Here is a 45,659-nt window from a genome sequence, read left to right as displayed (position 1 = left end):
GGCATCGCGTTCCGCTTTGACAAGACGCCAGAAAGCTACGAGGCCGGCCTGCATCTGTGCGGTGCGATGCTCTGGCTCCGCAGCATCGCACCACATTCATAATCCGATCTCCAGACAGGACCTAGCCCCGGCGGCCCCGCTGACGTCTCACTACATCTTGCGCTTGTGCTGCGCACCGCGCTTCTCGCGGACGCGGACCGAGATGTGGATCGGGGTCCCCTCGAAGCCGAACTCCTCGCGCAGGCGGCGCTCGATGAAGCGGCGGTAGCCGTGCTCCAGGAAGCCCGAGGCGAAGAGGACGAACCGCGGCGGCTTGCTGCCCGCCTGCGTACCGAACAGGATGCGCGGCTGCTTGCCGCCCCGGATCGGGTGCGGGTGGGCGGCGACGACCTCGCCGAGGAAGGCGTTCAGACGGCCGGTCGGGATGCGCGTCTCCCAGCCGGCGAGGGCGGTCTCGATGGCCGGGACCAGCTTCTCCATGTGGCGGCCGGTGAGCGCCGAGACGTTCACCCGGGGCGCCCAGGCGACCTGCTGCATCTCGGTCTCGATCTCGCGCTCGAGGTAGTAGCGGCGCTCCTCGTCGAGGTCGTCCCACTTGTTGTACGCGATCACGATCGCGCGGCCCGCCTCGACGGCCATGGTGATGATGCGCTGGTCCTGGACGGAGATGTTCTCGGTCGTGTCGATCAGGATGACCGCGACCTCCGCCTTCTCCACGGCGGCGGCCGTACGCAGCGAGGCGTAGTAGTCGGCGCCCTGCTGGAGGTGGACCTTCTTGCGGATGCCCGCGGTGTCGATGAACTTCCAGGTGACCCCGCCGAGCTGGATCAGCTCGTCGACCGGGTCGCGGGTGGTACCGGCGATCTCGTTGACGACGACCCGGTCCTCCTTGGCGACCTTGTTCAGGAGGGAGGACTTGCCGACGTTCGGGCGGCCGATGAGCGCGATCCGGCGCGGACCGCCGACGGCGGTGCCGAAGGTCTGCTCGGGCGCCTCCGGAAGGGCCTCCAGGACGGCGTCGAGCATGTCGCCGGTGCCGCGGCCGTGCAGCGAGGAGACCGGGTGCGGGTAGCCGAGGCCCAGCGACCACAGCGAGGCCGCGTCGGACTCGCCGCTCTGGCCGTCGACCTTGTTCGCGCACAGCACGACGGGCTTGCCCGCCTTGCGAAGCAGGCGGACGACGGCCTCGTCGGTGTCGGTGGCGCCGACCTTGGCGTCCACGACGAAGACGACCGCGTCGGCGGACTCGATGGCGTATTCGGCCTGGGCGGCGACGGAGGCGTCGATACCGAGGACGTCCTGCTCCCAGCCGCCGGTGTCGACGACCCTGAACCGGCGGCCGGCCCACTCGGCCTCGTAGTTGACGCGGTCGCGGGTGACGCCGGGCTTGTCCTCGACGACCGCCTCGCGGCGGCCGATGATCCGGTTCACCAGGGTCGACTTGCCGACGTTCGGGCGGCCGACGACGGCGAGGACGGGAAGCGGGCCGTGGCTCGCCTCCGAAATCGCGCCCTCGACATCCTCGACGTCGAAGCCTTCCTCCGCGGCGAGCTCCATGAACTCCGCGTACTCGGCGTCGCCAAGTGCTCCTTGGTCGTGCTGGTCGTTCATGAAGTCCGTTCCTCGTCGTTCGTGGTGATCGGTGGGGCCCGCGCAGCGCGGTTCCACTACTAGGTCAAGTCTCGCTCAGCGCCCGGTGAGGCGCTTGGCGTCGGCCAGGTGGGCGGTCAGCCGGTCCTGGATTCTTACGGTGGCCTGGTCAAGCGCGGTACGGGTACGGCGGCCACTGCCGTCCCCGGCGTCGAAGGCATCGCCGAAGACGATGTCGACCCTGCTTCTCAGCGGCGGCAGCCCCTTGACGACGCGGCCGCGCCGCTCGGTGCTGCCCAGGACGGCGACCGGCACGATGGGCGCCCCGGCGCGGACCGCGAAGTACGCGAGTCCCGCGCGCAGGGAGGCGAAGTCGCCTTCGCCCCGGCTGCCCTCGGGGAAGATCCCCAGGGCTCCGCCGTTCTGCAGTACGCCCAGCGCACGGCTGATCGCCGTGCGGTCGGTGCCGGAGCGGTCCACCTTCACCTGCCCGATCCCTTCGAGGAAGGGGCCGAGCGGGCCGACGTACGCCTCCTTCTTGATCAGGAAGTGCAGCGGCCGGGGGGCGGTGCCCATGACCATGGGGCCGTCGATGTTGTGCGAGTGGTTCACGGCCAGGATGACGGGGCCGGCGGCGGGGACCTTCCAGGCCCCCAGCACGCGCGGCTTCCAGAGGCCGTACATGAGCCCGATGCCGATCCGCCGGCCGGTCGCCGCACCCTTGAGGGAGGGCGTTTCGCTCACTTGCGGCCCGCCCGCTTCTCTTCGACCAGGGTCACGACGCACTCGATCACCCGGTCGAGCGTGAGCTCGGTGGTGTCCACCTCGACCGCGTCGCCGGCCTTGGCCAGCGGAGAGGTCTTGCGGCCGGAGTCGGCGGCGTCGCGCTTGATCAGCGCCTCCTTGGTGGCCGCGAGATCCGTGGCCTCCTTGCCCCGCAGCTCGCCGCTGCGGCGGGCCGCGCGGGCCTCGGCGGAGGCGGTGAGGAAGATCTTCAGGTCGGCGTCGGGCAGCACGGTGGTGCCGATGTCCCGGCCCTCGACGACGATGCCGTCGGCCTCGTCGGCCGCCTCGGCGGCGATGGACCGCTGGAGCTCGGTGATCAGGGTGCGCACCTCGGGGACGGCGCTCACGGCGCTGACCTTGGAGGTGACCTCCTGGGTCCGGATCGGGCCGGAGGCGTCGTGGCCGTCGACGGTGATGGTCGGCGCGGAGGGATCCGTGCCGGACACGATGACGGGCTTGCCCGCCGCGAGGGCGATCGCCTGCGGGTCCTCGATGTCGATGCCGTTGGTGATCATCCACCAGGTGATGGCCCGGTACTGGGCGCCGGTGTCCAGGTAGCGCAGCCCGAGCTTGGCGGCCACGGCCTTGGAAGTGCTGGACTTGCCCGTGCCGGAGGGACCGTCGATGGCGACGATCACGGCGGTCGGAGCTGCGGTTTCCACGGTGCGGGCACCTTCCTGGTTGCGCGTACGTGTCCGGGCGCGCCAATAGCGCCCCTCCTCCAGGTTACCGGGCTTTTCGCGGTCGCCCGCCGGGGCCGTGACAGGCGGCCCCGGGGCGGCCGTGGGCGCCGGGGCCGGGGCGGCCGTGGGCCGGGATCCCCGCCTACTGCTGGCGCAGTGCCCAGCCGCGTTCGCGCAGCTCGGCCTTGAGGCCGGTCACCGCCCGGGGTTCGACCATCAGCTGGACCAGGCCCGCCTGCTGGCCCGTCGCGTGCTCGATCCGCACGTCCTCGATGTTGACCCCGGCCCGGCCGGCGTCGGCGAAGATCCGCGCGAGTTCGCCCGGCTGGTCGGAGATGAGGACGGCCACCGTCTCGTAGACCGTGGGGGCGGCTCCGTGCTTGCCCGGCACCCGGACCCGTCCCGCGTTGCCGCGGCGCAGTACGTCCTCGATGCCGGCCGCGCCGCCGCGGCGCTTGGCCTCGTCGGCCGACTGCAGGCCCCGTAGGGCTTGCACCGTCTCCTCCAGGTCGGCGGCGATGCCCGTGAGCACGTCCGCCACGGGTCCCGGGTTCGCCGAGAGGATCTCCACCCACATCCGCGGGTCGGAGGCGGCGATCCGGGTCACGTCGCGGATGCCCTGTCCGCACAGCCGCACCGCGGTCTCGTCGGCCTCCTCAAGCCGGGCCGCGACCATGCTGGAGACCAGTTGCGGGGTGTGGGAGACCAGCGCGACGGCACGGTCGTGGGCATCGGCGTCCATGACCACCGGGACGGCCCGGCACAGCGCCACCAGCTCCAGTGCGAGGTTCAGCACCTCGTGGTCGGTCTCCCGGGTCGGCGTCAGCACCCAGGGCCGGCCCTCGAAGAGGTCGGCGGAGGCCGCGAGCGGTCCGGACTGCTCCTTGCCGGCCATCGGGTGGGTGCCGATGTAGGTCTTCGTGTCCACGCCGAGCGCGTCCAGTTCCCGGCGCGGTCCGCCCTTGACGCTGGCCACGTCCACGTAGGCGCGGGCCAGGTCGCGGCCTATGGCGTCGGCGAGGGCGGCGGCCACGTGGGCGGGCGGTACGGCGATGATCGCGAGGTCGGCCCTGCCCTGGTGGGCCTCCTCCGTGCCGGCGCCGAGCGCGGCGGCCGTACGGACCTGCCCCTGGTCGCGGTCGGCCAGGTGGACGGCGATGCCGCGGGCGGCGAGGGCGAGCGCCGCGGAGGTGCCGATCAGTCCGGTTCCGATGACGACGGCGGTTCTCACGGGGTGCTCCAGGGGTATGTGACGGCGGTGCCTGCCTCAGGGTAGCCAGCGGGGACGGCGCGAGGACCCGGCGGTCCGTCCGCTGGGACGGGCCGCCGGGCCCTCGCCGGGAGTGCAGTCCCGGCCTACAGGTTCTGCTGCTTGATGATGTCCTCCAGCGAGCCGCTCGGGACCGAGCCCTCGGGGGTCAGCTTGTCCACGGCCTGCGGGAGGGCCTGCGCGAGCTGGTCGGCGGCGTCCTGCGGGGTGACGCCCGCCTGCTCGGCGACCTTGGCCAGGGTCTCGTCCGGCAGGGCCTTGGCGATCTCGGCGCCGCTGACCGGCTTGTTGTCGCCGGTACCGACCCAGGACTGGGCCTGGTCGGCGAGTCCCGACTTGGTCAGCATGTCCATCAGCCCCCCGAGCGGGTTGTTCCCGGCTCCGCCGGCACCGCCTGCGCCACCGGCCGCCTGGGCTCCGCCCCCGCCGCCCGTCAGCGCGCCGAGGAGGGCGCCGAGGATGTTGCCGCCGCCACCGCTGCCGCCCTGTCCGCCGCTGCCGCCGAGGAGGCCGCCGAGAAGGGAGCCGAGGTCGTTGCCCGCCATGGTGATGCCTTTCGAAGAGGGACCGGGCGCACGGAATTCGACGCAGCCGGCTTCGAGATACCGACAATGTCACCCAATTCAGGCACCTCTGCCACTTGGCGCAGAGCCGTGCGCCGACTGCGGTAGAACGATCGGCATGATCTTCCACCTCGTACCGCTCGCCGACTGGACCGCCGATCCAGCGCGCCCGTACGCCCCGCCCTCCCTCGACTCCGAGGGTTTCGTGCACTGTTCCGCGGATCCGGAGACGGCGCTGGCGATCGCCGCCTCGCACTACGGCGGCGTACCGGGGACCCTGCTCGCCGTGGAACTCGACGAGCAGGCCCTCACCTCTGAGGTCCGCCGGGAGGGTGGAACGGGGATCCGCTACCCGCACGTCCACGGACCGCTGAACCGGGACGCCGTGGTGCGCGTGTGGGAGGTCGTACGCGCTTACGGCGCGCCGGGAGAACTCGTCCCCCGGCCGCCGGAGGGCTGAGCCAAGGCGTGGCGGGGTGTTCCTGAGGCCCGTCACACGCCAGGATGCCTCTCGCCAATCCCGGCGATCACCCGAGGAGAAATCATGAACGACCCCACCCGCACCGCCCGGCGCACGGTTCTCACCGCCGGCGCCGGAGTCCTGGCAGGCGGCGTGCTGACCGCGTGCGGCGGAGCCGACGAGACGAAGCCGAAGTCCGAGGGCGGCAGCGCGCCCACGGCGCAGAGTCCGGAGGCACCGGCCGGGGACGCCAAGGCGCTGGTCAAGTCCTCGGAGGTACCGGTCGGCGGCGGCAGGGTCCTCAAGGACGAGAAGCTGGTCGTCACCCAGCCGACGGCGGGCTCCTTCCGCTGCTTCACGGCGGTGTGCACGCACTCGGGCTGCCTCGTGGACAAGGTGGAGGCCGGCACGATCGACTGCCCTTGCCACGGAAGCAAGTTCAAAGTGGCGGACGGCGCGGTCGCGCACGGTCCGGCCACCCGGCCCCTGGCCGAGAAGAAGATCACCGTCTCCCCGGCGGGCGAAATCTCCCTCGCGTAGCGCAGAGATACCTGCCTAGTCTCGGCGGATGAACGACAAGCCGACGCCCGAGCCGCTCGAACTCACCCTGGTCAGGGACCACACGGTCTACTCGTGCGTGATGGGTTCGAGGGCGTTCGGCCTGGCGACCGAGGCGAGCGACACCGACCGGCGCGGTGTCTACCTCACCCCCACACCGCTGTTCTGGCGCTTCGAGAAGCCGCCGGCGCACGTGGACGGGCCCTGGGACGAGGAGTTCTCGTGGGAGCTGGAGCGCTTCTGCGAACTCGCACTGCGCGCCAACCCGAACATCCTGGAGGTCCTCCACTCCCCTCTCGTGGAGGACCTCACCCCGGTCGGAGCAGAACTCCTCTCGCTGCGCGAGGCGTTCCTCTCCCGCCGGGCCCACGTCACCTTCAGCCGGTACGCCGCCTCCCAGCGCGGCAAACTCCTCGGCGACCTCCGCAACCACGGCGCCCCGCGCTGGAAGCACGCCATGCACCTGCTGCGCCTGCTCCTGTCCTGCCGCGACCTGCTGCGCACCGGCCGCCTGGCGATCGACGCGAGCCCCTACCGCGACCGCCTCCTCGCGGTCCGCCGCGGCGAGCTCACCTGGGACGAGGTCGACGCCTGGATGACCCGCCTGACGGAGGAAACCGAGTTTGCCCTCGGCACGACCGGCCTCCCCGAAGCCCCGGACCTCCCGCGCGTGGAGGACTTCCTCCTGCGCACCCGCCGCGCGTCGGCGCTGGGCTAGGCCGTTCGCCGCGTCACGGGGTCAGGCCGGGCCCCAGTTCGGGGTCGCGGGCGGCTCGGACCTCCCAGCGGCCACGGGGCGCGCTCGACACGGCGCTCCGGATCCGGCCGCACGGGTGTGGCGGGGGCGAGGAGCCGCTCGAACTCCTCGCGTTCCACCTCAGGTACGTCACTTCCCCCTCGTCGGTGACGAAGGCGACCGGCTGCTAGTGCTGGATCAGCCGCCAGTTCCGGGCGCCGCGCAGCCAGCCCGGCCGCCCTCCCATGCGATCCGCGAGGACCTGTCAACGAACCTCTACCGGAAGGCCGATGGGTGATCGTCCCCGCCGGCTCACGCGTCCCAGAGTGCGCCGAAGGCGAGGAGTTCGGCGCGGTACTCGATACGGCCCTCCCAGTCGCGGGGCCAGGCGTCCGCGCCGAGGTGGGCGCCCGCGAAGGCGCCGGCGAGGCAGGCGATGGAGTCGGAGTCGCCTCGCGTACAGGCCGCTCGGCGCAGGGCCAGGAGCGGTTCCTCCGGGAAGAGGAGGAAGCACTGGAGGGCGGTGGCAAGAGCCTCCTCGGCGATCCAGCCGTCACCCGTCGTCAGGCAGGGGTCCGTTTCCGGGGACGGCGTGCGCAGGGCCGCCGCCAGCCGGTCCAGGACCGCCAGGCATTCGTCCCAGCCGCGCGCCATGAAGGATTCGGCCGAGGGGTCGCAGGCCGTCCGTGTCCAGAGGTCGCCGAGCCAGCGCTCGTGGTAGCGGGTGCGGTTCTCCAGGGCGTACGAGCGCAGCTGCCCGACCAGCCCGGTCACCTCGGTGCCCTGGGCCAGCAGGTACACGGCCCGCGCCGTGAGGTCGGAGGCGGCCAGAGCCGTCGGGTGGCCGTGGGTCAGGGCCGACTGGAGCTGGGCCGCGCCGGCCCTCTCCTCCTGCGTCCAGTCCGGCACCAGCCCGGCCGGAGCCACCCGCATGTTCGCTCCGCAGCCTTTGGAGCCGAGCTGGCTGGCGTCGCGCCAGTCCCGCTCGGGCAGGTTCAGCAGGCTGCAGGCCTTCAGGCAGGTGCGGCCCGGGGCCCGGTTGTTCTCCGGGGAGTGGTACCAGTCGACGAACTCCTCCCGGACCGGCCGGGCCAGCCGCAGCGGGCCCACCCGGCCCCGGTCCGCGGCGGTCCGTATGCCCCGGGCGAAGGCCAGTGTCATCTGGGTGTCGTCGGTGACGATCGCCGGCCGGGGCAGTTCCATGGACCGCCAGGGGCCGGTCTTGGCCAGGATCCCCGGTACGTCGTTGAACTCCGTCGGGAAGCCGAGCGCGTCTCCCAGCGCCAGGCCCATCAGGGCTCCGGTCGCCGCTCGCTTCGTGTGCCTGGTCGTGGTCATCGCACGTGTCCTTCCGAGGGGCGCAGCAGGGGCGGGTGCAGGGTGGTCGCGGGACCGGGCCGGTAGAGCGCGGCCGGTTTGCCGCGGCCCCCGGTGAGCCGGGCGGCTCCGGGCACGGCCTCGACGAAGCCGGGCGTGGCCAGGACCTTGCGGCGGAAGTTGGGGCGGTCCAGGGCGGTGTCCCAGACGGTCTCGTAGACGGCCTGGAGCTCGCCGAGGGTGAACTCGGGCGGGCAGAAGGCGGTGGCCAGGCAGCTGTACTCCAGCTTCGCGCCCACGCGGGAACGGGCGTCCGCGAGGATCTCCGCGTGGTCGAAGGCCAGTTGGAAGGCCGGATCGCAGGCCTCCCCCACTGCCGCCCAGCGGGCGCGGTCCGCGTCTCCGCCGCCCCCGGCCACCGGTTCCGGCAGATCGGGGACGAGCGCGGTGAAGGCCACCGAGACGACCCGCATCCGGGGGTCGCGGTCGGGTTCGCTGTAGGTGCGCAGCTGGTCCAGGTGCAGGGCGGCGATCACCTCCGCCGACAGGCCGGTCTCCTCGGCCAGTTCACGCCGGGCGGCGGCCTCCGCGGATTCCCGGGGCAGCAGGAAGCCGCCGGGCAGCGCCCAGGCTCCCGCGTACGGCTCCTGGCCGCGCCGGATCAGCAGGACGTGCAGGATCCCGTCGCGCACGGTGAAGACGGCGAGGTCGACGGTCACCGCGAAGGGTTCGAAGGCGTGCGGGTCGTAGCCGTGTCCCTGTCCGGTTGCACTCATCGGCTCCGCTCCCGCATCCGTCCGGACACCTGCCCCGCCACCGCCACCGGATCCGCCACCCGTTCCGGCAGCGGATCGGCGAACTGCCAGCCTTCCGCCAGGAGTCCGTCTACGGCCGCCGCCGCAGCCGCCAGCCTCGTCTCCCGGTCCCCGCGGAGCACGAGGAAGCGCTTCCCGGTCCGCTCCAGTTCCGCCAGGAACCGCCCGGTCATCCACGGCCTCAGCTGTGGTCCGTCGCGGAGCCCGTCGTCCTCGAAGGGCACGTCCGCGTGGTCGGTGAGCAGGTACAGGTCCCGCCGGGTGCCGGCGGCGATCCGCTCGACCTCCTCGTTGCGCCCGCCCATGTAGCGCTCGTGCCAGATCCCGGTGGCGAAGGAGTCGGTGTCGCAGAAGAGCACCGGTGACCCCAGCCGGGCCGCCCGCTCCTCCTCCGCGTCCTGCCGCCGTGCGATCACCGGGAACTCCGCCGAGGTGAAGCTCACATCGGCCCAGGTCGCCGCCGGGTCCGCCGCGCGCGCCTCCGCCAGCCGCTCCTCGCTGTACCGGCGGCCGTACTCGGCGACCCAGCCCGTCTTCGCCCACACCCCGCCGCGCTCCCGCCAGTGCGCCGCCAGCGCCCGCGACAGCGTGGTCGTGCCGGTGGACTCGGCGCCCAGTACGACGACCCGCCTGGTCAGTGCGGCCCGTACGGCGGGTCCCAGGAACTCCCAGTTCCCGACGGGGTCGGCCCGTACGGCCGTGCCGGACACCGGGAAGAGGGTGCGTTCCCGGTCCACGCAGACCGCCTCGGCCGCGAACCGCCGCGCGAGCTCGGTCCCGTAGGCCTCGGAGGTGAAGACGGCGTCGACCGGCCGGCCCACCGCGCCCCGGAAGATCGCCATGTGGGCCTCCCAGACCGCCGGGTCGTGGAGGTCGACCGGGATGTCGTCGACCGCTCCGACCACGTCGGCCCCCGGGTGCGCCTCGCGCACCCAGGCGACCCGGTCGGCGAGCGGTACGGACTCCACCGAGGCCGCGCAGACCAGTACCGTCAGCCGCTCGCACTGGTCCTGAGCGGTGCGCACCAGGTGGTGGTGGCCGGCGTGCGGCGGATAGAACTTTCCGAGGACCAGCCCGTGGCCGTAGCGCTTCATGCCATCGCCTGCCGCGCCTGGTGGGCTCCGCGGGCGGGGAGCGCCCGGCGCCAGCCGAGCAGTCCGGCCACGCACAGGCCGAGGAAGACGACGTAGAGCAGCGAGGTCAGGTAGAGCCCCTGGTAGATGTACAGCGGGATGTACACGAGGTCGGCGGCGATCCACAGCCACCAGGATTCGACGAGCTTGCGGCACTGCCCGTAGGTGGCCATGAGCGAGAGCCCGGTCGTCAGCGCGTCCCAGAACGGGACGGTGGAGTCGGTGACCCGGCTCAGCAGGAGGGTCAGGCCGAGTACGCCGACCGCTCCCGCCGCGGCCAGCACGGCCCACTCGGCGGCGGTGGTACGGCGTACCGGCAGGGCCGAGGCCGTTCCCGGTCCGCCCCCGTGGGTCCAGGACCACCAGCCGTACGCGGCGAGGGCGATGAAGACGATCTGCAGCCCGGCGCCGGCGTAGAGGCCCGCCTGGGCGAAGAGCACGATGAAGAACACGTTGTTCGCGATGCCGATCGGCCAGTTCGCGATGTGCTGCCGGGCGACCAGCCAGACGCACACGGCCCCCGTGACGAACCCGAGGATCTCGGTCCAGCTCGTCTGCCACCCCATGACACCCCTCCCGATCTCTTTATAGTCAGGTTGACTATAAACAGGTCGGGGGGTCCGGCACAACCGAAAAACCCGCGGCGCCCAAGGGCACCGCGGGTTCTGGAGGCCTTCAGGGGGCCGGGTACTACAGACCGACCTCGCGCATGAGCATGCCGACCTCGGTGTTGGTCAGGCGGCGCAGCCAGCCGGACTTCTGGTCGCCGAGCTCGATCGGGCCGAAGCCCGTACGGACGAGCTTCTCGACCGGGAAGCCGGCCTCCGCCATCATGCGGCGGACGATGTGCTTGCGGCCCTCGTGGAGGGTCACCTCGACCAGGTAGTTCTTGCCGAGCTGGTCGATGACACGGAAGTGGTCGGCGCGGGCGTACCCGTCCTCCAGCTCAATGCCGTCCTTGAGCCGCTTGCCGATCTCGCGGGGCAGCGGGCCGGTGATCGCCGCGACGTAGGTCTTCTTCACGCCGTACTTCGGGTGCGTGAGGCGGTGGGCCAGCTCACCGTGGTTGGTGAGCAGGATGATGCCCTCGGTCTCGGTGTCGAGCCGGCCGACGTGGAAGAGACGCGTCTCACGGTTGGTGACGTAGTCACCGAGGCACTGGCGGCCGTCGGGGTCCTCCATGGTGGAGACGACACCGGCCGGCTTGTTCAGCGCGAAGAACAGGTACGACTGGGTGGCGACGGTCAGGCCGTCCACCTTGATCTCGTCCGTCGGCTTGACGCGCTTGCCCTGCTCCAGAACGATCTCGCCGTTGACCTCGACGCGCGCCCGCTCGATGAGCTCCTCGCACGCGCGGCGCGAGCCCATGCCGGCACGGGCGAGCACCTTCTGCAGACGCTCGCCCTCCTCCTCGGCGCCCGGGAAGGTCTTCGGGGTCTTGATCACGGGCTTGTCGGCGTAGCGGTCGCGCACGCGCTCCTCGATCCGCGCCTCCAGCTCACGCGGCTTGGACTGGCCGCTGCGGCTGCCGGGGCCGATGCGGGGGCCGCCCGCGCCGCCGATCGCGGGGGCCTTGGAGGTCTTGGGGCCGCCCTTGGCGCCACCGCGGGCCGCCGCGCCGCGCGCACCGCCACGGTTGCCGTCGGCCGCGCCACGGGCACCGCCGCCGCCCGCCTTGGCACCACCGCGGCCGTTGCGCTCGCCCTCGGGGCCTACGTCGTAGCGACGCTCCTCGGGGCGGGGGTTGCGGATGCGGGGGGCCTGCTCGCGGTCACGGTCACGCGAGTCGGAGCCACCCTGGTAGCCGCCGCTGGAGCCGCCGCCCTGGTAGCCACCACCGGAGGAGCTGCCACCACGGGAGCCACCACCCTGGTAACCACCACCGGAAGAGCTGCCACCACGGGAGCCACCACCCTGGTAACCACCACCGGAAGAGCTGCCACCACGGGAGCCACCACCGGAGCTGCCGCCGCCCTGGTAACCGCCACCGGAAGAGCTACCGCCACGGGAGCCACCACCCTGGTAACCACCAGAGGAGCTGCCCCCACGCGAGCCCCCACCGGAGCTGCCGCCACCCTGGTAACCGCCACCAGAGGAGCTGCCACCACGGGAGCCACCACCCTGGTAACCACCACCGGAAGAGCTGCCACCACGGGAGCCACCACCGGAGCTGCCACCGCCCTGGTAGCCGCCGCCCGAGCTGCCCCCGCGGGAGCCGCCGCCCGAGCCGCTGCCCCCGCCGGAGCCGCTACCGCGGTAGCCACCGCCGCCGCTGGAGCTGCCGCCGCGGGAGCCACCGCGCGCGCCGCCACCACCGCCGCTGCTGTTCCTGTTGCCGCCACCGTTGTCGTTGCCGCTGCTTCGCATCAAAGTTCCGTCGTCTTGTCGTCTTCATCGGTATCCGGTGCATCCGGATCGAACGACGGAACACCCTCTTGCGTCTCGGCTTCGATCGCGTCCGCCTCGGGGAGGAAGGGCGCGAGCTCCGGGAGCTCGTCCAGGCCACGCAGGCCCATCCGCTCCAGAAAGTAGTTCGTCGTCCTGTACAGGATCGCACCTGTTTCGGGTTCCGTCCCCGCCTCCTCGACCAGACCCCGCTGGAGGAGGGTGCGCATGACCCCGTCGCAGTTGACTCCGCGGACCGCCGAGACCCTCGAGCGGCTGACCGGCTGGCGGTACGCGACGACGGCCATGGTCTCCAGGGCCGCCTGGGTGAGACGGGCCTGCTGGCCGTCCAGGACGAAGGCCTCGACCGCCGGGGCGTAGTCCGCCCGGCTGTAGAACCGCCAGCCTCCCGCGACCAGCCGCAATTCGAATCCGCGGCCCTGGACCTCGTACTCGTCCACCAGCTCGCGCAGCGCGTCCGCGACCTCCCGGGGAGTCCGCTCCAGCACCTTGGCCAGGTGCGCCTCGGTCGCCGGCTCGTCCACGACCATGAGTACGGCTTCCAGGGCCGGCTTCAGCGCAAGCCCGGCCGGATCCGCCGGCCCGGCCGCCCGCGTCGCCTCCTCGCTGCTCATTCCTTGACCTCCACGATCCGGTCGAACTCGTCCGTCACCTTCGGCATGCCGTCCCCGTCCCCGCCGCTCCAGCGCACCGTGAGCGTCTTCAGGGCCTCTTCTTGGTCCAGAACCACGGCCTTCTCCCGGTAGAGCTCCAGGAGGGCCAGGAAGCGCGCCACGACGGTCAGGGTGTCGGCGGCGCCCTCGGTGAGCTCCTGGAAGGTCGCCTCGCCGCGTGCCTTGAGCAGCGCCACGACCAGCGCGGCCTGCTCCCGGACGCTCACCAGGGGCGCGTGGATGTGGTCCACGTACACCTGCGGCTTCGCGCGGGGCTGCATCGCCTTGACCGCGAGCCTCGCCAGCCCCTCCCCGCCGATGCTGATGACCACCTCGGGGAGGAGCTCGGCGAGGTGCGGCTCCAGTCCCACGGTGCGCGGGTACCGCCTGGCCTCGGTGTCGGCCCGCTCCTGGAAGATGTCGGCGATCCGCTTGTACGCCCGGTACTGCAGCAGCCGGGCGAACAACAGGTCCCTGGCCTCCAGCAGCGCGAGGTCCGCCTCGTCCTCGACCTCCGCGACGGGCAGCAGCCGGGCCGCCTTGAGGTCGAGCAAGGTGGCGGCGACCACGAGGAACTCGGTCGTCTGGTCGAGGTCCCAGTCGGGCCCCATGGCGCGGATGTACGCCATGAACTCGTTGGTGACCTCCGACAGCGCGACCTCGGTGACGTCGAGCTTGTGCCGGGAGATCAACTGCAGCAGCAGGTCGAAGGGCCCTTCGAAGTTCCCGAGCCGCACGGTGAACCGCCCGTCCGCGGCCGGATCCGGTGCAGGCGCTGCCGGCTCCGGTGCGGGCACTACCGGGTCCGGTGCGGGCTCGGCCCCGACGGGGAGTACGGGGGCGTCGGCAGGGGGTGCGGGTTCGTCCCCCGGGCTCCCGGAAGGGGCGGGACCGGGACCGGGCAACTCCTCCGTCGCCACCGGTACGGGGGCACCCGGGCCGCGGCCCAGCGAGCGGCGGGGCGGGAGTCCGGGTTCGGCGGGAGGGGGCATCGCGGTCCTGGGTGGTACGGAGGGGAGCGGCCGATCGGGCCGGGGCCAGGGGCCAAGGCTCCCACGGGCGGCGGCCCCGGGAGCGGGGACCCGCCTCGGGCGCGCTCCGGACTCGGGCGCGCTCCGCGGGGGCCTTGTGGCCGGGCCGGACTCCGGCGGGACCGGCGCCAGGGACGCCGGGGCCCGCTGGGCCGGGGGCGGCCGGGCCCGGGGCCTGCCGGGGCGCCGGGCCGGCGCCGGTGGTTCGGGGCCAGGAGGGGCTCAGCGGCCCCTGAGGCGGCGGACCAGGATGCTCGCGTCGCCGCGGGATTCCAGGTCCGCCAGGACCACCGCCACGGCCTCGCGGACGATCCGCCCGCGGTCGACCGCCAGCCCGTGCTCACCGCGCAGCACGAGCCGCGCGTGTTCCAGGTCCATGAGCTCCTCCGCGGAGACGTAGACCGTGATCTTCTCGTCGTGCCGCTCGCGCCCGCTGGGCCGCCGGTTGGCACCCCGGCCCTGCCCCTTGACCCGACCGGGGGTGGGGGCCGGGACGGCGTTACCGGAACCTTCCTGCGGCCGCCGCTGCGGGCCTACGCCCGGCTCCGTGCCGGCCTCCCGGCTGCGGCCCTCTCCCGCCGTGCCCTCCGCGGCCGTCGCCGCATGCTCCACGCCCCGCCCGGAAGAACCCGAGGGCGACGTCAGCGCCATCCCCCCGGTCGTACGGAACAGTTCGTCGGCTCCGGGCAGACTCACTCGGCGGGACACCGGGCGAGCACCTCCCTGGCCAGCTGTCGGTAGGCGGCGGCGCCGACGGAGTTGGAGGCGTACGTGGTGATCGGCTCGCCGGCGACCGTGGTCTCCGGGAACCGCACCGTGCGGCCGATGACCGTGTGGTAGACGTGCTCGTCGAAGGCCTCGACGACGCGCGCCAGCACCTCACGGCTGTGCACCGTACGGGAGTCGTACATCGTGGCGAGGATGCCGTCGAGCTCCAGCTCCGGGTTGAGCCGCTCCTGCACCTTCTCGATGGTCTCGGTCAGCAGGGCCACACCGCGCAGCGCGAAGAACTCGCACTCCAGCGGCACGATGACCTTGTGAGCCGCCGTCAGGGCGTTCACGGTCAGCAGACCGAGCGAGGGCTGGCAGTCGATCACGATGTAGTCGTAGTCGGCCATCAGGGGCTTCAGCGCCCGCTGCAGCGAGGACTCGCGCGCGACCTCGCTGACCAACTGCACTTCGGCAGCGGACAGGTCGATGTTGCTCGGCAGCAGGTCCATGTTCGGAACCGCCGTCTTGAGCAGCACCTCGTCGGCCTGCATGCCCCGCTCCATGAGCAGGTTGTAGACCGTCAGGTCGAGCTCCATCGGGTTCACGCCGAGACCCACGGACAGCGCGCCCTGCGGGTCGAAGTCGACGAGCAGCACCCGGCGCCCGTACTCGGCGAGTGCCGCACCCAGGTTGATGGTCGACGTGGTCTTGCCCACGCCGCCCTTCTGGTTGCACATCGCGATGATGGTCGCCGGCCCGTGGTCGGTCAGCGGACCCGGGATCGGGAAGTACGGCAGCGGCCGTCCGGTCGGGCCGATCCGCTCACGGCGCTGGCGGGCAGCGTCGGGGGCGAGAGTGGCCGCGTACTCGGGATCGGGCTCGTACTCCGCGTCGGGATCGTAGAAATGCCCCTCGGGCACCTTGTCGTAGTCGGCGAAACCCACGGGCTTTTCGCCGCTCGGGTCGCCGGCCCTGGAGTTCACGTCTAGGCCGTCCATGCTCTTTTGAGGCGTCGTCATGTGCTGGTGGTTTGCGAAGGTGCGGACCGCGATGGATCCGACCGCTTCGATTCCGGCAGGACCCTGGCCCCGCGCAGGCCCTCCTGATCGACCACCTCCAGGAGCAAATGTCGACTCATTCACAAGTCGTCTTACCTCCTCGGACGTGACCAGGACACTTATCGATAGGTCAGCGTGGCACCATGCCGACGGTTGGCGACTCTATGGCGTGTCACCACTCAGCGGCAACACAATCCGCCGGACCCACCGTGATGTGTCGGCAACCGAACACCACTCTGTCAAGGGCGTACGAGCTGTCGCCGAGAAGTTTCGCGGGTGCGCGAAAGGGTTAAAGGGTTACGTTCGAGGCGAGTTGAGTGGCCCTGGCGAGGCCCCCTCGAACGCCTCCGGCCGGACCTCGCGAGCAAGGTCCGGCCGGATACGTGAGATTGACGTCAGTCGTTGACGACTCAGCCGAGCAGCGCGCTCAGCTCGAGGGTCTGGAGGCCGTGGGCCTCGGCGACGGGACCGTAAACGACCTGGCCGTCATGGGTGTTGAGGCCCAGAGCCAGCGCCGGGTCACGGCGCAGCGCCTCGACCCAGCCGAGGTTCGCGAGCTGCACGATGTAGGGCAGCGTGGCGTTGGTCAGCGCGTACGTGGAGGTGTTCGGCACCGCGCCCGGCATGTTGGCGACGCAGTAGAAGACCGAGTTGTGGACCTGGAAGGTCGGCTCGGCGTGAGTGGTCGGACGGGAGTCCTCGAAGCAGCCGCCCTGGTCGATCGCAATGTCGACAAGGACACTTCCGGGCTTCATCTTGGCGACGAGCTCGTTGGTGACCAGCTTCGGAGCCTTCGCACCCGGGATCAGCACGGCGCCGACGACGAGGTCGGCCTCGATGACGGCCTTCTCCAGCTCGTAGGCGTTGGAGACGATCGTCTTGATCTTCGTACCGAAGATCTTGTCGGCCTCGCGGAGCTTGTTGATGTCGCGGTCCAGCAGGGTCACGTGGAAGCCCATGCCGACGGCGATCTGCACGGCGTTCCAGCCGGAGACGCCACCGCCGATGACCACGCACTCGCCGGCGTGGGTGCCGGGGACCCCACCGGGGAGCACGCCGCGGCCGCCGACCGAGCGCATCAGGTGGTAGGCGCCGACCTGCGGGGCCAGCCGGCCCGCGACCTCGGACATCGGGGCGAGCAGCGGCAGGGCGCGGTTGGCCTGCTCGACCGTCTCGTAGGCGATGGCGGTGGTGCCGGACTCCAGGAGGGCGTCCGTGCACTCGCGGGAGGCCGCGAGGTGCAGGTAGGTGAAGAGGGTCTGGTCCTTGCGCAGGCGGTGGTACTCCTGCGCGATGGGCTCCTTGACCTTCAGCAGCAGGTCAGCGGTCGCCCAGACCTCGTCGGCGGTACCGAGGATCTCGGCGCCGGCGGACACGTACTCCGCGTCCGTGATCGAGGAACCCACACCGGCGTTCTCCTCGATGAAGACCTGGTGGCCGTTACGGACCAGCTCATGCACGCCGGCGGGCGTGATGGCGACCCGGAACTCGTTGTTCTTGACCTCGCGGGGGATGCCGACCTTCATCGTGGCTCACGGTCCTTGGCTCAGGGGATGTTTCGGAGTACTTCCATACAAACCCGTTCACAAGAACGCGCAACGGGATGCACCAGGGGATGACCTGGTGAAGCCAGTCTAATGAAGGATGAGCAGCTGTCTAGCCTTGCAAACGAATAATCTTAGTCGGAACTACTACGGATTTCGCAGGCCGCGGGGTCGTCCCCGAGCAATCTGTCCGCTGCGGACCTGTGCAGCCTCGCCGCCGCGGGATCACCCAGCCGGTCCAGCGTGTCCGCCAGCCGCACCTGCAGCGCGGCCTGAAGCCGCAGGTCCCCGGCCTTGCGCGCCAGCTCCACCGCGGCCCGGCAGGTGTGCAGCGATTCCTCGGGCCGCCCCGCGTACTCCTGGATCCGCGCCATCTCGCTCAACGCCTTTGCCTGGCCCGGGACATCGACCAGCTTCCGGTAGCCGGCCGAGGCCGCCCGCCAGCTCCGCAGCGCGTCCCCGTACCGGCCCGCGTACGTGTGTACGTTCCCCAGCCGCCCGTACAGCCGCGCCTCGTCCGCGCGCTCCCCCCGCGCGAGGGAGTGGGACAGGGCCCGGCCGAACCAGTCGCAGGCCCGATGCCAGTCGCCCAGCTCCTGGTACGCGCCTCCTACGGATTCCATCGCGCGGCCCGCCGCGTACGGGTCGTTCGCCGCCTTTCCGGCGTCCAGCGCGGCCCGGTAGCGCTCCAGCGCCTCCCGCGTCCGGCCGGTCCCGGCGTCCAGGTCGGCCAGGTTCAGCAGTGCGGCGGCCTGTTCCCGGTGCAGATCGCGCCGCTCGGCCACGTTCAGGACGAGCCGGTGCAGCCCGTACAGCTCGGGAGCGGCCCCGGCCGTGCCGCGGTGCTCGGAGAGGGCCCCCGCCAGGGCCGCCACGAACCGGCGGGCCAGGGTGTCCAGCTCCCCGTCGGCCACAGCCAGCGAGGCGGCCGCGGACAGTGCGGGCAGCCGGGTGTTCAGCCAGGTCTCCGCGGCCCGCCGGTCGGCGAAGCGCAGCGCGCGCGGCACCCCGTCGAGCTTCTCCGGCCCCCCGACGGCGTCGGGGCCGTCCTCGTCCGGTTCCGCCATGGCCCGGCAGGAGAGCAGCAGCCGTACGGTGCGCTCCAGCATCCGGGCCCGGGCGAGCTGGACCTCGGCGGGCCGCTCCTTGGCCTCCAGCAGGGCCTGGAGCAGGGGCGCGAGGCAGCCGGGGAGCTGGTACAGCCCGTCGCGGGCCGACCTCAGCAGGCCCAGCGCGGCGAACTCCTCCAGGATCGACTGCGCGGCGGCCACGGAGCAGCCGGCGAGGGCGGAGGCGACGTGGGAGTCGACGAGGCCGGCGGGGGCAAGCGGAAGCAGCCGCACGGTCCGCTGGGCGGGTTGCGGGAGGGATTCGTAGACGAGCCTGAAGGCCTTGGCGAGCGGGCCGCCGCCGGCGGCGGGCATCTCGTGGAGCTGCTTGCCCACGTCCGCCACGGAGGCCTTGGGCCGTGCGGCGAGCCAGCCGCCCGCGAGGGCCAGCGCGGCGGGCTGGCCGCCGCATTCCTCGGCCAGGGCTTCGGCCGCGCGCGGGTCGTTGGCGACGCGGATGTCGCCGATGCGCTGGACGAGCATCCGGACCGCCGAGGGGGTGTCGAGGCCGCCGAGGGTGCAGGGGCGGACATCCGGAATCCCGGTCAGGGGGCCCTCCGCGGTGACGACGACCAGGCACTCGGGGGTGTCCGGCAGCAGGGCGTCGACCTGGTGCGGATCGGAGGCGTCGTCGACGAGGAGGACGGCACGGCGGCCGGCCAGGGCCGTGCGCAGCGCCGAGCTGAGCTCGTCCTCGGCGGCGCCGGGCGGGGTGGGCTGCCCGAGCCCCTCCAGGAGGGTGCGGACGGCCCACTCGGTGGCGACGCTCTCGCCGGTGGGGGCGGTGAGCCGGACCTTGAACACCCCGTCGGGATAGTCGTCGGCGATCTCGCGCACCAGTGCTTCGGCGAGGGCGGTGCGGCCGGAGCCGGGGCGCCCGGCGACGAGCAGCACGCGGGCCCGTGGCGACTTGGCCTTGCGGCCGGAGAGGGTGTCGAGCCCGGTTCGCGCGATGTCCTCGCGGAGCTCTTTGAGCTCACGCCGCCGCCCGACGAAATCCGTCACGGATCCGCTCCTCTCGCTGCCTTCGGATTGCGAGCGTAGTTCACGGAGAGCGACGAACAGGGTGGAGCGCGGCGGACAAATCGCCCGATCGGATCAGCCGATAGCCCGTTTTTACGATGTCGGGGCGCACGGTGGGTGGGCGCGTGCGGCCCGGTCGGCCCGGCGCGGCGAAGTCCCCCGCCTCCCTTCCACCGTTCCCCGGGCGCGGCCCCGACCCGTCCTCGAACGCCGGACGGGCCGAAAGAGCGCCTCGATCGCCGGCGGGGCCGGCGATCGAGGCGCGCAATGGGGCTACGCCTCGTACGGGCGGGCCGGCCAGGGGGACTCGGCCGGCCGGAGGGAGGCCAGGGGCGGGTCGGCGGCAAGGGCCGCGGACAGGGCCAGGGCGCCCGTCACCAGCCCGGGGTTGCCCAGCTCGCCCGCCAGGATTCCCCGTACGAGATCGGGCAGCGCCACCCACCGCACCTCCATGTCCGCCTCCTCCGAACCGGACTCCGCGTACCGCTCTCCGTCCGCCTCGGAGACACCCCGCGCGAGGAAGATCCGGGTGGCCTCGTCCGAGCCGCCGGGGGACGCGTAGAAGTCGGCCAGCACCCGCCAGTCCTCGGCCTTGATGTGCGCCTCCTCGTACAGCTCGCGCTGGGCCCCGTGCAGCGGGTTCTCCCCCACGACGTCCAGCAGGCCCGCCGGGAGCTCCCACAGCCGTCGCCGCACCGGGTGGCGGTACTGGCTCAGCACCAGCACCCGCCCCGCCTCGTCCAGGGCCAGCACGCACACCGAACCGGGGTGCACCTGGTAATCGCGGCGGGCCACGGACCCGTCCGGCATCCGTACCCCGTCGGAGGCCACCGCCGTCTTCGCGCCCTGGAACGGCCGCTGTGTCGACACCGTCTCCCAGGATTCCGCCGTGTCCTTGATCTCCATGCCCCGAAGCCCTCCACAACGCGCGACAGCCGGGGTACGGATCTCCGTACCCCGGCTGTCTACGTTATGCGTTCGTACTGCTACTTCGCGGCCTGCTGCCGCTCCACGGCGGCCTTGACCAGGCCGGCGAACAGCGGGTGCGGGCGCGTGGGGCGCGAGCGCAGTTCCGGGTGGGCCTGGGTGGCCACCAGGTAGGGGTGGACCTCGCGCGGGTACTCGACGTACTCGACGAGCTTGTTGTCCGGGGAGGTGCCGGAGAAGACCAGACCGGCCTTCTTCTCCAGCTCACCGCGGTAGGCGTTGTTGACCTCGTAGCGGTGACGGTGGCGCTCGTCCACGTACGCCTGGTCGCCGTAGACCTCGCGCACGATGGAGCCCTCGGCGAGCTTCGCCGGGTACATGCCCAGGCGCATGGTGCCGCCCAGGTCGCCCGCGCCCTCGACGAAGGCCAGCTGCTCCTCCATCGTGGAGATCACCGGGTTCGCGGTGGAGGCGTCGAACTCGGTGGAGTTCGCGTCCTCGATGCCCGCCAGGTTGCGCGCGGCCTCGATGACCACGCACTGCAGGCCCAGGCACAGGCCGAGGAGCGGGATCTTGTTCTCGCGGGCGTAGGTGATCGCGCCGACCTTGCCGTTGACACCGCGGTCGCCGAAGCCGCCGGGCACGCAGATCGCGTCCACGTCGCCGAGCACCTCAGCGGCGCCCGCCGGCGTCTTGCAGTCGTCGGAGGCGACCCACTTGATCTCCACGCGGGCCTTGTTGGCGAAGCCGCCGGCGCGCAGCGCCTCGGTCACCGACAGGTAGGCGTCCGGCAGGTCGATGTACTTGCCGACGAGCGCGACCTTGACCTCGTGGTCGGGGTTGTGGACCCGGTCCAGCAGGTCCTCCCACACGGTCCAGTTGACGTCGCGGAACGGCAGGTCGAGCTTGCGCACGACATAGGCGTCCAGGCCCTCGGTGTGCAGGACCTTGGGGATGTCGTAGATCGACTTGGCGTCGATCGCGGCGACCACGGCCTCTTCGTCGACGTCGCACATCAGCGAGATCTTGCGCTTGATCGAGGTCGGAACCTCGCGGTCGGCGCGCAGCACGATCGCGTCGGGCTGGATGCCGATGTTGCGCAGCGCCGCGACCGAGTGCTGGGTCGGCTTCGTCTTCAGCTCGCCGGAGGGGCCGATGTAGGGCAGCAGCGAGATGTGCACGACGAAGACGTTGTCGCGGCCGACCTCGTGGCGGACCTGGCGGACGGTCTCCAGGAACGGCAGCGACTCGATGTCGCCGACCGTGCCGCCGACCTCCGTGATCACGACGTCGACGTCGTCGGTCGCCATGCGCCGGATGCGGTGCTTGATCTCGTTGGTGATGTGCGGGATGACCTGCACGGTGTCACCGAGGTACTCGCCGCGCCGCTCCTTGGCGATGACCTGCGAGTAGACCTGGCCGGTGGTGACGTTGGCCGAGCCGTCGAGGTCGACGTCGAGGAAACGCTCGTAGTGGCCGATGTCCAGGTCGGTCTCGGCGCCGTCGTTGGTGACGAACACCTCACCGTGCTGGAACGGGTTCATCGTGCCGGGGTCGACGTTCAGGTACGGGTCGAGCTTCTGCATCGTGACCCGCAGGCCGCGCGCCTTGAGCAGCGCACCCAGGCTCGAGGCCGTCAGGCCCTTGCCGAGGGAGGAAGCGACACCCCCGGTGACGAAGATGTGCTTGGTCGTCATGGATTTGGGCGGCATCGCCAAGAGGGGGCTCCCGTGGGTCGCGAGGTGAGGTGCGTCCGGCGCCTGCCACCGTCGATCCGGAGGGGTCTCAGGGGGCGCCGAAGCTGCGGTTTCGGGGCTCCTGATTCGCACAGGCAGACCACCGGTCCACGGGATACCAGCCTATCAGCGCCCGGAGCCGTCCGCCTCCGGGCACGCGGCGCGGGGGTCTTCCGCGGGCCCGGCGGAGGGTGGCAGGGGGACGTCGCGGCCCCGCGGCGGCCCTTCACCCGTTTGACCCAGCCACATTCTTCCGGGGCTAAAGGTGGTCACTAGGGTGCCGACATATCCTGCTCGGATATCGCACACATCGGGGCCGAGCAGTCCGTCGGACGGCCTAGCCGGGCCGGTATGCGGAATCATGGCTCACGCGGGGATGCCCACACACAGGTGACCGCGCACGCGCAATGTAAGCGCCCCTAGGGGCGGACGTGCCGTTCGACTGGAGATGCAACGTGTCCGGGCGCATCGAGGATTACGCATTGATCGGGGACATGCAGACCGCCGCACTGGTCTGCCGGGACGGGGCGGTGGACTGGATGTGTCTGCCACGTTTCGACTCCCATGCCGTGTTCGCGAGCATCCTCGGTACCGAGGATCACGGCTTCTGGCGGATCGGCCCGGCCTTCCCACCGGGAACCGAGCCGCCGCGCGCCACCCGCCGCCGCTACCGCGGCGACTCGCTGGTCCTGGAATCCGAGTGGGACACCCCGCGCGGAACGGTCCGGGTGATCGACTTCATGCCGCCCCGCGAGAACCACGCCCCGCAGCTGATCCGCATCGTGGAGGGCGTCAGCGGGCGCGTCCCGATGCGCTCGGCGCTGCGCATGCGGTTCAGCTACGGGCGGGTCGTGCCCTGGGTCCACAAGGTCGACGGGCGCACCGTGGCCGTGGCGGGCCCCGACTCGGTCTGGCTGGACACCGAGGCGCAGACGTACGGCAAGGACCTGACCACGTACTCCGACTTCACCGTCGGACCGGGCGACCGGATGGCCTTCAGCATCAGCTGGGAGCGCTCGCACCTCAGCGCGCCGGAGGCGCCGGACCCCGAGGCCGCGCTGGAGTCGACCACCGACTTCTGGCGCGAGTGGGTCGAGCAGTGCACGTACCACGGGCCCTACCGGGAGGCGGTGGTCCGCTCGCTGATCACCCTCAAGGCGCTCACGTACGGCCCCACGGGCGGGATCGTCGCCGCGCCGACCACCTCCCTGCCGGAGGAGATCGGCGGGGTCCGCAACTGGGACTACCGCTACACGTGGCTCCGGGACGCCGCGATCACCCTCTCCTCGCTGCTGCGCACCGGCTACCGCGAGGAGGCCCGCGCCTGGCGCGAGTGGCTGCTGCGCGCGGTGGCCGGCGACCCGGAGAACCTGCAGATCATGTACGGGATCGCGGGCGAGCGGGAGCTGGGCGAGACCGAGCTGGACTGGCTGCCTGGCTATGAGAATTCCCGTCCGGTCCGTGTCGGCAACGGCGCCGCCGGGCAGCTCCAGCTCGACGTGTACGGCGAGGTCACCGAGGCCCTGCACCTGGGGCACATGACCGGCCTGGCCCGCAGCGACTACGCCTCGCTGCTCCAGCTCAAGCTGATCCGCTACCTGGAGACGCACTGGGACCAGCCCGACGAGGGCATCTGGGAGGTGCGCGGACCGCGCCGGCACTTCGTGCACTCGAAGGTGATGGCCTGGGTCGCGGTGGACCGCACGATCAAGCTGATCGAGAGCGGGGACGCCGACGGACCCCTGGAGCGGTGGCGCGAACTGCGCGACGAGATCCACCAGGACGTGTGCGAGAAGGGCTACGACAAGGAGCGCAACACCTTCACCCAGTCGTACGGGTCGAAGGAGCTGGACGCCTCCCTGCTGCTGATTCCGCAGATGGGATTCCTGCCGCCCGACGACAAGCGGGTGATCGGCACCATCGAGGCGATCCAGCGCGAGCTGTCCACGACCGACGGCTTCATCCTGCGCTACCCGACGGCGGGCGAGGAAGCCGGCGTGGACGGTCTGGAGGGAGACGAGGGGGCGTTCCTGGCCTGTTCGTTCTGGATGGCCGACGACCTGGCGATGATCGGGCGGGTGGACGAGGCGCGGCGGCTCTTCGAGAAGCTGCTCTCGCTCCGCAACGACCTGGGCCTCCTGGCGGAGGAATGGGATCCCAAGCTCCAGCGCCAGGTCGGCAACTTCCCCCAGGCCTTCAGTCACGTCCCCCTGATCGACACGGCCCTGCGGCTGACGGCGAGCGGTGCGTACGGGGGCTGACTAACCTGGAGGGGTCGTAAGCTCCTCCGCCTCTCCCTGAAGGGGGTAGCCATGGCTCCCCTCTCGAAGGCGGGCACGGCACTCGCCGAGCTCCGCGAGGACCTGTCCGGAGCCGTCCTGACTCCGGACGGTCCGGGGTACGACGAGGCCCGCGCCCTCCACAACGGGATGATCGACCGCCGGCCGGCCGTGATCGCGCAGTGCGAGAGCCCGGTGGACGTGGTGACCGCCGTGCGCTTCGCACGGCGGCTCGACCTGCCGGTGGCGGTGCGCGGCGGCGGGCACAGCGTCGCCGGGATGTCCCTCAACGACGGCGGCCTCGTCGTGGACCTGCGCCGGATGCACGGGGTGACGGTCCATCCCGGGGCGTCGGCCGTCAGCGTCGAGGGCGGGGCCACGATGAGCCACCTGGACCGGGCCTGCGAGCCGTACGGGCTGGCGACCACCGGTGGGCGGGTCTCCACCACCGGGGTCGGCGGCTTCGTGCTGGGCGGCGGAACCGGGTGGCTGGACCGCAAGTTCGGCCTGGCGGTGGACAACCTGCTCGCCGTGGACCTGGTCACGGCCGACGGCGACATGGTGACGGCGACCGCGCAGGACCATCCGGAGCTGTTCTGGGGGCTGCACGGCGGGGGCGGGAACTTCGGCATCGCGACCTCCCTGACCCTGCGGCTGCACGAGCTGCCCTTCATGTCCCTGGCGTTCCTGCTGTACCTGCCGGAGCACGGGCCCGAGATGGTCCGTACGTACCGGGACGTCATGGAGTCCGGGCCGCGCGAGGCCGGCGGCGGCGCCATCTACCTGACCGGCCCTCCCGAGGAGTTCGTCCCGCCGCACCTGGTCGGCCGGCTGCTGGCGGGCGCGCTGATCACGTACGCGGGCCCGGAGGAGGAGCTGCGCGCGCTGGCCGCGCCACTGCTGGCGATCCCGCACGAGGCCGAGATGGTGACGGCCCTGCCCTACGCGGACCTCCAGTGCATGCTCGACGATCCGCCGGGCATGCGGAACTACTGGTCGGCCGAGTACCTGACCGGTATGCCCGACGAGTTCGTGGACGTGTTCTGCGCCCGCGCGGACTCCATGCCGGTGCCGAGCGGCACCCAGCACGTGGTGTGGCCCCAGGGCGGCGCGATCGCCGAGGGGCCGGCCGACTACCCGGTGCCGTTCCGCGGCGCCCCCTGGGCAGTACACCCGTTCGGCGCCTGGGAGGACCCGGCCGACGACGAACGCGTCCGCCAGTGGGTCAAGGACGTCCGCGCCGACGTGCGGCCGTGGAGCACGGGCGCGGTCTACCTCAACTTCACGGGCGACGAGGGCGGAGACCGGGTGGAAGCCGGCCTCGGATCCGACAACATGCGACGGCTGGGCCGGTTGAAGCGGGAGTACGACCCGGACAACGTCTTCCGCTTCAACCACAACATCAAGCCCACGTAGCCGCGGCGCCGTGTACCCGCGGGAGCGTGTGCCCCCGGGGCCGTGTGGCGCCCGGGCTCAGCTCAGGGCGGTGATGACCTCCTTCGCCGCCCGCTCCCCCTCGGTCGCCCCGCCTTCCATGAACCCCTGGAAGTCGTAGCTGCAGTGTTCACCGCCGAGGTGGATCCGGCCCTGCGCGGTGCCCTCGTACTTGGCGTACTTGTGCAGGTAGCCGGTGGGCCAGTACGAGTACGCGCCGAGCGCGTACGGATTGCGATGCCATGCCGACAGCTGGGCCCGCCCGGTCCAGGCCGCTTTGGTGCCGGGGAAGAACGCGTCGATCCCGGTGAGCATCCGGCCCGCGAGGGTGCGTACGTAGGGGTCGGAATCGGTGGCGAAGGGGCTGCCCGGAGTGAGCGAGACGGCCAGGCTGCCGCCGCCGTACTGGAGCAGGATGCCCCCGTTGCCCGGCTGGACCTTGGTGGTGTCCCAGGTCTGCTGGACCTCGGTGTCGGTGAAGCAGTCCCCGGCGGACACCCCCGGCCAGGGGCCGGTGCCGCGCCAGGGGCGGCTGGTGAACTGCATGTTGAGCTTGGTGCAGTAACCCATGCGGGCATCGCGCAGCAGGTTCTTCATCAGCGGGTCGAAGCCGGCGCCCGTGATGTCGATCCGCTGGAGGACCGGCAGCGGCAGGCACAGGATCGTGTGGTCGGCGACGACGGTCCGGGTGGCGCCCGCGTCGTTGAAGGTCAGCGTCTGGGTGCCGTCGGCGGAGACGCGTACGGCGAGCAGCTCGCGGCCCATGACGATCGAACCGGCGGGCAGGGCCTGGGCGATGGCGTTCGGCAGCCGGTCGTTGCCGCCGGTGATGTGGTAGCGCTCGTTGGACAGGCCCCAGACGTTGAAGTTGCCCGGGTTGGTCTGGTAGCCCATCAGCAGGACGAGCGCGAGGGCGGACTGCTGGTCGGTGTCGGCCCCGTACTCGACGTTGTACGCCACGTCGATGAAGCGGCCGAGCTGCGAGCCGTGTCCGCCGGGGATCCGGGTCTCGATCCACTCGTACAGGGTCATGTCGTCCAGGGCGGTACCGGCCGGGGTCGTGGAGTTCCAGGACACCTCGCCGGCTTCCTGGAGGTCGCGGCGCAGGGCCTGGTAGACGGCGTTGAAGTCCTCGTCGGCCTGGTCGCGCGGGTAGTACGTCCCGTTGAGCCAGAGGATCTCCTCGGCCCCGTTGGGCCCGCCGCCGAGGAAGTCCTCAACGGGGAGGTTGAAGCGGCGGCACAGTTCGAGGATCTTCTTGTGGCTGGTGTCGATCAGCTCGCCGCCGATCTCGGAGGTCTGCCCGTAGGCCCACAGGGAGCGCTGGGTCCACATCCGGCCGCCGACGCGGCTCGGGTTGGCCTCGTAAAGGGTGAAGGGGACGCCCGCGTCCTTGAGGGTGAGGGCGGCGGTCAGGCCCGAGATTCCGGCCCCGACGATCGCGACGCGGGCGGGGGCTACGGGCTTCTTCTCCGGCAGGGCCTCCACGGCGTAGGCGTTCGCGCCGGCAGAGGAGGCCAGGGCGGTGCCGAGGCCGAGCGCTGCGGCCCGGCCGAGGAGTTGGCGGCGGGTGGAGCCGCGGACCTCGGCGACGGGCAGGCCGAGGCGGCGGGCGGCGGCGTGTTCGGCGGCGAGCTGCCGGAGCGCGTGCATCAGGGGCGTACGGGCCATGGCGGTGGCTCCTTCTCAGACGTTCGCGGCGGAGGGGGCGGGCTCTTCGGTGCGTTCGGCCGCGTCCTCCAGGACGACGCGGCCGATGATCTCGTAGCGGGCGGGGGCCTTGAACTTCAGCCAGAGGCCGAGTCCCAGCCCGCCGAAGAAGACGGTCCCGACGATCCACGGGATCAGCGTGAAGAAGAACGAGTCGGCGGCCAGCCCGGCCGCCGTCTTCATGTTGACCAGCAGCAGGACGACCACGGCGGCCATGGCGATGCCGCCGATCAGCGGGGCCGTGAAGGTGCGGAACCAGTGCCGGTCCTCGGGGTGGTTCTTGCGGAAGTAGCCGATCACCGCGAAGGAGCACAGGGTCTGGACGATGAGGATCGCCATGGTGCCGAGGATCGCGAGCAGCGTGTAGAGGTGGGTGTACGGGTCCTGCCCGGTCAGCCAGAACAGCGCGACCAGGCCGGTGGCGATGGCCGTCTGCACCATGGAGGAGATGTACGGGGAGCCGTGCTTGGCGTGCGTACGGCCGAGTCCGGGGTGCAGGAAGCCCTCGCGGCCGATGGCGTAGAGGTAGCGGGCGGCGCACTGGTGGAAGGCCATGCCGCAGGCGAAGGAGCCGGTGAGCAGCAGCCACTGGAAGGCGTCCACGGCCCAGGCGCCGATGAAGGTCTGGGTGGGCGCGAAGAACAGGTCGAGGGGGCTCGCGGAGGCCGAGAGCTCCACCGACTTGGCGAGGCCGTTGCCCGCGATGGTCATCCAGGAGACGTAGATGTAGAAGAGGCCGACGCCGACGACGGAGATCAGGGTGGCCTTGGGGATGACCCGCTTCGGGTCGCGGGACTCCTCCCCGTACATGGCGGTGGACTCGAAGCCGACCCAGGACCAGAAGGCGAAGAAGAGGCCGAGTCCGGCGGAGGTTCCCGTGAAGGCGTTCTTCGGATTGACGGGCTCCAGCGGGATCCCGTCCGGGCCGCCGCCCGCGATCAGTACGGCGGTGGCGACGGCGAAGAGGACGGCGATCTCGGCCACGAGCATCACGCCCAGCGCTCTGGCCGTGAGGTTGATGTCGAAGTGCGCGAGGGCGGCGGTGACCGCGAGCATGGCGGCCGCGTAGACGATCCAGGGCAGGTCTATGCCGAGCTGGTCGTGGACGGTGGTCTTGGTGAAGTAGGAGAAGACGCCGACGATCGAGGCCTCGAAGACGATGTAGGCGAGGACCGCGAGCATGCCGGAGGCCATGCCGGCGATCCGGCCGAGGCCGTGCGAGATGTACCCGTAGAAGGCGCCGGCGGCGGTGATCCGCTTCGCCATGGCGACGTAGCCGACGGCGAAGACGGTCAGTACGGCGGTCGCGAAGAGGTAGCCGGCGGGGGCGCCGACGCCGTTGCCGAAGCCGACGGCGATGGGCAGGTTGCCGGTCATCGCGGTGATGGGAGCCGCGGTGGCGACGGCCATGAAGACGACACCGACCAGGCCCACCGAATTGGCCTTCAGCCGCTGGACCTGGGGTGCGCCGTCGGCCGTGCTGCTATCCGTGCTCATGGCTCCTCGTTCCTGTCGTGAGGGCGCTCACTCTCTCCTCGGGTGACGTACGCCACAATCGGCATTCAGTCCGATAATCTCCCTCTAGGGGCGACGAGTTGTCGGGCCGGACGGGGGGTAGACGGAGCCCCGTAACCGCTCGGTGATGTCCACGGAACAAGAGCCCCGGTAGCGTCCGCCATATGGACAATCAGGGCGGGATCACGGTTCAGCGGGCGCTGGAGCTGCCGGGGCTGCGCGGCGGGCTCCCGGAGGTGGTGGCCTGCGCCGACCGGCTCGGCCGGACCGTGCGCTGGGTGCACGCGGGCGAGGTCCCCAACATCGCCTCCCTGCTCAAGGGCGGCGAGCTGCTGCTGACCACCGGCCTCGGCCTCGGCACCCGCCCCGCCGAACAGCGCGCCTTCGTACGCCGCCTCGCCGACCGGGGCATCGCCGCGCTGGTCGTCGAGCTGGGACCCCGTTTCACCCGGCTGCCGGCGACCCTGGTGGAGACGGCCCGCGCGGTGGGCCTCCCGCTGGTCCAGCTCCACCGCGAGGTCCCCTTCGTGACCGTCACGGAGGAAGTCCACACCGAGATCGTCAACTGGCACTACTCCCTGCTCCAGCGCGCCGAGGAGGTCCACCGGCGCTGCACGGAAGCCCTGCTGGAGGGTGGCGGAATCCCCCAAGTCCTGCACATCCTGGCCGACTTCACGACGAACCCGGTCTTCCTGGAAACCCCCGACGGCCAGTTGCTGTACGCGGCGGGCCCGGCCTCCGGGGAGGCCGCGGCAGACCCGCTCCAGGTGTGGGAGGGCCTCCGCGGCCAACGCGCCACGGAGCCCTCCGCCAACGCCGTGGTGGTCGACGTCCCGGGCGGCGGCCGCGGCACCGGTTCGGTACGGGCCCGGCTGGTCCTGCTGGGCGTGTCCGCCCCGCTGCTGCCCGTGCACCGGATGGCGGCGGAGCGCACGGCCGGCGTACTGGCCGTCGTCCTGATGCAGGCCCGCCAGGAGGACGAGCTCGCGGCGCGCGGCCGCGGCGACTTCCTCACGGACCTCGCGGAGGGCCGGATCTCGGCGGAGGACGCCCCCGCCCAGGCCCGCGTACTGGGCTTCAAGCCGGGCCAGGGCCCGCTCCTTCCCATCGTCATGCGACTGTCCTCGGACTTGGCCCCCTCGGGGAACTGGGCGGTCCTGGCCCGCGCCGTCCTGGAGGAACTCGCCTCCGTCGGCGTACCGGTCCTCCTCGGCGTCCGCCCGGTCGAAGGCCGGGTCCCCCTCCTCGTCTCCCTCCGGTCCGACGCCGAGCGCGCCACGGTGGCGGACCGGGTCGCCGTGGCCCTGCGCACCGGCGTGGAGCGGGCCGGCCTGGACCGGGCGGGGGCCGCCCCGGCGGTGGTCGTCGGCGTCAGCGGCGGCTGGGCGGCGGTCTCGGCCGGCCTGCGCCATGCCGCCGAAACGGCCACCGCCGCACACGGGCTGCCGGCCCGACCCTGGTACGACGCCCGCCGCCTGGACATCGACCTGCTCCTTTGGCGGCTACGGGAACAGCCCGACCTGGCGGCCTTCGTGGACCGCGCGATCGGCGCCCTGCGCGTCCACGACACGGTCTCGCGGCCGCCGCTCCTGCCCACCCTGGAGACGTACCTGGCCCACGCGGGCCGCAAGGCGGAGACCGCGCGCGAGCTGCACCTGAACCGCCAGACCCTGTACAACCGCCTGGCCCGCATCTCGGAGCTCCTGGGCGCGGACCTGGACGACCCGGAGACGGTCCTCTCCCTGAGCCTGGCCCTCCGGGCCCGCCGCCACGTACCGTCCTGACCCGCCCGAGACACCCGACCGCCGCGCGGGCGGCCACGGCCGGTGAGATGGGCCCGGCCGGTGTGCGGACGGCCCAGCCGGCATGGCCCGGTGGGCGGGTGCGGCGGGTCGGCCCTGCGGGGCGAAGTCCCCTACCCGCCCTTCCACCGTTCCCCGGGCGCTGCCCGGACCCCGGTCCTCAAACGCCGGACGGGCTGAACAGACCCTGGGGCTTCAGCCCGACCAGGCGTCCCAGCTCGCTGGGTGCACAGCGCGCACATCCCGCCGGCCGCAGGCTAGCGGCGGCGGAGCGTCAGCTCGTCGTACACCGACAGGACCTGCGCCACCGTGTCGTCCTCCGACGGCCACGTCATCGCCTGCGCCCGCCCCGCCAGGGCCAGCGCTCCCCGCCGCCCGGGATCCCCGAGCAGCCCGGCCACCGCCGAGGCCAGCGCGCCCGCGTCCCCGTACGGCACGAGTACCCCCGCCTCTCCCACCAGCTCCGGCACACCGCCCACCGCCGTCGCCACCAACGGCACGCCCATCCGCAGAGCCTCCTGCGCCAGCGGCGACCGCGCCTCCCAGCGACTCGGAAGCACCGCGACATCGGCCGCGGCGAGCAGCCCTGCGGCATCCCGCCGCCGCCCGAGGAGTCGTACCGGCAGGCTCTCCGCCTGGATGCGCCGCGCGAGCTCGGCCCGCAGCGGGCCCTCTCCCGCGATCACCAGCAGCGGCATCGGGTCCAGCGTCCGCCACTCGCGGGCCGCGTCCAGCAGTACGGAGTACCCGCGCCGCGCCACCAGGCTGCCGACCGCGATCACCAACGGCCGTCCGATCGCGCCGAGTTCGGCCCGTACCTTGCCGTGATCCGGAGCACCTGAAGAACCCGAGGACACCGGTACCGCCACCGCCGCCAGCCGCGCGTCCCGCGCCCCCCTCAGCCGGGCCAGGTCCACCTGCGCCGAGGATCCGCCGAGGACGACCGCCGCCGCCCGGGCCACGTACCGCTCCAGCAGCAGGCTCAGGCGGCCTCCGCCGGGGCCGTGCCCGCCGGTGTGCCAGCTCACGACCAGCGGGACCCGCCGCCCGCGCAGGGCCAGCGCCGCGCGCATGCCCGCCCGTACGCCGTGCGCGTGCACCACGTCGGCCTCGACGCAGGCGGCCCGCAGGGCGCTCACCGCGTCCGGGGTGAACCGCGCCCCGGCGCCGGTGAAGTCGTATTCCCCCTCCGCCTCGACGGGCGCGCACACTGTGACCCGTACGCCGCGCGCGGCGAGCCCGGTGGCCAGGGACCGCACGTGTGCACCACCGCTCGCGCCGCCGAGCACTTGGACGGTGCGAAGGACGGGGACGGGTAGGGGGGCCGGGGAGCTGCTCACGGGCCGAAGCTCCAGGGTGAGGGAGGGAGGCAGGGACGTCGCCCAGAATGCCAGTCCGTACGCGCGTTCCGGGACCATACGGGTGCGGATCCCGTGTGGGATACCGTCCCGACCCCCCGATACTCACCCACACGGGCTAGCAGGGCGTCAGCATGCTGACTGGACAGTGGTCTACGCGGAACCCCGGGCCGCCGCCAGCAGCTCCTCCGCGTGGGCCCGCGCCGACGCCGAGTCCTCGTGGCCGGCCAGCATCCGCGACAGTTCGCGGATCCGGTCCTCGCCCTCCAGGACGGTGACACCGCTCCGGGTGACGGACCCGTCGCTGGTCTTCTCGACCAGCAGCTGCCGGTCCGCGAAGGCCGCCACCTGCGGCAGGTGCGTGACGACGACCACCTGCGCCGTCTCGGCCAACTTCGCGAGCCGCCGCCCGACCTCCACGGCCGCCTTGCCGCCGACGCCCGCGTCGACCTCGTCGAAGAGGTAGGTCGGTACCGGGTCTGAGCCCGCGAAGACGACCTCGACGGCGAGCATCACCCGGGACAGCTCTCCGCCCGAGGCGCCCTTGGCGATCGGCCGGGGCTGGGCGCCGGGGTGCGGGGCGAGCAGCAGTTCGACCTCGTCGACGCCCGAGGGCCCGTACGCGACGAGCCGGCCGCCGACCTCGACCCCCTCGGGGTCCTCGGTCTGCCGGACGTCGATGGTGACTCGTGCGTGCGGCATCGCCAGGGAGGCCAGCTCCTCGGTGACCGCCGACGCGAACCGGGTCGCCGCCTCGTTCCGAGCGTCGGTCAACGCCTGCGCCAGTGCGGAGAGTTCCATCCGCAGCCCGTCGCGCTCGGCGGTCAGCTCCCCGATCCGCTCGTCGTCGCCGTCCAGCTCCAGCAGCCGTACGGAGCCCCGTTCGGCCCATTCCAGCACCGACGCCACGCCGTTCTCGGCGGAGCCGTACTTCCTGACCAGCTGGGTCAGCGCCGCCCGGCGCTCCTCCACGGCCGCCAGCCGCAGCGGGTCGGCGTCCAAGTGGTCGGCGTAACCGGCGAGTTCCCCGGCCACGTCCCCGAGCAGGATGCCCAGCTCCCCGATCCGCTCGGCGAGCGCGCCCAGCGCCGGGTCGTGGGAGCGTACGGATTCCAGTGCGCGGTGCGCCCCGGCGACGAGCGCGCCCGCGTCGACGCCCTCCGGGTCCTCGACGTTGCCGGCGAGGGCCGCGTGCGCGACCTGTGCGGCCGAGGACAGGGATTCGGCGTGGCCGAGGCGCTCCGCCTCCGCCGCCAGCTCGGTGTCCTCACCGGGGACCGGCTCCACGGCGGCGATCTCGTCGAGCCCGAAGCGCAGCAGGTCGGCCTCCTGGGCGCGTTCCCGGGCCCTGGTGGTGATCTCCTCCAGCTCTCCGGCGACGGCGCGCAGCCTGCGGTGGGCCCCGGCGTACTTCTCCAGCGGGACGGCGACCGCGTCGCCCGCGTACCGGTCGAGGGCCTGGCGCTGGCGGGCCGGCCGGAGCAGGCCCTGCTGGTCGGTCTGGCCGTGGACGGCGACGAGGTCTTCGCCGAGTTCGGCGAGCAGTCCGACGGGCACGGAGCGGCCGCCGACGTGGGCCCGCGAGCGGCCCTCGGCGGAAACGGTCCGGCTGATCAGCAGGGCGCCGTCGTCGAGCTCGGCGCCGGCTTCCTCGGCGCGCAGCGCCGCGGGGGCGTCCGGGCGCATGACGATGCGCCCTTCGACCACTGCCGCCTTGGCCCCGATCCGCACCAGGGCGGGGTCGGCGCGTCCGCCGAGCAGCAGCCCGAGGCTGGTGACGACCATGGTCTTGCCCGCGCCGGTCTCGCCGGTCACCGCGGTGAAACCGGGTGACAGCTCGACCACAGCGTCGTCGATGACCCCGAGCGACCGTATCCGCATCTCCTCAAGCACGGGACGACGATACCGAGGTTTCATGGGTGCCATGTGACGTCACCCGCCCAGAGCCGCTCGAACAATCATGCTATTTACGTACGCACGGTGCACCGACCCGGAACTGTCAGCCCCCACCGGGTTAGTGCGGGGCTCCACGCCACCCCGACACCGGCAGCGCGAACTTCGCGACGAGCCGGTCCGTGAACGACGCGTGGTGCAGCCGGGCGAGCCGCACCGGCACCGCCCCCCGCCGGACCTCCACGCGGGCCCCGGCCGGCAGCTCCACCGTCCGCCGCCCGTCGCACCAGAGCACCCCCTGCGGGGTCCCCGGCTGCACCTCCACCGCCAGCACCGAGTCCGGGGAGGTCACGAGCGGCTTCGCGAACAGCGCGTGCGCGCTGATCGGCACCATCAGCAGCGCCTCCACCTCCGGCCACACCACCGGCCCGCCGGCCGAGAAGGCGTACGCCGTGGAGCCCGTCGGCGTCGCGCAGACGATCCCGTCGCATCCGAAGCCGGACACCGGGCGCCCGTCGATCTCCAGGACCACCTCCAGCATCCGCTCCGGGGACACCTTCTGGACGGCCGCCTCGTTGAGCGCCCAGTCCCGGTGCACCACGTCCCCGTTGGTCCGCACGATCACGTCGAGGGTCATCCGCTCCTCGACCTCGTAGTCACGCGTCACGACCCGGTTCACGACCTTGTCCAGGTCGTCCCGCTCCGCCTCCGCGAGGAAGCCCACCCGGCCCAGGTTGACGCCGAGCATCGGCACCCCCGAGCCGCGCGCGAACTCCGCGCCGCGCAGCAGCGTCCCGTCCCCGCCCAGTACGATCAGCAGCTCGCACCCGTCGAGCACCTCCGGCGTGCACTCGGACTCGGCAACCAGCTCCACCTCGGGCGGCAGCGGCAGGTCCACCGCCTCGTGTCGCAGCACGCGTACGCCCAGACCACTGCGCAGCAGCCCCTGGACCACCAGCTCGGCGCTGCGGATGGCCGCCGGCCGCCCGGTGTGCGCGAGCAGGAATACGGTCCGCTCCCCTGAATCCCCCGACTGCGCCGGGTCCCCCGAAAGATCGCTCACTGCGGCCCCTCCGCCACTGCACGGTCAACATCCGCCGGGTCGAGGACCGGTGCCCCCGCCCGCAGCCACAGAAAATACTCGACGTTGCCCGAGGGGCCCGGAAGCGGGCTCGCGGTCACCCCGACCACGCCGAGGCCCAGCTTCCACGCCTGCGCCGCGACGTCCCGCACGGCCCCGGCCCGCAGCTCCGTGCTGCGTACCACGCCACCGCTGCCGAGCCGGTCCTTGCCGACCTCGAACTGCGGCTTGACCATCAGCACCAGATCGGCTTCGGGCGCGCAGCAGCGTACGAGCGCGGGCAGCACCAGCCCGATGGAGATGAAGGAGAGGTCACCGACGACCAGGTCGACCGGGATCCCGTCGATCAGCTCCACCGTCAGCTCGCGCACGTTGGTGCGGTCCTTGACGGTGACCCGGTCATCGCTCTGCAGTGACCAGGCGAGCTGCCCGTAGCCGACGTCGACGGCCATCACGTGGGCCGCTCCGGCGCGCAGCAGCACGTCGGTGAAACCACCGGTCGAGGCTCCCGCGTCCAGCGCCCGGCGGCCCTCCACGCGCAGCCCCTGGGGCTGGAAGGCCGCGAGGGCCCCCGCCAGTTTGTGGCCGCCCCGGGAGACGTAGTCGGGGTCGTCGTCGTCCTTGAGTACGACGAGTGCCGCGCTGGTCTCGACCTGGGTGGCCGGCTTCGTCGCCGTGTTGCCGCCCACGGTCACCCGGCCGGCGGCGATCAGCTCCGAGGCGTGCTCGCGCGAGCGGGCCATGCTGCGGCGCACCAGTTCGGCGTCCAGGCGGCGGCGTGCCACTCCTGCCACGTTCGGTTCAGCTCCTGTTTTCGTCACTACGGGGACCGGCGGGCGCGTCCAGCGCGGTCAGCGCGGAGCGCAGCCCCCTGTGCACATCCTCGTACACCTCGAGGTGTCCCTCCGCCGGGAGGTGGTCCACGTCGGCCAGCCGATCCAGTGCGGCGTCCGCCCCGGCGTGCCCGGTGGGGGCGCGTACGACGCCCAGCGCGACCGGCCCGGCGGGCGCGGCCGGGTCTCCGTCCGGGTCCTGGGCCGTGTCGGGCGCTTCTTCGCTCATGCCCCGACGCTACCCCGTAGCCCGCCCGCGACCACGCGTGGCTCTGCGGTACGGTCGGGATCACGATGGCTACGATCGAGGAGTGCCGTGCGGCACTCGACCAACTCTCCGACAACCTGGCGCGGGCCGAAGGCGACGTGCGCGGTGCGACCGCGCTCGACCGCTCGCTGAGCTGCCACATCACCGACCTGGACCGGACGTTCACGGGCCGCCTCGACGGAGGCCGGATCCGGGTGGACGCGCTGGCCCCCGGGCCGCCGGCCGCCAAGGCCGAGATCCGGCTCGCGATGACCGGCGACGACCTGGTCTCCCTGGTCGCGGGCGACCTCAAGTTCCCCAAGGCCTGGGCCTCCGGCCGCATCCGACTGGAAGCCGGCTTCCGCGACCTCCTGCGCCTCAAGAGCCTCCTCTAGTGCTGTGGCCGGAAAGGTTTGCCGGGTCGCGGTGTCTGGTGCGGTGCATCGCAAGGCGGAGGACCACGACCCGTACTGGACGTACCGGCGTGGTCCGACAACGCAGGGGGCACCTCCCAGCGGTAGCTGGGGGAGAGGTGCCGTGCCGGGCGCCGCGACGCGGTGAACCTTTCCGGTCACAGCACTAGCGCTTCCGGGGGCGTGATCAGCCCCGCCCGGGGGCCGGCGGTAGCCGGGGGAGTTCGAGGCGCGGGGTCCGGGGCCGAGCCCCGGGAAGCGGCGCCGCACCCGGCTACTGCGCGCGCGCCACGGCCCGCGCCACCCGCGCCGCCGGAATGACCAGCGGCGTCCCGGTCTCCGGGTCCTCGATGATCTGGCACCGCAGCCCGAACACCCGCTCCACCAGCTCCACCGTGACCACCTCGGCCGGCGGCCCTTCGGCCACGACCTTCCCGTCCCGCATCGCGATCAGGTGCGTGGCGTAGCGTGCCGCGTGGTTCAGGTCGTGCAGGACGGCGACCAGCGTCCGCCCCTGCTCCTCGTGGAGCTCCGCGCAGAGGTTCAGCACGTCGATCTGGTGCTGGATGTCCAGATAGGTCGTCGGCTCGTCCAGCAGCAGCAGCGGCGTCTGCTGCGCCAGCGCCATCGCGATCCACACGCGCTGCCGCTGACCGCCCGACAGCTCGTCCACCGCCCGGTCCGCGAGCTCGGCGACCCCGGTGGAGAGCATCGACTCGTTCACGATCCGCTCGTCCTCGCCCGACCACTGGCGCAACAGCCCCTGGTGCGGATAACGGCCCCGCGACACCAGGTCCGACACCGTGATCCCGTCCGGCGCGATCGAGGACTGCGGCAGCAGGCCCAGCGTCTTGGCCACCTTCTTCGCCGGCATCGACCCGATGGCGTGACCGTCCAGCAGTACCCGCCCCCGCGAGGGCTTCAGCATCCGCGACAGGGCACGCAGCAGGGTGGACTTGCCGCAGGCGTTGGGGCCGACGATCACGGTGAAGGAGTTGTCCGGGATCTCCACCGACAGGTCCTCGGCGATGACCCGCTGGTCGTAGCCGAGGGTCACGTTCTCCGCGGTCAGCCGCTGCACTTGCCTGCTCCTCTGGTTGCTCATACCCCTCTGGTTCCTCATATGCGGCCCGCCTTGCGTTCGGTGACGAGCAGCCACAGCAGGTAGACGCCGCCGACCAGACCCGTCACCACCCCCACCGGCAACTGGTCGGCGCCGAAGGCCCGCTGCGAGGCCCAGTCGGACACCAGCAGCAGGAGTGCGCCCATCAGGGCGCCGGTCAGCAGGCTCGCTCCGGGCGACCGGGTCAGCCGGCGTGCGAGCTGCGGCGCGGCCAGCGCGACGAAGGTGATCGGCCCGGCCGCGGCGCTGGCCGCGGTGGTGAGCAGGATCGCCGCCACCATCAGCAGCAGCCGGGTCCGCTCCACCCGCACCCCGACGGCGTACGCCGCGTCGTCGCCCATCTCGATCATCCGCAGCGCCCGGCTCTGGCCGAGGACCAGCGGGAACAGCACCGCGCAGCTCGCGAGCAGGGGCCAGACCTGCGCCCAGTCCCGGCCGGCCAGCGAGCCGGTCAGCCAGACCATCGCGCTGGTGGCCTCGACGAGCTGCGCCTTCGTCAGCAGGTACTGGATGACGGCGATCAGCATCGCGGAGGTGCCGATGCCGACGAGGACCAGCCGGTAGCCGTGGATGCCTTTCTTGTAGGCGAGCAGGTACACGGCGAACCCGGCCACCACTCCGCCCACCAGCGCCCCGGCGGCCACCTGGCCGGCGCCTCCGTTGAACAGCACGATGACGGTCAGCGCGCCGACGGCCGATCCGTAGCCGAAGCCGAGCACGTCCGGGGATCCGAGCGGATTGCGCGAGACGGACTGGAAGACGGCGCCGGACATGCCGAGGGCCGCCCCCACCAGGACGGCGACCAGGACCCGCGGCAGCCGCAGGTCGTTGATGATGAACTCGTGCGCGGGCGTGCCGTTGCCCAGCAGGGTCCGTACGACGTCCCACGGGGCGATGTCGAAGTCGCCGGTGCCGATGAGCAGGACGGCCGTCGCCAGTACGAGCACCAGGAGCAGTACCCCCACGCCCAGCGCGCGCCGCTCCACGCGCAGCGACATCCCGCCGGGCAGGCGTAGCGGCCGGGGCCCGGTCCGGCCCGTGCGCGCCCTGGCGGGTGCGTCGGTCACTGTCACAGCTGGGCCATCCTCTTGCGACGGACGAGGTAGATGAAGACGGGTCCGCCGATGAGCGCGGTGACGATGCCGACCTGGAGTTCGGCGGGCCGGGTGACGACCCGGCCGATGACGTCGGCGCCGAGCAGCAGGACGGGGGAGAGCACCGCCGAGTAGGCGAGCACCCAGCGCACGTCCGGACCGGTGAAGAACCGTACGAGGTGCGGGATCATCAGGCCGACGAAGACGATCGGCCCACAGGCGGCGGTCGCGGCCCCGCACAGCAGGGTGATGGCGATCACCGCGCCGATCCGGGTCCGCGTCAGGTTCGCGCCGAGTGCCCGTGCCGTGTCGTCGCCCATGGCCATGGCGTTGAGCGGCCGGCCCAGGCAGAGCGCGAGGACGGCGCCGACCAGCAGGAAGGGCGCCACTTGCCGGACGGTCTCCATGTTCGCGGAGGCCAGCGAGCCGACGGTCCAGAAGCGGAGCTTGTCCAGCGCCTTGCTGTCCATCAGCTGGACGGCGTTGATGTACCCGACCAGGGCCGCGCTGGCGGCCGTACCGGCGAGTGCCAGGCGCACGGGGGTGGCGCTGCGGCTGCCGCCGAGCACGTACACGACCACGGAGACGACGGCGGCGCCGAGGAAGGCCCACCACACGAACTCGCTCAGCGAGGAGGCCCCGAAGAAGCTGATGGCCGATACGACGGCGGCCGCGGCCCCCGCGTTGACCCCGAGGACGCCGGGCTCGGCCAGCGGGTTGCGGGTCAGTGCCTGCATCACGGCGCCGGACAGCCCGAGGCCGAGGCCGACGAGCATCCCGAGGAGGGTGCGCGGGACCCGCAGGTCCCGCACCACGACGTCGGAGCTCGTCCCGGAGTAGTGGAACAGGCCGTGCCAGACCTCGTGGAGGGGCATCTGCTTGGCGCCGACGGCGATGCTCGCCACCGCGATCAGCGCGAGCACGCCGAAGGCGGCGAGCAGACCGGCGGCTCGCGCGCCGTGACGCGAGCGGGTGGCGGCGACGGGCGCCGCGCTCAGTTCGGGGGGACTCTCGACCAACACAAAAGTTAGGCTAGCCTACCCTCTGCCGTGCTCAGGCCCCCCGAAGGGCCCTTCGTCCGGGCCCTTGGTCCCGCCGACCCGGCCGACCAGGACCGGCCCCGACCAGCGAATACCCGGCGCCGGCCCGCCGACAGCGGGTCAACGGGCCGGCACGACCGGCCCGCACAGCCCGCACAGCCCTGACATCCCCCTACAGCCCCAGCCGGGCCAACGCCTTCCCCGCGTCCAGCCCGCACGAGCCGTCCCCCGCCTGCGTCCAGGCCGCCGCGCACAGCGCCCGCAGCCCGTCGACCGCGTCGAGCTCGAGCGGTCCGCCGTCGTCACCGCGCAGCTCCAGTACGCCGTCCAGCGCGACCGCGCTCCAGCCCCCGCAGCGGAACCCGCCCCCGTCGGCCGCGACCACGTCCGGCTGCCCGGTCAGCAGCCCGCGCAGGTCGCGGTCCACGTACGTCGGCCGGTACTTCGGCTCGGCCCGCAGCAGCTGCGCCCCGTCCGTCACCCCGGTCAGTACCAGCAGCGAGTCCACGTCCCCGTTGAAGGCGCCCTCGATGTCCGTGTCCAGCCGGTCTCCGACCACCAGCGGCCGCTTCGCGCCGGTCCGCAGCACGGTCTCGCGGTGCATCGGGGGCAGCGGCTTGCCCGCCACCTGGGGTTCGGCGCCCGTGGCGATCCGTACGACCTCCACGGCGGCCCCGTTGCCCGGCGCGATCCCCCGCGGCCCCGGAATCGTCAGGTCGGTGTTCGAGGCGTACCACGGCACCCCGCGGTTGATCGCGTACGAGGCCTCCGCGAACCGGCCCCACGGCAGATCGGGGCCCCCGTACCCCTGGACCACCGCGGCGAGGCCCTCCTCCTCGGCGGAGTCCACCGGCACCAGCCCGCGTTCGCGCAGCGCGACCCGCAGTCCCTCGCCGCCGATCACCAGCACCTTCGACCCGGGCTCCACCTGCTCGGCGATGAGCCGGGCCACCGCCTGCGCGGAGGTGATCACCTCGCCGGCCTCCGTCGGGATCCCCAGCTCGCTCAGGTGCTCCGCGACCGCGTCCGGGGTGCGCAGCGCGTTGTTCGTGACGTACGCCAGGTGCATCCCGTCGGACCGCGCGGCGGCGAGTGAGTCCACGGCGTGCGCGATGGCCTCCCCGCCCGCGTACACCACCCCGTCGAGGTCCAGCAGGGCCGTGTCGTACGCCTGGTGCAGACTCCGCTCGCTGCCCGCGGGAATGGTCCTGCTCTGCCGGGTCATGGTGTCCGCTCCTCCTGGGTCCCTCCCGGCATGCGCCGGGGGAGATCGATCTTGTCCGGTTTCCGTACTCCCCCGATCATCCCGCATGGCGAGACGCGTCTTACGATTCATCAATGACCACATCTGGTACCGCGGACCACGGACTGCGCCTGATCCCGTTCCACGGCCTGCGCTACGTCCCCGAGCGCGTCGGCAGTCTGGCCGCCGTGACCTCGCCGCCGTACGACGTGGTCGTGCGCCCCGACGGACTCAACCACCTGGAGTCCGCCGACCCGCACAACATCGTCCGCCTGATCCTCCCTCAGGCCGACACCCCCGCCGCCCGCAACCAGCAGGCGGCGCACACCCTGCGCGACTGGCTCGCCGAGGGCATCCTCAGCGCCGACCCGGAGCCCGCCCTCTACGTCTACGAGCAGCGCAAGGGCGAGCTGCTCCAGCGCGGGGTCATCGGGGCCCTGGCCCTCTCCGCCGCCGACGCCGGGATCGTCCTCCCCCACGAGGACGTCATGCCCCACGTGGTCACCGACCGCGCCGGCCTGATGCGCGCCACCTCGGCCAACCTCGAACCGCTCCTCCTCACTTACCTCGGCGACGATCCGGCGGTGGGCGCGGCGGCGGTCGTCGAACGCACCGCCCGGTGCACGCCGCTGTTCTCCACCACCACCGAGGACGGCTTCCAGCACCGGCTTTGGGCCATCACGGACCCCGCCGACCTGGCGGCGATCACCGCCGACCTGGGCGACCGGCAGGCCCTCATCGCCGACGGCCACCACCGCTGGGCGACGTACCTGCGCCTCCAGGAGGAGCACGACTCCCCCACCCCCTGGGACTTCGGCCTGGTCCTCCTCGTCGACACCGCCCGCTACCCACTGCAGGTCCGCGCGATCCACCGGCTGCTCCGACGCCTGGCACCCGCCGAGGCCCTGGCCGCCCTCGACGGCCGCTTCGGCGTCCGCACGGTCGACGGGCCGCTGCCCGCCGCCATGGAGGCCCTGGCCGAGGCCGCGGAGCTCGGCAACGCCTTCCTCCTCACCGGCGACGGCACCTTCCACCTGGTCACCGACCCCGAGCCGACCCTGATCGAGCGCACGGTCCGCGGCGACCGCCCCGAGGCCTGGCGCCGGCTGGACGCCACGGTCCTGCACGCGACCCTGCTGGACACGCTCTGGGCCGTCCCCGACTCCGCCGACCAGATCTCGTACATCCACGACACCGAAGCGACCGTCGAGATGGCGGAGCGCCTCGGCGGCACCGCCGTCCTGCTGCACCCGGTACGCGAGTCGGTCGTACGTGAGCTGGCCCGCCAGGGCGTGACAATGCCCCGCAAGTCCACCTCTTTCGGCCCGAAGCCGGCCACCGGCCTGGTCCTGCGCAGCCTGGACTGACGGCCCGGACAACAAAAAAGGGCGGTACCCCCATCGGGGGTACCGCCCTTTTCAGTTCACTCAGCCCTGGTCGCGGGCCCCGGCCTCGTCGCGGCCGTCCTCGTCCTCGTCCTCGTCGAGAACGACGACCTCGTCGGTGACGTCGACATCGGCGTCAGGGTCGCCCTCGTACTCGTCGTCGTCCTCGTCGTAGTACTCGGCCTGGTCGGAGGCGCGCTCGGCCGCCACGACCTCCGGGTCGTCGTCCTCGTCGTCCTCGTCGTCGAAGTCGTCCTCGACATCGCGGTCCTCGACGTCGCGGTCCTCGACATCGGCGTCCTCGTCGTCAGCGGCGGAGGCGTCGACGAACTCGACACCGTCCAGCTCGGCGAGACGGTCGGAGGCGTCCGTGGCCCCGTCCTTGTCGGCCTCGAGGGTCTTGGCGAACCACTCGCGCGCCTCGTCCTCACGGCCGGCCGCCAGCAGGGCGTCCGCGTAGGCGTAGCGCAGACGCGCGGTCCACGGCTGCACGGAGTTGGAGGCCAGCTCCGGGCTCTGCAAGGTCACGATGGCGGCGTCGAGCTGGTCCATGTCCCGCCGGGCACCGGCCGCGACGAGTCGCATCTCGACCTGGCCGGCCTTGTCCAGCTTCTGCACCTCGGGCTCGCCGGCCATGGCCAGTGCCCGCTCCGGACGGCCGAGGCCGCGCTCGCAGTCGGCGATGACGGGCCACAGCTCGACCGAACCGGTCATCCGCTTGGCGGCGCGGAACTCCGCGATCGCCTCGGCGTACTTCTGCGTGGCGTAGGCGGCGAAGCCGGCAGCCTCGCGCACGGCGGCGACACGGGAGGCCAGACGCAGGGCGATGCGCGAGTACGCGTACGCCTGTTCCGGGTCCTCGTCGATCAGCCGGGCCACCATGACCAGGTTCTTGGAGACTTCCTCGGCCAGCCCCTTGGGCAGGCTCAGGAGCTCCTGGCGAACGTCGGAGTCGATCTCGAAACCGGTGATGTCGTCGTCGATCGGAAGCCGCTTGACCGGCTCCCGGTCCGCACGGAAGTCGCGGTCGCCACCCCGGTCGTCACGACCACGGAACCCACCACGGTCGCCACCCCGGTCATCGCGACGCGGGTACGAGGGGCGGTCGCCGCCACGGTCGTCACGACCGCCGCGGAACCCACCACGGTCGTCATCGCGACGGGGGTACGAGGGACGCTCGCCACCCCGGTCGTCACGAGGCGGGAAGGACGGGCGGTCGCCACGGTCGTTACCGCGGAAGCCACCACCGGAGGGGCGGTCACCGCGGTCGTTCCCACGGAAGCCACCACCGGTGGGACGGTCCCCACCACGGTCGTCACGACGCGGGAAGGACGGCCGGTCGCCGCCGCGGTCGTCACGACGCGGGTACGAGGGACGGTCACCGCGGTCGTTGCCGCGGAAGCCACCACCGGTGGGACGGTCCCCACCACGGTCATCGCGACGCGGGTACGACGGACGGTCACCGCCGCCAGCGGGGCGGTCACCGCCCCGGTCGTCACGACGCGGGAAGGACGGACGGTCACCGCCACCAGTGGGACGGTCTCCACGGTCGTCGCGACGCGGGTACGAGGGGCGGTCGCCGCCACGGTCGTCACGACCGCCGCGGAACCCACCACGGTCGTCGTCACGACGCGGGTACGAGGGACGGTCGCCACGGTCGTTGCCGCGGAAGCCGCCACCGGTGGGACGGTCCCCACCACGGTCATCGCGACGCGGGTACGACGGACGGTCACCGCCACCAGTGGGACGGTCTCCACGGTCGTCACGACGCGGGAAGGACGGACGATCGCCGCGGTCGTTACCGCGGAAGCCACCACCGGACGGGCGGTCGCCACGGTCGTTACCGCGGAAGCCACCACCAGAGGGACGGTCACCGCGGTCGTTACCGCGGAAGCCACCACCAGAGGGACGGTCCCCACGGTCGTTGCCGCGGAAGCCACCACCGGTGGGACGGTCCCCACCACGGTCATCGCGACGCGGGAACGAGGGACGGTCGCCACCACGGTCGTCATCGCGACGGGGGTACGAGGGACGGTCACCGCGGTCGTTACCGCGGAAGCCACCACCAGAGGGACGGTCGCCACGGTCGTTGCCGCGGAAGCCACCACCGGTGGGGCGGTCGCCGCCACGGTCATCGCGACGCGGGTACGACGGACGGTCACCGCCACCAGTGGGACGGTCTCCACGGTCGTCACGACGCGGGAAGGAGGGACGGTCCCCGCGGTCGTTCCCACGGAAGCCACCACCAGAGGGGCGGTCGCCGCCACGGTCGTCACGACGAGGGTACGACGGACGGTCGCCGCCGCCGGCGGGACGGCCACCACGGTCATCGCGGCGGAAGCCACCACCGGAAGGGCGGTCGCCACCACCGGTGGGACGGTCGCCGCCACGGTCATCGCGACGCGGGTACGACGGACGGTCGCCGCCGCCGCCGGCGGGACGGCCACCACGGTCATCGCGGCGGAAGCCACCGCCAGAGGGGCGGTCGCCGCCACCGGTGGGACGGTCACCGCGATCATCGCGGCGGAACGGCGGACGCTCGCCGCCACGGTCGTCACGGCCCCCGCGGTAGCCGCCCCTGTCACCGCCGTCGTTGCGCCGAGGCTCGCGCTCCGGACGATCGTCGGGAGAGTTGGACATGGGTGTGACTCCTGTCTTCGGGGTACCGCTAGTCATTCTTGCGCAACCAACCCATGGCCGCGCTTCGGCGTAAAGCTGTGAAAACAAAAAAGGACCCCTGGTCCAGCGTTGAACGCTGGACCAGGGGTCCTTTGAAAAATTGTTCGGCGGCGTCCTACTCTCCCACAGGGTCCCCCCTGCAGTACCATCGGCGCTGAAAGGCTTAGCTTCCGGGTTCGGAATGTAACCGGGCGTTTCCCTAACGCTATGACCACCGAAACCCTAATCGGTTTCGAGCGAACAAGCACACTTTATAGTTATGTTCTAGCTCTAGAAACCAGCAACCGTTCGTTGCTTCAGAACTAACACAGTGGACGCGAGCAACTGAGGACAAGCCCTCGGCCTATTAGTACCAGTCAGCTCCACCCGTTACCGGGCTTCCACATCTGGCCTATCAACCCAGTCGTCTACTGGGAGCCTT

Annotated in this window: 38 protein-coding genes, 2 rRNA genes and 1 pseudogene; 8 read left to right on the top strand and 33 right to left on the bottom strand. The window is 72.1% G+C overall.

Annotation, left to right across the window (positions count from 1 at the left end; translation table 11 throughout):
* Positions 1–150 precede the first annotated feature (150 nt).
* The 5 genes from der to OTB20_RS35480 all read right to left on the bottom strand — a co-directional run bounded on the left by der (position 151) and on the right by OTB20_RS35480 (position 4,874).
* Positions 151–1,611 carry a ribosome biogenesis GTPase Der gene (gene der / locus OTB20_RS35500; RefSeq protein WP_267823961.1) on the bottom strand — a complete coding sequence of 487 codons (1,461 nt, stop codon included), beginning with the start codon at positions 1,609–1,611 and terminating at the stop codon, positions 151–153.
* Between the two features lie 75 nt (positions 1,612–1,686).
* A complete protein-coding gene (locus OTB20_RS35495) occupies positions 1,687–2,274 on the bottom strand; it encodes a lysophospholipid acyltransferase family protein (RefSeq protein ID WP_267823969.1) in 588 nt (195 codons plus the stop codon).
* 56 nt (positions 2,275–2,330) lie between these two features.
* Positions 2,331–3,038: a (d)CMP kinase gene (gene cmk / locus OTB20_RS35490; RefSeq protein ID WP_267823960.1), complete on the bottom strand. Its 708-nt coding sequence runs from the start codon at positions 3,036–3,038 to the stop codon at positions 2,331–2,333.
* A gap of 163 nt (positions 3,039–3,201) precedes the next feature.
* Positions 3,202–4,290 carry a prephenate dehydrogenase gene (locus OTB20_RS35485; RefSeq protein WP_267823957.1) on the bottom strand — a complete coding sequence of 363 codons (1,089 nt, stop codon included), beginning with the start codon at positions 4,288–4,290 and terminating at the stop codon, positions 3,202–3,204.
* A 125-nt stretch (positions 4,291–4,415) separates the two neighbouring features.
* Positions 4,416–4,874 (bottom strand): YidB family protein, encoded by a 459-nt coding sequence (locus OTB20_RS35480; RefSeq protein ID WP_267823956.1) that lies wholly within the window; start codon positions 4,872–4,874, stop codon positions 4,416–4,418.
* 136 nt (positions 4,875–5,010) lie between these two features.
* On the opposite strand from OTB20_RS35480, the gene OTB20_RS35475 reads away from it, so the two are divergent.
* The 3 genes from OTB20_RS35475 (at position 5,011) to OTB20_RS35465 (ending at position 6,628) form a co-directional block, all read left to right on the top strand.
* Positions 5,011–5,352 carry a DUF952 domain-containing protein gene (locus OTB20_RS35475; protein WP_267823954.1) on the top strand — a complete coding sequence of 114 codons (342 nt, stop codon included), beginning with the start codon at positions 5,011–5,013 and terminating at the stop codon, positions 5,350–5,352.
* 84 nt (positions 5,353–5,436) lie between these two features.
* Entirely contained in the window at positions 5,437–5,892 is a 456-nt protein-coding gene (locus tag OTB20_RS35470) for a Rieske (2Fe-2S) protein (protein WP_267823952.1), read from the top strand.
* Between the two features lie 28 nt (positions 5,893–5,920).
* Complete coding sequence (locus tag OTB20_RS35465) at positions 5,921–6,628, top strand: DNA polymerase beta superfamily protein (protein ID WP_267823950.1); 708 nt, start codon at positions 5,921–5,923, stop codon at positions 6,626–6,628.
* 330 nt (positions 6,629–6,958) lie between these two features.
* On the opposite strand, the gene OTB20_RS35460 is transcribed toward OTB20_RS35465, so the two are convergent.
* The 13 genes from OTB20_RS35460 to OTB20_RS35400 all read right to left on the bottom strand — a co-directional run bounded on the left by OTB20_RS35460 (position 6,959) and on the right by OTB20_RS35400 (position 22,085).
* Positions 6,959–7,984, bottom strand: coding sequence for an ADP-ribosylglycohydrolase family protein (locus tag OTB20_RS35460; RefSeq protein WP_267823948.1), 1,026 nt, complete (start codon positions 7,982–7,984; stop codon positions 6,959–6,961).
* Entirely contained in the window at positions 7,981–8,739 is a 759-nt protein-coding gene (locus tag OTB20_RS35455; RefSeq protein WP_267823946.1) for an NUDIX hydrolase, read from the bottom strand. The genes OTB20_RS35460 and OTB20_RS35455 overlap by 4 nt, the downstream gene beginning before the upstream one ends.
* Complete coding sequence (locus OTB20_RS35450) at positions 8,736–9,872, bottom strand: AAA family ATPase (protein ID WP_267823944.1); 1,137 nt, start codon at positions 9,870–9,872, stop codon at positions 8,736–8,738. Before OTB20_RS35450 ends, OTB20_RS35455 begins: the two co-directional genes overlap by 4 nt.
* The gene (gene pnuC / locus OTB20_RS35445; RefSeq protein ID WP_267823942.1) at positions 9,869–10,477 is read right to left on the bottom strand and encodes a nicotinamide riboside transporter PnuC; all 609 of its coding nucleotides are present in this window, start codon (positions 10,475–10,477) and stop codon (positions 9,869–9,871) included. Before pnuC ends, OTB20_RS35450 begins: the two co-directional genes overlap by 4 nt.
* A 124-nt stretch (positions 10,478–10,601) precedes the next feature.
* A complete protein-coding gene (locus OTB20_RS35440) occupies positions 10,602–12,278 on the bottom strand; it encodes a pseudouridine synthase (protein WP_267823941.1) in 1,677 nt (558 codons plus the stop codon).
* A complete protein-coding gene (gene scpB, locus OTB20_RS35435; RefSeq protein WP_267823939.1) occupies positions 12,278–12,931 on the bottom strand; it encodes an SMC-Scp complex subunit ScpB in 654 nt (217 codons plus the stop codon). The genes OTB20_RS35440 and scpB overlap by 1 nt, the downstream gene beginning before the upstream one ends.
* Entirely contained in the window at positions 12,928–13,962 is a 1,035-nt protein-coding gene (locus tag OTB20_RS35430; RefSeq protein ID WP_267823937.1) for a segregation and condensation protein A, read from the bottom strand. Before OTB20_RS35430 ends, scpB begins: the two co-directional genes overlap by 4 nt.
* 261 nt (positions 13,963–14,223) lie before the next feature.
* Entirely contained in the window at positions 14,224–14,709 is a 486-nt protein-coding gene (locus OTB20_RS35425; protein WP_267823934.1) for a hypothetical protein, read from the bottom strand.
* A complete protein-coding gene (locus OTB20_RS35420; RefSeq protein WP_267758910.1) occupies positions 14,694–15,854 on the bottom strand; it encodes a ParA family protein in 1,161 nt (386 codons plus the stop codon). Before OTB20_RS35420 ends, OTB20_RS35425 begins: the two co-directional genes overlap by 16 nt.
* Positions 15,855–16,180: 326 nt before the next feature.
* Positions 16,181–17,296, bottom strand: a complete 1,116-nt coding sequence (gene ald / locus OTB20_RS35415; protein ID WP_267758912.1) for an alanine dehydrogenase — start codon at positions 17,294–17,296, stop codon at positions 16,181–16,183.
* A gap of 152 nt (positions 17,297–17,448) precedes the next feature.
* Positions 17,449–19,428: a tetratricopeptide repeat protein gene (locus OTB20_RS35410; protein WP_267823932.1), complete on the bottom strand. Its 1,980-nt coding sequence runs from the start codon at positions 19,426–19,428 to the stop codon at positions 17,449–17,451.
* Positions 19,429–19,719: 291 nt separating this feature from the next.
* Positions 19,720–20,352 carry an NUDIX domain-containing protein gene (locus tag OTB20_RS35405; RefSeq protein ID WP_267823930.1) on the bottom strand — a complete coding sequence of 211 codons (633 nt, stop codon included), beginning with the start codon at positions 20,350–20,352 and terminating at the stop codon, positions 19,720–19,722.
* Positions 20,353–20,432: 80 nt separating this feature from the next.
* A complete protein-coding gene (locus OTB20_RS35400; protein ID WP_267823928.1) occupies positions 20,433–22,085 on the bottom strand; it encodes a CTP synthase in 1,653 nt (550 codons plus the stop codon).
* A gap of 479 nt (positions 22,086–22,564) precedes the next feature.
* Between OTB20_RS35400 and OTB20_RS35395 the strand changes: the two genes are divergently transcribed.
* Both OTB20_RS35395 and OTB20_RS35390 read left to right on the top strand, forming a co-directional pair.
* The gene (locus OTB20_RS35395) at positions 22,565–24,370 is read left to right on the top strand and encodes a glycoside hydrolase family 15 protein (RefSeq protein WP_267823927.1); all 1,806 of its coding nucleotides are present in this window, start codon (positions 22,565–22,567) and stop codon (positions 24,368–24,370) included.
* A gap of 51 nt (positions 24,371–24,421) precedes the next feature.
* Entirely contained in the window at positions 24,422–25,804 is a 1,383-nt protein-coding gene (locus OTB20_RS35390) for an FAD-binding oxidoreductase (RefSeq protein ID WP_267823924.1), read from the top strand.
* Positions 25,805–25,861: 57 nt separating this feature from the next.
* Here OTB20_RS35390 and OTB20_RS35385 read toward each other — a convergent pair whose 3' ends face one another.
* The gene (locus OTB20_RS35385) at positions 25,862–27,493 is read right to left on the bottom strand and encodes a flavin monoamine oxidase family protein (protein ID WP_267823923.1); all 1,632 of its coding nucleotides are present in this window, start codon (positions 27,491–27,493) and stop codon (positions 25,862–25,864) included.
* A gap of 15 nt (positions 27,494–27,508) precedes the next feature.
* Positions 27,509–29,029: an APC family permease gene (locus tag OTB20_RS35380; RefSeq protein WP_267823921.1), complete on the bottom strand. Its 1,521-nt coding sequence runs from the start codon at positions 29,027–29,029 to the stop codon at positions 27,509–27,511.
* A gap of 182 nt (positions 29,030–29,211) precedes the next feature.
* Between OTB20_RS35380 and OTB20_RS35375 the strand changes: the two genes are divergently transcribed.
* Positions 29,212–30,831, top strand: coding sequence for a PucR family transcriptional regulator (locus OTB20_RS35375; RefSeq protein WP_267823919.1), 1,620 nt, complete (start codon positions 29,212–29,214; stop codon positions 30,829–30,831).
* Between the two features lie 275 nt (positions 30,832–31,106).
* Here OTB20_RS35375 and OTB20_RS35370 read toward each other — a convergent pair whose 3' ends face one another.
* The 5 genes from OTB20_RS35370 to OTB20_RS35350 all read right to left on the bottom strand — a co-directional run bounded on the left by OTB20_RS35370 (position 31,107) and on the right by OTB20_RS35350 (position 36,243).
* The gene (locus OTB20_RS35370) at positions 31,107–32,189 is read right to left on the bottom strand and encodes a glycosyltransferase family 4 protein (protein ID WP_267823917.1); all 1,083 of its coding nucleotides are present in this window, start codon (positions 32,187–32,189) and stop codon (positions 31,107–31,109) included.
* Positions 32,190–32,360: 171 nt separating this feature from the next.
* Positions 32,361–34,088, bottom strand: a complete 1,728-nt coding sequence (gene recN, locus OTB20_RS35365; protein ID WP_267823967.1) for a DNA repair protein RecN — start codon at positions 34,086–34,088, stop codon at positions 32,361–32,363.
* Between the two features lie 133 nt (positions 34,089–34,221).
* Entirely contained in the window at positions 34,222–35,163 is a 942-nt protein-coding gene (locus OTB20_RS35360; RefSeq protein ID WP_267823915.1) for an NAD kinase, read from the bottom strand.
* The gene (locus OTB20_RS35355; RefSeq protein ID WP_267823913.1) at positions 35,160–35,975 is read right to left on the bottom strand and encodes a TlyA family RNA methyltransferase; all 816 of its coding nucleotides are present in this window, start codon (positions 35,973–35,975) and stop codon (positions 35,160–35,162) included. The genes OTB20_RS35360 and OTB20_RS35355 overlap by 4 nt, the downstream gene beginning before the upstream one ends.
* A 7-nt stretch (positions 35,976–35,982) precedes the next feature.
* Positions 35,983–36,243, bottom strand: a complete 261-nt coding sequence (locus tag OTB20_RS35350) for a hypothetical protein (RefSeq protein ID WP_267823912.1) — start codon at positions 36,241–36,243, stop codon at positions 35,983–35,985.
* 65 nt (positions 36,244–36,308) lie between these two features.
* Between OTB20_RS35350 and OTB20_RS35345 the strand changes: the two genes are divergently transcribed.
* A complete protein-coding gene (locus OTB20_RS35345) occupies positions 36,309–36,656 on the top strand; it encodes an SCP2 sterol-binding domain-containing protein (protein WP_267823910.1) in 348 nt (115 codons plus the stop codon).
* A gap of 292 nt (positions 36,657–36,948) precedes the next feature.
* Here the strand turns inward: OTB20_RS35345 and OTB20_RS35340 are convergent, their stop codons facing one another.
* From OTB20_RS35340 to OTB20_RS35325, 4 genes are all read right to left on the bottom strand, one after another.
* On the bottom strand, positions 36,949–37,779 hold the full coding sequence (locus tag OTB20_RS35340; protein WP_267823908.1) for an ABC transporter ATP-binding protein: 831 nt from the start codon (positions 37,777–37,779) through the stop codon (positions 36,949–36,951).
* Positions 37,780–37,793: 14 nt separating this feature from the next.
* On the bottom strand, positions 37,794–38,795 hold the full coding sequence (locus OTB20_RS35335) for a FecCD family ABC transporter permease (RefSeq protein WP_267823965.1): 1,002 nt from the start codon (positions 38,793–38,795) through the stop codon (positions 37,794–37,796).
* A gap of 71 nt (positions 38,796–38,866) precedes the next feature.
* Positions 38,867–39,913: a FecCD family ABC transporter permease gene (locus OTB20_RS35330; protein ID WP_267823906.1), complete on the bottom strand. Its 1,047-nt coding sequence runs from the start codon at positions 39,911–39,913 to the stop codon at positions 38,867–38,869.
* 190 nt (positions 39,914–40,103) lie between these two features.
* Positions 40,104–41,156, bottom strand: coding sequence for an HAD-IIA family hydrolase (locus OTB20_RS35325; RefSeq protein ID WP_267823904.1), 1,053 nt, complete (start codon positions 41,154–41,156; stop codon positions 40,104–40,106).
* A gap of 113 nt (positions 41,157–41,269) precedes the next feature.
* Between OTB20_RS35325 and OTB20_RS35320 the strand changes: the two genes are divergently transcribed.
* Positions 41,270–42,541: a DUF1015 domain-containing protein gene (locus OTB20_RS35320; protein WP_267823902.1), complete on the top strand. Its 1,272-nt coding sequence runs from the start codon at positions 41,270–41,272 to the stop codon at positions 42,539–42,541.
* 60 nt (positions 42,542–42,601) lie between these two features.
* Here the strand turns inward: OTB20_RS35320 and OTB20_RS35315 are convergent, their stop codons facing one another.
* The 4 genes and pseudogenes from OTB20_RS35315 to OTB20_RS35300 form a co-directional block, all read right to left on the bottom strand.
* Positions 42,602–43,489, bottom strand: a complete 888-nt coding sequence (locus OTB20_RS35315; protein ID WP_267823963.1) for a tetratricopeptide repeat protein — start codon at positions 43,487–43,489, stop codon at positions 42,602–42,604.
* A 378-nt stretch (positions 43,490–43,867) separates the two neighbouring features.
* A pseudogene (locus tag OTB20_RS35310) lies at positions 43,868–45,235 on the bottom strand (hypothetical protein); the annotation flags it as partial.
* A 105-nt stretch (positions 45,236–45,340) separates the two neighbouring features.
* Positions 45,341–45,457, bottom strand: a 5S ribosomal RNA gene (gene rrf, locus OTB20_RS35305).
* 107 nt (positions 45,458–45,564) lie between these two features.
* Positions 45,565–45,659 (bottom strand): 23S ribosomal RNA (locus OTB20_RS35300); the annotation flags it as partial.

This window comes from Streptomyces sp. H27-H1 (assembly GCF_026627445.1).
GTDB lineage: Bacteria > Actinomycetota > Actinomycetes > Streptomycetales > Streptomycetaceae > Streptomyces.
Note: the sequence above shows the minus strand (reverse complement) of the source record. Positions and strands in the feature narration are given on the sequence as shown.

Coding starts and splice junctions, on each gene's coding strand:
- OTB20_RS35385 (WP_267823923.1), bottom strand. CDS start 27,493: ATGGCCCGTACGCCCCTGATGCACGCGCTCCGGCAGCTCGCCGCCGAA.
- recN (WP_267823967.1), bottom strand. CDS start 34,088: ATGCGGATACGGTCGCTCGGGGTCATCGACGACGCTGTGGTCGAGCTG.
- der (WP_267823961.1), bottom strand. CDS start 1,611: ATGAACGACCAGCACGACCAAGGAGCACTTGGCGACGCCGAGTACGCG.
- OTB20_RS35475 (WP_267823954.1), top strand. CDS start 5,011: ATGATCTTCCACCTCGTACCGCTCGCCGACTGGACCGCCGATCCAGCG.
- OTB20_RS35325 (WP_267823904.1), bottom strand. CDS start 41,156: ATGACCCGGCAGAGCAGGACCATTCCCGCGGGCAGCGAGCGGAGTCTG.
- OTB20_RS35375 (WP_267823919.1), top strand. CDS start 29,212: ATGGACAATCAGGGCGGGATCACGGTTCAGCGGGCGCTGGAGCTGCCG.
- pnuC (WP_267823942.1), bottom strand. CDS start 10,477: ATGGGGTGGCAGACGAGCTGGACCGAGATCCTCGGGTTCGTCACGGGG.
- OTB20_RS35460 (WP_267823948.1), bottom strand. CDS start 7,984: ATGACCACGACCAGGCACACGAAGCGAGCGGCGACCGGAGCCCTGATG.
- OTB20_RS35340 (WP_267823908.1), bottom strand. CDS start 37,779: ATGAGCAACCAGAGGAGCAGGCAAGTGCAGCGGCTGACCGCGGAGAAC.
- OTB20_RS35335 (WP_267823965.1), bottom strand. CDS start 38,795: ATGTCGCTGCGCGTGGAGCGGCGCGCGCTGGGCGTGGGGGTACTGCTC.
- OTB20_RS35480 (WP_267823956.1), bottom strand. CDS start 4,874: ATGGCGGGCAACGACCTCGGCTCCCTTCTCGGCGGCCTCCTCGGCGGC.
- OTB20_RS35345 (WP_267823910.1), top strand. CDS start 36,309: ATGGCTACGATCGAGGAGTGCCGTGCGGCACTCGACCAACTCTCCGAC.
- OTB20_RS35440 (WP_267823941.1), bottom strand. CDS start 12,278: ATGCGAAGCAGCGGCAACGACAACGGTGGCGGCAACAGGAACAGCAGC.
- OTB20_RS35380 (WP_267823921.1), bottom strand. CDS start 29,029: ATGAGCACGGATAGCAGCACGGCCGACGGCGCACCCCAGGTCCAGCGG.
- OTB20_RS35320 (WP_267823902.1), top strand. CDS start 41,270: ATGACCACATCTGGTACCGCGGACCACGGACTGCGCCTGATCCCGTTC.
- OTB20_RS35390 (WP_267823924.1), top strand. CDS start 24,422: ATGGCTCCCCTCTCGAAGGCGGGCACGGCACTCGCCGAGCTCCGCGAG.
- OTB20_RS35450 (WP_267823944.1), bottom strand. CDS start 9,872: ATGAAGCGCTACGGCCACGGGCTGGTCCTCGGAAAGTTCTATCCGCCG.
- OTB20_RS35465 (WP_267823950.1), top strand. CDS start 5,921: ATGAACGACAAGCCGACGCCCGAGCCGCTCGAACTCACCCTGGTCAGG.
- OTB20_RS35430 (WP_267823937.1), bottom strand. CDS start 13,962: ATGCCCCCTCCCGCCGAACCCGGACTCCCGCCCCGCCGCTCGCTGGGC.
- OTB20_RS35350 (WP_267823912.1), bottom strand. CDS start 36,243: ATGAGCGAAGAAGCGCCCGACACGGCCCAGGACCCGGACGGAGACCCG.
- scpB (WP_267823939.1), bottom strand. CDS start 12,931: ATGAGCAGCGAGGAGGCGACGCGGGCGGCCGGGCCGGCGGATCCGGCC.
- OTB20_RS35470 (WP_267823952.1), top strand. CDS start 5,437: ATGAACGACCCCACCCGCACCGCCCGGCGCACGGTTCTCACCGCCGGC.
- OTB20_RS35400 (WP_267823928.1), bottom strand. CDS start 22,085: ATGCCGCCCAAATCCATGACGACCAAGCACATCTTCGTCACCGGGGGT.
- ald (WP_267758912.1), bottom strand. CDS start 17,296: ATGAAGGTCGGCATCCCCCGCGAGGTCAAGAACAACGAGTTCCGGGTC.
- OTB20_RS35405 (WP_267823930.1), bottom strand. CDS start 20,352: ATGGAGATCAAGGACACGGCGGAATCCTGGGAGACGGTGTCGACACAG.
- OTB20_RS35495 (WP_267823969.1), bottom strand. CDS start 2,274: ATGTACGGCCTCTGGAAGCCGCGCGTGCTGGGGGCCTGGAAGGTCCCC.
- OTB20_RS35455 (WP_267823946.1), bottom strand. CDS start 8,739: ATGAGTGCAACCGGACAGGGACACGGCTACGACCCGCACGCCTTCGAA.